This is a genomic window from Actinomyces sp. Z16, from assembly GCF_003111765.1.
Lineage (GTDB): Bacteria > Actinomycetota > Actinomycetes > Actinomycetales > Actinomycetaceae > Actinomyces > Actinomyces glycerinitolerans.
The window spans coordinates 1-57,671 of sequence record NZ_CP027862.1; the positions used below are offsets into that span (position 1 = coordinate 1).

Annotated in this window: 47 protein-coding genes, 3 tRNA genes, 3 pseudogenes and 1 CRISPR repeat array (1 of these 54 running past the window's edge); of the genes and pseudogenes, 31 read left to right on the forward strand and 22 right to left on the reverse strand. The window is 68.6% G+C overall.

Going from position 1 to position 57,671, the window contains the following annotated elements; translation table 11 throughout:
• Positions 1-555: 555 nt before the first annotated feature.
• From dnaA to C3B71_RS00075, 17 genes and pseudogenes are all read left to right on the forward strand, one after another.
• Complete coding sequence (dnaA, locus tag C3B71_RS00005) at positions 556-2,043, forward strand: chromosomal replication initiator protein DnaA (RefSeq protein ID WP_108965244.1); 1,488 nt, start codon at positions 556-558, stop codon at positions 2,041-2,043.
• Between the two features lie 586 nt (positions 2,044-2,629).
• Positions 2,630-3,763 carry a DNA polymerase III subunit beta gene (gene dnaN / locus C3B71_RS00010; protein ID WP_073333445.1) on the forward strand — a complete coding sequence of 378 codons (1,134 nt, stop codon included), beginning with the start codon at positions 2,630-2,632 and terminating at the stop codon, positions 3,761-3,763.
• A gap of 123 nt (positions 3,764-3,886) precedes the next feature.
• Positions 3,887-5,104, forward strand: coding sequence for a DNA replication/repair protein RecF (gene recF, locus C3B71_RS00015; protein ID WP_073333448.1), 1,218 nt, complete (start codon positions 3,887-3,889; stop codon positions 5,102-5,104).
• On the forward strand, positions 5,101-5,739 hold the full coding sequence (locus C3B71_RS00020; protein ID WP_234415966.1) for a DUF721 domain-containing protein: 639 nt from the start codon (positions 5,101-5,103) through the stop codon (positions 5,737-5,739). Before recF ends, C3B71_RS00020 begins: the two co-directional genes overlap by 4 nt.
• A 296-nt stretch (positions 5,740-6,035) precedes the next feature.
• Positions 6,036-8,063: a DNA topoisomerase (ATP-hydrolyzing) subunit B gene (gene gyrB / locus C3B71_RS00025; protein ID WP_108969345.1), complete on the forward strand. Its 2,028-nt coding sequence runs from the start codon at positions 6,036-6,038 to the stop codon at positions 8,061-8,063.
• Positions 8,064-8,111: 48 nt separating this feature from the next.
• A complete protein-coding gene (gene gyrA, locus C3B71_RS00030) occupies positions 8,112-10,751 on the forward strand; it encodes a DNA gyrase subunit A (protein WP_108965246.1) in 2,640 nt (879 codons plus the stop codon).
• On the forward strand, positions 10,748-11,251 hold the full coding sequence (locus C3B71_RS00035; protein WP_108965248.1) for a DUF3566 domain-containing protein: 504 nt from the start codon (positions 10,748-10,750) through the stop codon (positions 11,249-11,251). The genes gyrA and C3B71_RS00035 overlap by 4 nt, the downstream gene beginning before the upstream one ends.
• Positions 11,252-11,301: 50 nt before the next feature.
• Positions 11,302-11,375: transfer RNA gene (locus tag C3B71_RS00040), tRNA-Ile, on the forward strand.
• A 29-nt stretch (positions 11,376-11,404) separates the two neighbouring features.
• Complete coding sequence (locus tag C3B71_RS16240; RefSeq protein ID WP_211483025.1) at positions 11,405-11,539, forward strand: DLW-39 family protein; 135 nt, start codon at positions 11,405-11,407, stop codon at positions 11,537-11,539.
• A gap of 3 nt (positions 11,540-11,542) precedes the next feature.
• Positions 11,543-11,615, forward strand: a tRNA-Ala gene (locus C3B71_RS00045).
• A gap of 223 nt (positions 11,616-11,838) precedes the next feature.
• On the forward strand, positions 11,839-12,204 hold the full coding sequence (locus C3B71_RS00050; protein ID WP_108965250.1) for a DUF4342 domain-containing protein: 366 nt from the start codon (positions 11,839-11,841) through the stop codon (positions 12,202-12,204).
• A gap of 34 nt (positions 12,205-12,238) precedes the next feature.
• Positions 12,239-12,568 carry a nucleotidyltransferase family protein gene (locus C3B71_RS00055; RefSeq protein ID WP_108965253.1) on the forward strand — a complete coding sequence of 110 codons (330 nt, stop codon included), beginning with the start codon at positions 12,239-12,241 and terminating at the stop codon, positions 12,566-12,568.
• Complete coding sequence (locus C3B71_RS00060; protein ID WP_073333461.1) at positions 12,565-12,909, forward strand: HepT-like ribonuclease domain-containing protein; 345 nt, start codon at positions 12,565-12,567, stop codon at positions 12,907-12,909. Before C3B71_RS00055 ends, C3B71_RS00060 begins: the two co-directional genes overlap by 4 nt.
• Positions 12,910-12,954: 45 nt before the next feature.
• A complete protein-coding gene (locus tag C3B71_RS15665; RefSeq protein ID WP_159097590.1) occupies positions 12,955-13,107 on the forward strand; it encodes a hypothetical protein in 153 nt (50 codons plus the stop codon).
• A gap of 19 nt (positions 13,108-13,126) precedes the next feature.
• The gene (locus tag C3B71_RS00065) at positions 13,127-13,885 is read left to right on the forward strand and encodes a helix-turn-helix transcriptional regulator (protein ID WP_108965255.1); all 759 of its coding nucleotides are present in this window, start codon (positions 13,127-13,129) and stop codon (positions 13,883-13,885) included.
• A 134-nt stretch (positions 13,886-14,019) separates the two neighbouring features.
• Positions 14,020-15,042, forward strand: coding sequence for a zinc-dependent alcohol dehydrogenase family protein (locus C3B71_RS00070; protein ID WP_108965257.1), 1,023 nt, complete (start codon positions 14,020-14,022; stop codon positions 15,040-15,042).
• A 620-nt stretch (positions 15,043-15,662) separates the two neighbouring features.
• A pseudogene (locus C3B71_RS00075) lies at positions 15,663-16,974 on the forward strand (integrase core domain-containing protein).
• 139 nt (positions 16,975-17,113) lie between these two features.
• On the opposite strand, the gene C3B71_RS00080 reads toward C3B71_RS00075, so the two are convergent.
• The gene (locus C3B71_RS00080) at positions 17,114-17,869 is read right to left on the reverse strand and encodes an integrase core domain-containing protein (protein ID WP_108965259.1); all 756 of its coding nucleotides are present in this window, start codon (positions 17,867-17,869) and stop codon (positions 17,114-17,116) included.
• Between C3B71_RS00080 and C3B71_RS00085 the strand changes: the two are divergent.
• Positions 17,868-19,128 (forward strand): annotated as a pseudogene (locus C3B71_RS00085) (IS3 family transposase); the annotation flags it as partial. The gene C3B71_RS00080 and the pseudogene C3B71_RS00085 sit on opposite strands and share 2 nt — an antisense overlap.
• A 546-nt stretch (positions 19,129-19,674) precedes the next feature.
• On the opposite strand, the pseudogene C3B71_RS16835 reads toward C3B71_RS00085, so the two are convergent.
• From C3B71_RS16835 to C3B71_RS00100, 3 genes and pseudogenes are all read right to left on the reverse strand, one after another.
• Positions 19,675-19,854 (reverse strand): annotated as a pseudogene (locus C3B71_RS16835) (helix-turn-helix domain-containing protein); the annotation flags it as partial.
• Positions 19,855-20,353: 499 nt separating this feature from the next.
• Positions 20,354-21,190, reverse strand: coding sequence for a rhomboid family intramembrane serine protease (locus tag C3B71_RS00095; RefSeq protein WP_073333469.1), 837 nt, complete (start codon positions 21,188-21,190; stop codon positions 20,354-20,356).
• A gap of 34 nt (positions 21,191-21,224) precedes the next feature.
• On the reverse strand, positions 21,225-21,746 hold the full coding sequence (locus tag C3B71_RS00100; RefSeq protein WP_108969348.1) for a peptidylprolyl isomerase: 522 nt from the start codon (positions 21,744-21,746) through the stop codon (positions 21,225-21,227).
• A gap of 159 nt (positions 21,747-21,905) precedes the next feature.
• Between C3B71_RS00100 and C3B71_RS00105 the strand changes: the two genes are divergently transcribed.
• The 5 genes from C3B71_RS00105 (at position 21,906) to C3B71_RS16025 (ending at position 25,106) form a co-directional block, all read left to right on the forward strand.
• A complete protein-coding gene (locus C3B71_RS00105; RefSeq protein ID WP_170866532.1) occupies positions 21,906-22,514 on the forward strand; it encodes a hypothetical protein in 609 nt (202 codons plus the stop codon).
• A 221-nt stretch (positions 22,515-22,735) separates the two neighbouring features.
• Positions 22,736-23,596 carry an aldo/keto reductase gene (locus C3B71_RS00110; RefSeq protein WP_108965261.1) on the forward strand — a complete coding sequence of 287 codons (861 nt, stop codon included), beginning with the start codon at positions 22,736-22,738 and terminating at the stop codon, positions 23,594-23,596.
• A 128-nt stretch (positions 23,597-23,724) separates the two neighbouring features.
• On the forward strand, positions 23,725-24,183 hold the full coding sequence (locus C3B71_RS00115) for a cell division protein CrgA (RefSeq protein WP_083565959.1): 459 nt from the start codon (positions 23,725-23,727) through the stop codon (positions 24,181-24,183).
• 9 nt (positions 24,184-24,192) lie between these two features.
• Positions 24,193-24,951, forward strand: coding sequence for a class E sortase (locus tag C3B71_RS00120; RefSeq protein ID WP_108965263.1), 759 nt, complete (start codon positions 24,193-24,195; stop codon positions 24,949-24,951).
• Positions 24,951-25,106 (forward strand): hypothetical protein, encoded by a 156-nt coding sequence (locus C3B71_RS16025; protein WP_181574889.1) that lies wholly within the window; start codon positions 24,951-24,953, stop codon positions 25,104-25,106. Before C3B71_RS00120 ends, C3B71_RS16025 begins: the two co-directional genes overlap by 1 nt.
• A gap of 57 nt (positions 25,107-25,163) precedes the next feature.
• On the opposite strand, the gene pknB is transcribed toward C3B71_RS16025, so the two are convergent.
• The 7 genes from pknB to C3B71_RS00155 are packed head-to-tail and all read right to left on the reverse strand — an operon-like array spanning position 25,164 to position 33,896.
• Positions 25,164-26,966 (reverse strand): Stk1 family PASTA domain-containing Ser/Thr kinase, encoded by a 1,803-nt coding sequence (gene pknB, locus C3B71_RS00125; protein WP_442778379.1) that lies wholly within the window; start codon positions 26,964-26,966, stop codon positions 25,164-25,166.
• A 20-nt stretch (positions 26,967-26,986) separates the two neighbouring features.
• The gene (locus C3B71_RS00130; RefSeq protein ID WP_108965266.1) at positions 26,987-28,273 is read right to left on the reverse strand and encodes a serine/threonine-protein kinase; all 1,287 of its coding nucleotides are present in this window, start codon (positions 28,271-28,273) and stop codon (positions 26,987-26,989) included.
• Positions 28,270-29,763, reverse strand: coding sequence for a peptidoglycan D,D-transpeptidase FtsI family protein (locus C3B71_RS00135; protein WP_108965268.1), 1,494 nt, complete (start codon positions 29,761-29,763; stop codon positions 28,270-28,272). Before C3B71_RS00135 ends, C3B71_RS00130 begins: the two co-directional genes overlap by 4 nt.
• Complete coding sequence (locus C3B71_RS00140) at positions 29,760-31,289, reverse strand: FtsW/RodA/SpoVE family cell cycle protein (protein ID WP_108965270.1); 1,530 nt, start codon at positions 31,287-31,289, stop codon at positions 29,760-29,762. Before C3B71_RS00140 ends, C3B71_RS00135 begins: the two co-directional genes overlap by 4 nt.
• Positions 31,286-32,734: a PP2C family protein-serine/threonine phosphatase gene (locus C3B71_RS00145; RefSeq protein ID WP_108965272.1), complete on the reverse strand. Its 1,449-nt coding sequence runs from the start codon at positions 32,732-32,734 to the stop codon at positions 31,286-31,288. The genes C3B71_RS00140 and C3B71_RS00145 overlap by 4 nt, the downstream gene beginning before the upstream one ends.
• The gene (locus C3B71_RS00150) at positions 32,731-33,192 is read right to left on the reverse strand and encodes an FHA domain-containing protein FhaB/FipA (RefSeq protein ID WP_073333484.1); all 462 of its coding nucleotides are present in this window, start codon (positions 33,190-33,192) and stop codon (positions 32,731-32,733) included. Before C3B71_RS00150 ends, C3B71_RS00145 begins: the two co-directional genes overlap by 4 nt.
• Positions 33,189-33,896 (reverse strand): FhaA domain-containing protein, encoded by a 708-nt coding sequence (locus C3B71_RS00155; RefSeq protein WP_073333487.1) that lies wholly within the window; start codon positions 33,894-33,896, stop codon positions 33,189-33,191. Before C3B71_RS00155 ends, C3B71_RS00150 begins: the two co-directional genes overlap by 4 nt.
• Before the next feature lie 488 nt (positions 33,897-34,384).
• Between C3B71_RS00155 and C3B71_RS00160 the strand changes: the two genes are divergently transcribed.
• A tRNA-Leu gene (locus tag C3B71_RS00160) sits at positions 34,385-34,470 on the forward strand.
• A 328-nt stretch (positions 34,471-34,798) separates the two neighbouring features.
• Here C3B71_RS00160 and C3B71_RS00165 read toward each other — a convergent pair.
• Both C3B71_RS00165 and C3B71_RS00170 read right to left on the reverse strand, forming a co-directional pair.
• A complete protein-coding gene (locus C3B71_RS00165; protein ID WP_108965274.1) occupies positions 34,799-35,212 on the reverse strand; it encodes a VanZ family protein in 414 nt (137 codons plus the stop codon).
• An 11-nt stretch (positions 35,213-35,223) separates the two neighbouring features.
• A complete protein-coding gene (locus tag C3B71_RS00170; protein ID WP_108965276.1) occupies positions 35,224-35,838 on the reverse strand; it encodes a phosphoribosyltransferase in 615 nt (204 codons plus the stop codon).
• A 176-nt stretch (positions 35,839-36,014) separates the two neighbouring features.
• Between C3B71_RS00170 and C3B71_RS00175 the strand changes: the two genes are divergently transcribed.
• Positions 36,015-37,001 (forward strand): NADH-dependent flavin oxidoreductase, encoded by a 987-nt coding sequence (locus C3B71_RS00175; RefSeq protein WP_199912531.1) that lies wholly within the window; start codon positions 36,015-36,017, stop codon positions 36,999-37,001.
• 171 nt (positions 37,002-37,172) lie between these two features.
• Entirely contained in the window at positions 37,173-38,042 is an 870-nt protein-coding gene (locus tag C3B71_RS00180; RefSeq protein WP_108965278.1) for an alpha/beta fold hydrolase, read from the forward strand.
• A 988-nt stretch (positions 38,043-39,030) separates the two neighbouring features.
• Positions 39,031-39,653: direct repeats of the CRISPR family, unit length 32 nt; unit sequence GTCTTAATGCACCTTGAGGTGCGAGGTGCTTC.
• 540 nt (positions 39,654-40,193) lie between these two features.
• Here the strand turns inward: C3B71_RS00180 and C3B71_RS00185 are convergent.
• The 4 genes from C3B71_RS00185 to C3B71_RS00200 all read right to left on the reverse strand — a co-directional run bounded on the left by C3B71_RS00185 (position 40,194) and on the right by C3B71_RS00200 (position 45,442).
• A complete protein-coding gene (locus tag C3B71_RS00185) occupies positions 40,194-41,057 on the reverse strand; it encodes a carbohydrate ABC transporter permease (RefSeq protein WP_199912533.1) in 864 nt (287 codons plus the stop codon).
• A gap of 26 nt (positions 41,058-41,083) precedes the next feature.
• Positions 41,084-42,235, reverse strand: coding sequence for a carbohydrate ABC transporter permease (locus C3B71_RS00190; protein WP_234415977.1), 1,152 nt, complete (start codon positions 42,233-42,235; stop codon positions 41,084-41,086).
• Complete coding sequence (locus C3B71_RS00195; protein WP_108965282.1) at positions 42,232-43,473, reverse strand: sugar ABC transporter substrate-binding protein; 1,242 nt, start codon at positions 43,471-43,473, stop codon at positions 42,232-42,234. Before C3B71_RS00195 ends, C3B71_RS00190 begins: the two co-directional genes overlap by 4 nt.
• A 73-nt stretch (positions 43,474-43,546) precedes the next feature.
• Positions 43,547-45,442 (reverse strand): glycogen debranching N-terminal domain-containing protein, encoded by a 1,896-nt coding sequence (locus C3B71_RS00200; protein WP_199912535.1) that lies wholly within the window; start codon positions 45,440-45,442, stop codon positions 43,547-43,549.
• A 176-nt stretch (positions 45,443-45,618) separates the two neighbouring features.
• Between C3B71_RS00200 and C3B71_RS00205 the strand changes: the two genes are divergently transcribed.
• Complete coding sequence (locus tag C3B71_RS00205; protein ID WP_073333510.1) at positions 45,619-46,656, forward strand: LacI family DNA-binding transcriptional regulator; 1,038 nt, start codon at positions 45,619-45,621, stop codon at positions 46,654-46,656.
• Between the two features lie 10 nt (positions 46,657-46,666).
• Here the strand turns inward: C3B71_RS00205 and C3B71_RS00210 are convergent, their stop codons facing one another.
• Complete coding sequence (locus C3B71_RS00210) at positions 46,667-46,942, reverse strand: YbdD/YjiX family protein (protein ID WP_309300309.1); 276 nt, start codon at positions 46,940-46,942, stop codon at positions 46,667-46,669.
• 1 nt (position 46,943) lies between these two features.
• Complete coding sequence (locus C3B71_RS00215) at positions 46,944-49,328, reverse strand: carbon starvation CstA family protein (protein WP_108965284.1); 2,385 nt, start codon at positions 49,326-49,328, stop codon at positions 46,944-46,946.
• 173 nt (positions 49,329-49,501) lie between these two features.
• On the opposite strand from C3B71_RS00215, the gene C3B71_RS00220 reads away from it, so the two are divergent.
• Complete coding sequence (locus C3B71_RS00220) at positions 49,502-51,088, forward strand: aspartate:alanine exchanger family transporter (RefSeq protein ID WP_108965286.1); 1,587 nt, start codon at positions 49,502-49,504, stop codon at positions 51,086-51,088.
• Positions 51,089-51,204: 116 nt separating this feature from the next.
• On the opposite strand, the gene mtnN is transcribed toward C3B71_RS00220, so the two are convergent.
• From mtnN to C3B71_RS00235, 3 genes are all read right to left on the reverse strand, one after another.
• Positions 51,205-51,969, reverse strand: a complete 765-nt coding sequence (gene mtnN / locus C3B71_RS00225; protein ID WP_181574849.1) for a 5'-methylthioadenosine/S-adenosylhomocysteine nucleosidase — start codon at positions 51,967-51,969, stop codon at positions 51,205-51,207.
• Between the two features lie 9 nt (positions 51,970-51,978).
• Positions 51,979-52,842, reverse strand: a complete 864-nt coding sequence (locus C3B71_RS00230; RefSeq protein WP_108965288.1) for a hypothetical protein — start codon at positions 52,840-52,842, stop codon at positions 51,979-51,981.
• Between the two features lie 348 nt (positions 52,843-53,190).
• The gene (locus C3B71_RS00235) at positions 53,191-53,658 is read right to left on the reverse strand and encodes an S-ribosylhomocysteine lyase (RefSeq protein WP_108965290.1); all 468 of its coding nucleotides are present in this window, start codon (positions 53,656-53,658) and stop codon (positions 53,191-53,193) included.
• Positions 53,659-53,696: 38 nt separating this feature from the next.
• Between C3B71_RS00235 and C3B71_RS00240 the strand changes: the two genes are divergently transcribed.
• The 3 genes from C3B71_RS00240 to C3B71_RS00250 form a co-directional block, all read left to right on the forward strand.
• A complete protein-coding gene (locus tag C3B71_RS00240) occupies positions 53,697-54,608 on the forward strand; it encodes an alpha/beta fold hydrolase (protein ID WP_108965293.1) in 912 nt (303 codons plus the stop codon).
• A gap of 290 nt (positions 54,609-54,898) precedes the next feature.
• On the forward strand, positions 54,899-56,338 hold the full coding sequence (locus tag C3B71_RS00245) for an SLC13 family permease (protein ID WP_073333525.1): 1,440 nt from the start codon (positions 54,899-54,901) through the stop codon (positions 56,336-56,338).
• Positions 56,335-57,671 carry the 5' portion of a sensor histidine kinase gene (locus C3B71_RS00250; RefSeq protein WP_108965294.1) on the forward strand. The gene runs 862 nt beyond the window's last position, so the window shows 1,337 of its 2,199 coding nt (coding positions 1-1,337); the start codon lies at positions 56,335-56,337; its stop codon lies off the right edge, out of view. Before C3B71_RS00245 ends, C3B71_RS00250 begins: the two co-directional genes overlap by 4 nt.

The window sequence follows — 57,671 nt, forward strand, 5'->3', positions numbered from 1 at the left end:
GGCTTTCCCCGCGGTCAAACGATTACGGCCGCAATGTGATGAGAACCCGAACACGCCCGGCCCACGCTCACCCTGGGCGCACACAGGGCGAGCAGCCGAACCCCTACCTGCCGACCACCCGGCCCCGCCCACCCGCGAGTACCGAACCGCCCGCCGGCGCGGATATACGTCTGATGTCTAGCCGTCGGCAGCTTTTCCCAAGCCTGTGAACTACCGGGACCCGCGCCTGTGCACATTCGACGCCGGTGCCGGCCGAGATCCGATGCAGCACAACCCCACCCGTCCCCAACGTCGCGGGGCATGCCTTAGAACCCGACGGCACCCGCGCGGGGGTGCCATACTCATCCCCAACTGTGGACAAACCTGTGTGCAACTGCCTGTCCGGCGGGCGGCGCGTCCGGGCGTGTGCGACGCAGGGCCGACCGACATGCGTCCGGGATCGACTACGGTTCCACTAGCGCATCCGCCCAGTCGGCTTCCAGCCGACCGGGCGATCATCGAAACACCCATCCTCAACCATCGACCAGTTTCCAAACAGTCAGTCAGGAGTCAGCCGTGGCCGACGAAGCGACAGCACAATGGCGCTCGGCCCTCGAAATCCTTGCCTCCTCGGCCGAGCTCGGCCAGGGCAAGTTATCCATCATTCGCACGACCCGTGCAGTCGACGTCGACGGCACGCTCGTACTCATCGTCGGTTCCGGGTTCGCCCGGGGCATCGTCGACGGCTCCCGGGAGTTGATCACCCAGGCGTTGCGCCGGGCCGCCGGCTACGACGTCCCGTTCGAAGTGATCGTAGACACCTCGCTGGAGTCCTCCGCGCCCGTGCTCGCCAATCGGCCCGAGGCGCCCACCGCTCGCCTGGCCGGCCCCGCCGTCGATCCCCTGCCCGAGGCGCCCACCCCGGCCGTGACCTCCTCAACCCCACCCGCAGCCGCACCGGCAACCGTCCCCGGCTACATGAGCGGTCCGCCCTCCCCGACGGCGGAGCCGCCTAACGCCGACTCGGACTTGAACCCGAAGTACACCTTCGACACCTACGTCACCGGCTCGTCCAACCGGCTGCCCCACGCCTCCGCCATTGCGGTCGCCGAGGCACCCGCCAAGGCTTACAACCCCCTGTTCATCTACGGCGGTTCCGGTTTGGGCAAGACCCACCTACTGCACGCCATCGGCCACTACGCCCGCCGGCTCTACCCCTCCATCCGGGTCAAGTACGTCTCCAGCGAGGAGTTCGTCTCCGACTTCATCGCCTCGGTGGCCGACGGCCGCATGGACGCCTTCAAGCGCCGCTACCGGGAGGTGGACATCCTCCTGGTTGACGACATCCAGTTCCTCCAGGGCAAGGAGCAGACACTGGAGGAGTTCTTCCACACCTTCAACGCCCTACACACCGCCAACAAGCAGGTGGTGCTCACCTCCGACCAGCCACCCAAGGCCCTGGGCGGCTTCGAGGAGCGACTGCGCTCGCGCTTCGAGTGGGGGCTGCTGGCCGACGTGCAGCCGCCGGACTTCGAGACCCGCACCGCGATCCTGTCCCGCAAGGCCAGTGCCGAGGGGCTGGACCTGCCGGCGGACGTGCTGGAGTACATCGCCAGCCGGGTCACCACCAACATCCGTGAGCTCGAGGGCGCCCTCATCCGGGTGACCGCCTTCGCGTCGTTGACCAAGCAGCCGGTGGACCGCACGCTGGCGGAATTGGTGCTCAAGGACATCATCACCGACCCGGCCAGCGAGGAGATCACCTCCGCGCTGATCATGGCGCAGACCGCCGACTACTTCGGCATCAGCATCGACGACCTGTGCTCGGCCAACCGGGCGCGCACCATCGTCCACGCCCGCCACATCGGCATGTACCTGTGCCGGGAGCTGACCGACATGTCCCTGCCGCAGATCGGCCGCGAGTTCGGCGGTCGCGACCACACCACGGTGATGAGCGCGGACAAGAAGATCCGCACCCAGATGGCCGAGCGCCGCGAGACCTACAACCACGTCGCCGAGTTGACCGCCCGCATCAAGCAGGCCGCCCAGTCCTCCGCCGGCTGACGCGCCGACGTCTCCTTAAGGCAGGCCTTTCAGCCGCGGGGCGGTCTGACGCACGAGTTCGTGCCCTGTTGCGAGCTTTTGCACCCTGGTACGCGGCTACGGCGTGCGCAGCAGGGTGCAAAAGCTCGCACAAGAGCTCGCATTAGAAGGGATGACGGGGTGTGGACGGCGCTGCGGAACGGCGGTGGACAACGCGGGTCCGGCGTGTGGACTGCCTGGACCGCGTCTGGGGACGCCGACGCGGGCGAACTACACAATCCACCACCGCGGTCGCGCGTCCACGGAACCACGAATTTGTAATTCCACATCCGCGCCCCGCGCAACGCCGCCGCAAACACCGGTTATCCCCATCATCCACACCACCTACAACCCCTACCAGACTTGTCATTCACCGCGCATCAACTCCGGCCCGCACCTGCACCGCAAGTCCCTGCCGAGCCGCCCATGCCCACACGCCGCGTGAACCGGCGCCGACCGCGGGCTCCGGGCCCACGGTGCGTCAACAGGGCTGATGCGTCTACACTCAGCGAAAAACCGCACACACCACGTTTATGCCGGGAGCGCCCGGCCGCCGAGGAGGCACGAAATGAAGCTCAGGGTCGACCGCGACGTCCTCGCCGACGCCGTCACCTGGACCGCCCGCTCCGTGCCGGCGCGTCCCCCGGTGCCCGTGCTGGCCGGCGTCCGCCTCGAGGCCACCACCACCTCCCTGATCCTGGCCTCCTTCGACTACGAGGTCTCCGCGCACTGCGAGATTCCCGCCGACGTCGAGGAAGAGGGCGTTGTCCTGGTCTCCGGGCGACTGCTGGCGGACATCGCCAAGTCTCTGCCCGCCAAGCCCGTTGACCTGGAGGTGGAAGGCACCAAGGTCACCGTCACTTGCGGCGCCTCCCACTTCGCACTTGCGGCCATGGCCGCCGACGACTATCCGGCGCTGCCGCAGATGCCCGGCGTGGCCGGCACGGTCGACGCCCACGACCTGGCCCAGGCCGTCTCCCAGGTGTCCGTCGCCGCCTCCCGCGACGAGACCCTGCCGCTGCTGACCAGCGTGCAGATGGAGGTCGATGGCCCCTCCCTGACCCTCATGGCCACCGATCGCTACCGCCTGGCCGTGCGCGAAATGACCTGGCAGCCGCAGGACCCGCAGATGGCCACGCAGGCGCTGCTCAAGGCCCGCACACTGTCCGACGTCGCCAAGTCCCTGACCTCGACCGGCGACGTGACCATCGCGCTGACCGAAGCCGACTCGGTCGGCTCCAGCCTGATCGGCTTCGAGGCCGGCGGCCGTCGCACCACCAGCCTGCTGACCGACGGCGACTACCCGCCGGTACTGCGCCTGTTCCCCGAGACCACCACGATTCACGCCACCGTCGGCCGCGAAGAACTCATGAGCGCCGTGCGCCGCGTCAGCCTGGTGGCGGACCGGGCCGCCCCGATCCACATGTCCTTCACCGCCGGGAACCTGGCCCTCGACGCCGGGCAGGGTGACGACGCGCAGGCCTCCGAGCAGCTGGTCGCCCACCTGGACGGCGAGGACATCGCCACCGCCTTCAACCCCGCCTACCTGCTCGACGGTCTGGGGGCCATCACCCAGCCGTACGTGCGCTTCGACTTCACCCACCCGTCCAAGCCCGCGGTACTGACCGGCATGAGCGCCATCGACGGCGAGGAGGACACCTCCTTCCGCTACCTGATCATGCCGATCCGCTTCGGTGCCTGAGGACGGCCCCGGCCCAAATGCTTCCGGCTCTCAGCCGCACCATCCGCCTGTGCGGGGTGACGGTGCGAGGAATCGGTGCTTACACGCCCCTAAGCGTGACTCGTCCACGGGAGGTGAGGCGGAATGTACGTCTCTGACCTGGCCCTGGACGACTTCCGCTCCTTCCACCAGCTCGTCCTCACCCTCGAGCCCGGGCCGACGGCGTTCATTGGACCCAACGGACAGGGCAAGACCAACCTGGTGGAGGCGATCGCCTACCTGTCCACCCTGTCCAGTCACCGCGCCGGCACCGACGCGGCCCTGGTACGCCGCGCCGCATCCGGTACTCCCCAACCCGCCGGCGCCGTCATCCGCGCCAAGGTGGTCCACGGTGAACGGCCCAGCGTCCTGGAGCTGGAACTGATCGCCGGGCGCGCCAACCGGGCCCGGCTTAACCGCGCCAACGCCCGCCCCCGCGACCTGCTGGGGATCCTGCGCACCGTCGTCTTCGCCCCGGAGGACCTGGCCCTGGTGCGTGAGCAGCCGAGCGTGCGCCGCCGCTTCCTGGACGACCTCGCCGTCACCCTGCGACCCACGCTCGCGGGCGTGCGTGCCGAGCACGACAAGATCCTCGCCCAGCGCGCCAGCCTGCTGAAGTCGGCCCGGGCCGCCCGCGCCTCAACCGCCTCCATGCTCTCCACCCTGGAGGTCTGGGACGCCCAACTGGCCGCGGCGGCCGCCCGCCTGATCGCCGCTCGCATCGACGTCGTGCAGCGGCTGCGCCCCTGGGTGGCCGACTGCTACGGCCGGGTCAGCGAGGGCCGCACCGACGCCCGCATCGCCTACCGCGCCAGCCTGCTGGCCCACGAGGGCGCCGACGAGCCGGACCCGGCCGATGCGGCCGCCGTCCTGGCCGCCGAAGAACCGTTGCGCGACGTGCCGGCAACCGCCGCCCGGCTGGAGACGGCCATGGGCGAGCTGCATGCCCGCGAGATCGACCGGGGTGCCAACCTGGTGGGCGCCCACCGCGACGAATTGGAATTGTTCCTTGACGCTCTGCCGGCCAAGGGCTTCGCCTCCCACGGCGAGCAGTGGTCGCTGGCCCTGGCGCTGCGCCTGGCCTCCTACGAGATGCTGCGCCACGACGTGGACGCCTACGCCGGCGACGGCGAGCCCGTGCTCATCCTCGACGACGTCTTCGCCTCCCTGGACGACGCCCGCCGTCACGCCCTGGCCGGGATCGCCGCCGACGCCCAGCAGGTGCTGCTCACGGCCGCCGTCGACGACGACGTGCCCGCGGCCCTGGCGGGAAGGCGCTTCCACGTCACCCGCACCGAATCCGGCTCGCAGGTGCAACCATGATCGATCCCCGCACCCCGGTATCCCCGGACGACGCCGATCCGGCCGACGCACTCGCCGCCCGCGCCCTGGCCCGTGAGCGCGGTCGCGCCTGGGAGGCCGGCCAGACCCGCAGCCGGCTGTCCCGGCAGGCGGCGGACGTCGACGGCGTGGCCGCCTGGGACCAGCGCCGTCGGAGCCCGGGGCGGGACGCCGGGGCGGGCGGCGCCGACAGTGCCGATATGGACCGTGGCCCCGGACTGCCGCCCGGCCGCGACCGGCCCGGTCCCACCCGCTTCGACCCGCGCACCGGCAAACAAGACCTGCGCCGCTACGCCGAGCGACACGGTTGGGCCTCCAAACTGGCCATGGCGTCGGTGGCGGTGCGCTGGCGGGAGATCGTCGGCGAACAGATCGCCGAGCACGCCGTCATCGAGCGTTTCGAGCCCGGCCGCCTGACCCTGCGCGCCTCCTCCAGCGCCTGGGCGCAGCAGCTGCGACTACTGCTGCCCGGCATCGAACGACAGGTGGAGCAGGCCCTGGGCCGGAACGGCGGCGCCGTCGAAATCCGCATCCTGGGCCCGGCCGGCCCCACCTGGCGGCACGGTCGCTTCGGTGCCGCCCGCGGCGGACGCGGCCCACGCGATACCTACGGGTGACCTAACGGGTGACGTTGCCCACGTCGCGATTGGCGTCATGAGGCCCGAAACCGGAGTCGAACACGGTAGAATCGGCGCGGAAATGCCCATGGTGCGCCCAAGGCCATGCACCAGGTACCCACCTACACGCGCCGGGTCCCAAGCCCGAATTCCGGCGCCTGGGTGCCCGCATGGGAATCAGCCCGGCGCACATGACGAGGAGCAAATGATACGTGTCTGACCTGGATCAGCCTGTGACCGCAAGCAGCAATACCGGCAGCGTCGAGCCTACCGCCGCGCCCGCCCCGGAGGCGGATATCGCAGCGACGAGCCGCACCGAGCACGGCTACGACGCCGGCGACATCACCGTCCTGGAGGGCCTGGAGGCGGTACGCAAGCGCCCCGGCATGTACATCGGCTCCACCGGTGAGCGCGGCCTGCACCACCTGGTCTACGAGGTGGTGGACAACGCCGTGGATGAGGCGCTGGCCGGCTACTGCGACCACATCGAGGTCACCATCCAGGCGGACGGTGGTCTGCGCGTGGTCGACAACGGCCGCGGCATCCCCGTCGACGAGCACCCCACCGAGCACAAGCCCACCGTCGAGGTGGTCATGACCATCCTGCACGCCGGCGGCAAGTTCGGCGGCGGCGGCTACGCCGTCTCCGGTGGCCTGCACGGGGTGGGCATCTCCGTGGTCAACGCCCTGTCCACCCGCGTGGACACCGAGGTGCGCCGCCAGGGCTACGTGTGGCGCATGAGCTTCGGCGACGGCGGCCGTCCACTGACCCCGTTGGAGCGCGGCGAGGCCACCGACGTCACCGGCACCACCCAGACCTTCTACCCGGACCCGGCCATCTTCGAGACCACCGTCTTCGACTACGAGACCCTGCGCCGTCGCTTCCAGCAGATGGCCTTCCTGAACAAGGGCCTGCGCATCACCCTGACCGACGAGCGCGAGGGCGTGACCGACTCCGGGGATGAGATCACCGGCGACGAACTGGGCACCGCCGACGACCCGGTCAAGGGGCACCGGTCCGTCACCTACTGCTACGAGCACGGTCTGCGCGACTACGTGGCCTTCCTGAACCGCTCCAAGAAGGTCGAGCTGATCCACCCCGAGATCATCGACTTCGAGGCCGAGCAGGACCTCGGCGACGGGCGTGCCATCAGCCTGGAGATCGCCATGCAGTGGACCGGCGCCTACTCCGAGTCCGTCCACACCTACGCCAACACCATCAACACCACCGAGGGCGGCACCCACGAGGAGGGCTTCCGCACCGCACTGACCACCCTGGTCAACAAGTACGGCCGCGAGAAGGGCCTGATCAAGGACAAGGACGACAACCTCACCGGTGAAGACATCCGTGAGGGCCTGACGGCCGTCATCTCCGTCAAGCTCACCGACCCGCAGTTCGAGGGCCAGACGAAGACCAAGCTCGGCAACACCGAGGCCCGCACCTTCGTGCAGCAGACCGTCTACGCCCGGCTCGGCGACTGGTTGGACTCCCACCCTGCCGACGCCAAGGCGGTGCTGACCAAGGCCTCCCAGGCGGCCGCCGCCCGCATGGCCGCCCGCAAGGCCCGCGAGGCCACCCGCCGCAAGGGCGTGCTGGAGTCCGCCTCCATGCCGGGCAAGCTGCGCGACTGCTCCTCCCGCAACGCCGAGGAGTGCGAGATCTTCATCGTCGAGGGCGACTCGGCCGGCGGCTCCGCCGTCGGCGGGCGCGACCCCGAGCACCAGGCCATCATGCCGATCCGCGGCAAGATCCTAAACGTGGAGAAGGCTCGCCTGGACAGGGCCCTGTCCTCGGACACCATTCGCTCCCTGATCACCGCCTTCGGCACCGGCATCGGCGAGGACTTCGACATCTCCAAGCTGCGCTACGGCAAGATCGTCATCATGGCGGACGCCGACGTCGACGGTCAGCACATCGCCACCCTGCTGCTGACCCTGCTGTTCCGCTACATGCGCCCCCTGATCGAGCAGGGCCACACCTACATCGCCATGCCGCCCCTGTACCGGCTCAAGTGGGTCGGCACCGAGCACGAGTTCGCCTACTCCGACGCCGAACGCGACCAGCTGCTCAAGGCCGGCGCCGAGGCGGGCCGCCGCCTGCCCAAGGAGGGCGGGATCCAGCGCTACAAGGGCCTGGGCGAGATGAACGACCACGAGCTGTGGGAGACCACCATGGACCCGGCCAACCGGATCCTCAAGCAGGTCACCCTGGACGAGGCCGCCGACGCCGACGAAACCTTCTCCATCCTCATGGGGGACGACGTCGAGCAGCGCCGCTCCTTCATCCAGCGCAACGCCGCCGACGTCCGCTTCCTGGACATCTGATCCGGCCGCCCCCACGTACCGCAACTAACGCAGAAGCAAAGGAAATTCGTGAGCGACGAGACCACCGAGCTCCCCGCCCTGGAGCCGACCGGAGACCGCATCCACCCGGTCGACCTGCAGATGGAAATGCAGCGCTCCTACCTCGACTACGCCATGAGCGTGATCGTCGGGCGCGCCCTGCCCGACGTGCGCGACGGACTCAAGCCGGTTCACCGCCGCGTCCTGTACGCCATGTACGACGGCGGCTACCGCCCCACCGCCTCCTTCTCCAAGTCCTCCCGCGTGGTGGGCGAGGTCATGGGTAACTACCACCCGCACGGTGACGCCGCCATCTACGACGCGCTCGCCCGCCTGGTGCAATGGTGGTCACTGCGCTACCCGCTGGTGGCCGGGCAGGGCAACTTCGGCACCCCCGGCAACCTGGGGCCGGCCGCACCCCGTTACACCGAGTGCAAGATGGCGCCCCTGGCCATGGAGATGGTCCGCGACATCGATGAGGAGAGCGTCGACTTCCAGGACAACTACGACGGCCGCAACCAGGAACCCGTCATCCTGCCCTCGCGCTTCCCCAACCTGCTGGTCAACGGCTCCGAGGGCATCGCGGTGGGTATGGCCACCCGCATCCCCCCGCACAACCTGCGCGAGGTCGCGGCCGGCGTGCAGTGGTTCCTGGACCACCCCGAAGCCTCCCGCGAGGAGCTGCTGGAGGCGCTGATTCAGCGCATCCCCGGCCCCGACTTCCCGACCGGCGCCACCATCCTGGGCCGACGCGGCATCGAGGACGCCTACCGCACCGGCCGCGGCTCGATCACTCAGCGGGCGGTGGTGAATGTCGAGGAGATCCAGGGCCGCCAGTGCCTGGTGGTCACCGAGCTGCCCTACCAGGTCAACCCCGACAACCTGGCCGACAAGATCGCCCAGTTGGTGCGCGACGGGCAGATCGGCGGCATCGCCGACATCCGCGACGAGACCTCCGGCCGTACCGGCCAGCGCCTGGTGATCGTGCTCAAGCGCGACGCGGTCGCCAAGGTGGTGTTGAACAACCTCTACAAGCGCACCCAGCTGCAGGATAACTTCCCCGCCAACATGCTGGCCCTGGTCGACGGCGTGCCCCGCACCCTGTCCCTGGACGGCTTCGTGCGCCACTGGGTGAACCACCAGATCGACGTGATCGTGCGCCGCTCTCAGTACCGGCTGCGCAAGGCCGAGGAGCGGCTGCACATCCTGCGGGGCCTGCTCAAGGCGATCGACGCCCTCGACGCCGTCATCGACCTGATCCGTCACTCGCCCACCACCGATGAGGCGCGCACCGGCCTGATGGAGCTGCTCGGCGTCGACGAGGCTCAGGCCGAGGCCATCCTCTCCCTGCAGCTGCGCCGCCTGGCCGCCCTGGAGCGTCTCAAGATCCAGCAGGAGTCCGACGAGTTGACCGCCCGCGTGGCCGACCTGAAGGACATCATCGCCGACCCGGCCCGCCAGCGCCGCATCGTCTCCGAGGAGCTGGCCGAGATCGTCGACAAGTACGGCGACGATCGCCGCACCAAGATCCTGCCCTTCGACGGGGAGATGAGTGCCGAGGACCTGATCCCCGAGGAGGAGGTCGTCGTCACCATCACCCGCTCCGGCTACGCCAAGCGGACCCGCACCGACGCCTACCGCTCCCAGCACCGCGGCGGCAAGGGCGTGCGCGGCGCCGCCTTGCGGGAGGACGACGTGGTGGACCACTTCTTCGTCACCTCCACCCACAACTGGCTGCTGTTCTTCACCAACCTGGGCCGCGTCTACCGCGCCAAGGCCTACGAGCTGCCCGAGGGCGGCCGCGACGCCAAGGGGCAGCACGTGGCCAACCTGCTGGCCTTCCAGCCGGGCGAGGAGATCGCCCAAGTGATGGAACTGGGCGACTACCAGCAGGCCGACTACCTGGTGCTGGCCACCCACCGCGGCCTGGTGAAGAAGACCCGCCTGACCGAGTACGACTCCAACCGGTCGGCCGGGCTGATCGCCATCAACCTGCGTGAGGATGCCGACGGCAACCCGGACGAACTGGTCTCCGCCGCGCTGCTGTCCGCCGGGCAGGACCTGCTGCTGGTCTCCCGGCACGGCCAGGCCCTGCGCTTCACCGCCGACGACGCCACCCTGCGCCCCACCGGCCGCGCCACCAGCGGCGTGACCGGCATGCGCTTCCGCGATGGTGACTCGTTGCTGGCCATGGACGTGGTGGACCCCGCCTGGGAGGACGCCGACCTGTTCGTCGTCACCGAGGGCGGCTACGCCAAGCGCACCCTGGCCACCGACTACCCGGTCAAGGGCCGCGGCGGCCTGGGCGTGAAGGTCGCCGACCTGGTGGAGGAGCGGGGCGACCTCGTGGGCGCCTTGACCACCGCCCCCACCGATGAGGTCATGTGCATCATGGCCTCCGGGAAGGTGGTGCGCAGCGCCGTCGCCGAGGTCTCCCGTACCGGCCGCAACACTCGCGGCGTCACCTTCGCCAAGCCCGACCCGGGCGACCGCATCATCGCCGTCGCCCGCAATGCCGAGGATGAGCTCGATGGCGACGACGAGGAATCGGCCTCGGCGCCGTCGGCCGACTCGGCGGAGCAGGCGGCGGCCGAATCCGGAGTGGACGCTGCGAGCGAGGGTGCCGACGCGGTATCGTCTGAGGACGACGAGAGTGAGGTCCAGGCATGAGTCAGCCGGAGTCCTTCCCGCCCGCCACGGGCGGACCGACACAGCCCCCCGCGGCCGCGCCCGAGCCGGCCGCCCCCGCCGCGAGCCAGCAGAGCCCCAATCAGCCCAAGCCGGCCGCCAAGACCATTGCGGGGCCGCGCCGTGTGCGGCTCGCCCTGACCCGCATCGACCCGTGGTCGGTGATGAAGGCGTCCTTCCTGCTGAGTGTTGCGGCCGGCATCATGCTGGTGGTGGCCGCCGCCTTCGTGTGGTTCATGTTGGACGCCATGCACGTGTTCTCCACCGTCCAAGACCTGCTGAGCACCATCATGGACTCCAACTACAACGCCTACTCGGCGCTGCTGGAGTACATGAAGTTCTCCCGGGCCATCTCCATGGCCACCGTTATCGCCGTCGTCAACATCATCTTGACGACCGCGCTGGCCACCATCGGTGCGTTCCTGTACAACATCACGGCCGCGCTCGTCGGTGGGGTTCATCTCACACTCGCAGATGAGTGATCGCATTTGGTTGCCGGCGACTCGGTAGGTTAGTCTCTTCCGCGTCGCAAGGGCCTATAGCTCAGTTGGTTAGAGCGCATCCCTGATAAGGATGAGGTCGCTGGTTCAAGTCCAGCTAGGCCCACCGCCCGCGGTGGAACGTGAGGAGGCTTCATGCAGAGCCGAACGCTCGTACTGGCCGCGGTTTTTTCATGCCTCGGGGTGGCCGGCTACGCCGCCTGGCTGAAGCTGGCGGCCAACCGCGCGGAGCGGGCCGCATGGGCGGAGGTCACCGACCCCATCGCATGACCGGGGGCCATGGCGCAATTGGTAGCGCACCTGCTTTGCAAGCAGGGGGTTACGGGTTCGAGTCCCGTTGGCTCCACTCATTCCTCCCGGCCGAGTCCGCCGGGACCGGCGATGCCTCGAGACACCGCTAACGGTGTGTCCGGCGGCGAACCCCAATGTGCTGCGGGGTGCTCGTTGGAAGAGGTCGGCCCGGGGACTGGGAACTCGCGGCGAGGCCGTAGCGGCGCGGGTGTGGCTCGGGGATGAATCAGGGCGCTTCCCCATGGTGCCCGGCGCTTCGGTCGCGTCAGACTTGAGCCATGAGCACAGATTTTCATGGGTTCTCCTCCGGTCCGGATTCGGCGGGCGGTGCACCGCGCACCGTCGTCGACTGGATTACCGTGGCCGGTGACCAGTTGATCGCCACCATCAAGCAGCTCGTGGCCGACGGGAACGTCCGCCGCGTCATCCTGCGCGACTCCTCCGGCAGAGAGTTCCTCAGCGTGCCCCTGACGGCCAGCGCGGTGGTCGGCGGTATCACGGTGCTGGCGGCGCCGGTTCTCGCCGCTATCGGCGTCATCGCCGCAATGGTCGCCGAGGTCACCCTGGAGGTGGAGCGCACCGACGTCGAAGGCGGCTCCGAGGACGTAACAGCCCCGTCGCCGAACCCTGACCCGGAGGTGTAGACACCCGCAGGGTGAGTGTCGGTATGGTTAGAGCATGCCTGCGACCACTGCCACGCCGGAGACGGTCGCCTTGCGTCGGCTTATTTTGGCGCATCGGGACGATTTTCTCGCCCTTCTCGCGCGGTACGGGGCGACCAATCCCAGGCTTTTTGGTTCCGTTGCGCGCGGCACGGCGGATGCTGACAGCGACATCGACATTCTGGTCGAGATGGACCCTGCAGATGGCAACCTGCTCATGCGCGCGTCAGGACTCATGGAGGAGACGCGGGCCCTCTTCGGACGAGACGATGTCGACGTGTTCCCAGTGCAGTTGCTCAAACGGCCGGTCTCCGCAGCGGCGCTTGTCGAGGCGGTGCCGCTATGAGTCGCAGTTCAGCCCGGCGCGTGACCGATGCGTTGCAAGCGATCGATAGATGCCGACGGTATGCGGACGCTCTCGGAAGTGAGGATGTCGATGTAGCGGATATGGCGGAGGATGCGATTGAGCGTAACCTCCAGATAATCGGCGAGGCAGTGAATCACCTGCCTGCCGAGGTTACCGATCAGCATCCCGAGATCGCATGGCAACAGATACGAGGTTTCCGCAACATACTGGTACACCAGTACTTTGGTGTCGACGTTGCTGTAGTCCGCGAGGTTGTTGAGAACTACCTGCCGCCACTCGCGGATGTTCTACGTCGGCACGTCGTGACGGATGAGGGTTGATCGTCGCCGTGGTTTTCTGAGTGTGTCGTTGACCGCCAGCGCGCGGTGGTCGGCGGTATCACGGTGCTGGCCGCAATCGGTGTCGTTGCCGCCATGGTCGCCGAGGTCACCCTGGAGGTGGAGCGCACCGACGTCGACGGTGTGGATGAATCCGAGAACGGCACGCCGCCGCCGTCGCGCCCTAACCCCGGGGAATGAGTAGCCGCCCGGGCGCCGCGTGAAGGGACTGCGCCGCGAAGAAGTAGCCCAGTTGGCGGGGGTGAGTGCCGGTTATTACACCCGCTTGGAACGGGGCCGCATACGGGGCGCGTCCGACGCCGTGCTCGAGTCCATAGCCCGGGTGCTGCGGATGAACGACATCGAGCGGTCCCACCTGTTCAATCTGGCCCGCGGCTTCGTCCCGGCATCCCAACGGTTGGAGGAGAGCCCGGCGGAAGGCGTGCGCCCCTCGGTACAGCGTGTGCTTAACAACCTGTCAGTGCCGGCCATCGTCTACAACCCCGCACATGACATCGTTGCGGCGAATGAGGGTGGAAGAGCTCTGTACTACCCGCATTTCGACACAGCTGATCGCCCCAACATCGCCCGGTTTATCTTCCTGGATAGCCGCGCGCGCAGCTACTACGGCGACTGGGGCCAGGCGCGTCGGATGACAGCCGCCATGCTCCGGCTGTATGTCGGCCGCGACCCACTGAACCAGGCGATAACCGCCGTCATCGAGGAGCTGTCCGACCGCAGTGCGCTGTTTCGACAGGACTGGGCTCGGCAGGAGGTATACGAACACCGTTCCGGCCACAAGACCTTTCTTCACCCCCACCTGGGACCGATCGCGGTCACCTTCGATGGTTTCGAGATGCCCGGGGAGAAGGGCCTGTCTATCGTTACTTACAGCGCTGAACCCGGCTCTGTGGATGCAGAGCGTCTGGGAAAACTGCCCACGTGGGCTCGCGGCGAGCAGGCCGCCACCTGGCGCTGAACCGCTGGGGGAACCTGTCAGGGTCTCCCAGCGCTCGGATGCGGGTTTTAACTTGAGGGCTGCCGGGACGGCCCGGCGGGCTCCGGGTTCGGGACCCGGGTCCTTGAAGCACCAGTAGACATACGGAGGACATCATGCGTGGAGTAGTTCTTGAAGGCCCTCGTGATATCCAGGTCATTGATCGCGAGGACCCGCGGATCATTGACCCGACCGACGTCATCATCCGCATCACCGCCACCTGCATCTGTGGCTCGGACTTGTGGCCGTACCGCGGCGAAGACGACAGTCGCCACCAAGTCATGGGTCATGAGTATGTAGGCGTTGTCACCGAGATCGGTGCGGAGGTGACAACCTTGAAGGTCGGAGACCCGGTGGTGGGATCTTTCGTGATTTCCGATAACACCTGTGAGATCTGCCAGGCCGGCTACCAGTCCAAGTGCGTGCACGCGGAGTTCGTCGCCTACACCGTCGGCACCCAGGCCGAGTACGCCCGGATCCCCTTCGCTGATGGCACGCTGGTGAAGACCCCCGGCGAGCCTGACCCGGAGATCGTGCCTTCCTTGCTGGCGGCCTCCGACGTGCTGGGCACCGGATGGTTCGCCGCCGTGGCCGCAGAAGTCGGCCCGGGCAAGACCGTGGCCGTCGTCGGCGATGGCGCGGTCGGTCTGATGGGGGTGCTGGCCGCCAAGGAGCTGGGGGCCGAGCGGATCATCGTCTCCAGTCGTCACGCCGATCGGCAGGCTTTGGCCCGTGAGTTCGGCGCCACCGACGTGCTTGCGGAGCGTGGAGACGATTTCGTCGCCAAGGTAAAGGAACTCACCAATGGTTTCGGAGCCCACAGCGTGATCGAGGCCGTGGGCACCGCCGAGTCCTTCGCACAGGCGCGCAAGTCGGTGCGTCCGGGCGGACACGTCGGCTTCGTCGGCATTGCCCATGATGTACAGATTCCGGGCGATGAGCTGTTCTTCGATGAGATTCACCTGCACGGGGGTCCGGCGCCGGTGCGTCGTTTCCTGCCCGAGCTGATCGGGCTCATCTGGGAGCGCAAGATCGACCCGGGCAAGGTGTTCGACCTCACTCTGCCACTGGAGCAGGCGGCCGAGGGATACCGGGCGATGGACGAGCGCCGCGCCACCAAGGTTTTGCTGACTCTCTGAGCGGCAAGCAGGGCGGGGGTGGGCCGCGGCGCTGATCGACCGCGGCCCACCCCGAATGCTTCCGCGCCGGCAGAGCATCCACAGACGCTGTCTGCGCGTGTGCACAGGCGGGAGGCAGACGTATCCCCGTGCTGTGGGTTAACCGTTTTTCGGCGTGAATATGCGCATCTTGCCGATTCGTCCCCAGCTGTGCGCAACCCTGTGGAGAACCACATCGGTGTGTTTCCCCAGGAGTGTCCACAGGTGTGGAGGAATGACAGGGATGTGCTTCCCCAGAATCCACAGCGGTGAGTTCGGGTGTGGAAAATGCGATCGGCGGTGCAGGCGCTCATTCGGGCACGAGCCCGTCCCCTACACATGCGTTCATCTCTTACGTACGCGTTTTGCGGCTGTCCCCGTACTCAGCATCCGGAAGACTCCAAAAACGGGCTGTTCGTGTGCGGATGGGTGACGGTTCGTGCGTTGCGGTCGACGATTCGGCACGTCCGACGACGGTTCGTGGGGTAGGGGTACGAACCGTCGTTGTTATGTCTCAGGACATCGGTGACAGTTCTGTGTCAGGACATCGGTGACAGTTCGTGGGTTGTTGGGGGTGACAGTTCTGGTGTGCTTTTGGGCGCATGAGCTCAGTCAGGAAGTCCAACAGTAGTGGTGTTGATCCGCGTGTGCGTCTGGCGATCGCCCGGTGGCCTGATGACGCCCCGCGCGGGGCGGTGACCACGTTCTGCGAACAGGAGGGCATCTCCCGCAAGACCTTCTATGTGCTGCGGGCCCGAGCCCGAGCTGACGGGGAGGCCGCGGTACTCGAGCCCCGCTCCCGCCGTCCTCGCACAAGCCCGGGACGCATAAGCGACCAGGTACGCTCCCAGGCCCTTGACGTGCGTGCCGCGCTGGAACGCTCTGGCCTGGATTGCGGCCCGATCAGCGTGCACGACAAGATGCGGGCCATGGGCCTCAAGGCGCCCTCGCCGACATCACTGGCCCGCATCTTTCGCTCCGCCGGCGTGGCCCGAGCCGAGCCCACGAAGAGGCCCCGGGCGGCATGGCGCCGGTTTGTCTATCCGGCCCCGAACGCCTGCTGGCAGACGGGGCGCCACCGAGTACGTCCTCGCCGGAGGACGCGAGGTCGTCATCTTCCAGCTCATCGACGACCACTCCCGCCTGGCGGTGGCATCCCTGGTCGCCGCCGCCGAGACCAGCCAGGCGGCTATCGCGGTATTCGACCGGGCCGTCGCCCGCTACGGGGTGCCCCAGCGGCTACTGACCGACAACGGGACGGCCCTGAACCCCACCCGACGCGGCCGCAAAGGCAAACTGGTCGACCACGTGCGCACCCTGGGGGTAGAACCCATCACCTCCAAGCCCTATAAGCCCACCACCCAGGGCAAGAACGAGCGCTTCCACCAAACCCTGTTCCGCTACCTCGACAACCAGCCCCTGGCCCACACCATCGAAGAGCTACAAGCCCAAGTCGACGCCTTCGACCACATCTACAACACCGAGCGAGGACACCAGGCCCTGCCCGGGAGGATGACACCCCAGCAGGCGTGGGACGCCACCCCCGTCGCCGCCCCGCCACGCCCCAAGCACCACGAGCCCGTATCCGTCGGCGGCATCCCCACACAACCCCGCCCCAGGCGCCGGCCCACAACACCGCCCTCAGGGCAGCGCCAAGGCACCATCGGGGCTAACGGAGTGGTCAGCCTGGCCGGTATCAGCTTCTTGGTATCCAGAACCCACGCACACCAGCCAGTGACCATCACCTGGGACCCCCACCAAGTCGCCTTCACCGACACCCAAGGCGAGATCCTGGCCCAGTACCCCTGGCCCGCACCCGGCGTCCGTTACGTCTCCACCCACACACACCCAACCCCACCAACCACCACAACTGTCACCGATGTCCTGACACACCAAGTGTCACCGATGTCCTGACACAAAACTGTCACCGATGTCCTGAGACATCACAGGTACGAACCGTCGCCGTTCATGCCGAACCGTTGCTGCTACCTGACTGTGCTGTCTCCACACTTCTGGGACGGTTGAGTCTCATGACTTCTGGGACGGTTGAGTCTCATGGGTTTTGGGACGGTTGGGAGCGGGGTGAGCGGGGTGGCCTGCTGATGATTCTGTTGGGTGGTTTGGAAGCGTTGATGGTGGCCCGGCTGTGGGTCTGTGCCTGGGTGGGCTGGGGCCAGGGAATCGCGGCGAAGTGTGTTCCGGCCTGGTCGTAAAGGTCCAGGCGGGTGGGGTACTGGCGGAACTCGATTCTCTGGCCGGCCATGAAGGAACCGACGTAGATGATCCGGCCCTTGTAGGTCACGCTCCCGTTGCTCAGGGCCTGTCTGCTGGTGATGGCCGGGTCGGTGCTGGCTGCCTGCGGCAGGCTCAGCGGCACCGGCCCGGATAGCGCGTCAAGGTTGATCGGGGAGGGGTTGGGCAGGGCCCGGGGGACCTGGTGCCACACGCGTATGGGGGTTATGGCTATCCCCAGCCCCTGGTGCTGGCGCTCGGTGTTGTAGTAGGCGGTGAAACACTCCAGGCCGGTGTTGAGGTCCTCCAGGGTGGTGTAGGGGTGCGCTTCCAGCCACAGCTGGAGGGGCTTGTGGGAGCTTTCGACCTTGCCCTGGGTCTGTGGGTGACCGATGGCGCCGCTGATCGGACGGATCCCCAGGCTGGCCAGCCACCTCTCTGTCCGCCCGAATCCGGTGGTGCGGTGAGTGTTGAAAGCCCTGCCGTTGTCGGTCAGGATGGCTGCGGGCCGCCCCCAGGAGTCTGAACTGCACCGGGTTTGATGGAGGCAGTGAATGCACGGAAGGATCACTGTCATGAGTGCACCGAGGAAGTACCCTGAGGAGTTGCGGGAGCGGGCTACCCGGATGGCTGTGGAGGCCCGCCGGGACCCCGAGAGGTCTAAGGGGGCGATCCGCAGGATCGCCGAGGAGTTGGGCGTCCACCCCGAGGCGCTGCGTACCTGGGTCAAGAAGGCCGAGATTGACGCAGGCGCCCGGCCGGGAACCACGAGCGAGGACGCCCAGCGGATCAGGCAGCTGGAGGCCGAGAACCGCGAACTGCGCAGGGCAAACGCGATCCTGAGGAGCGCGTCGGCTTTCTTCGCGGCGGAGCCAGGCCGCCCGTCCCGCTGATCTGCGAGATGCATCGACTCCCACAGGGAGGAGCTGCGGGGCCTGTGCCGGTTCTGTCAGGCGCTGGCCAGCGCCGATGTCAAGATCGCCCCGAGCACCTACTACGCAGCCAGGAGTCGTCCCCCATCGGCAAGGACGGTGCGCGACCAGGCTCTGAAGGCCGAGATCGGGCGGGTGCATGAGAACAACTACTGCGTACTGGGCGCAAGGAAGATGCATGCGATGCGGGGCCGTCCCGAGGAATCCGCCCGGCACGGCCTGGGGCATGTGGCCCGCTGCACCGTGGAGCGTCTGATGCGGGACATGGGCCTGCACGGCATCCGCCGCGCCAAGTCGCCCAGGACGACCCGGTCCGTACCGAAGGACGCATGCCCGGCGGACCTGGTCAAAAGACACTTCAGCGCCTTCAGGCCGAACGAGCTGTGGGTGGCGGACATTCCCCCACTACGTGGGAGGTACCCCCACCTACGTGCGCACCCTGTCGGGCTGGGTGTATGTGGCCTTTGTCACTGACGTGTACTCCCGTCGGATCGTCGGCTGGCAGACGTCAACGAGCTTGTACACCGATCTGGCGCTGGACGCTCTGAAGATGGGTATCTGGCAGCGCCAGCGCGAAGGAGCCGACCTTACCGGCCTGATCCACCACTCCGACCGCGGGGTGCAGTACCGGGCGATCCGCTACGGGCAGACCCTGTCCGACTGCGACGCTGTGGCCTCGGTGGGCTCCAAGGGAGACTCCTATGACAACGCGCTGGCCGAGGCCCTGAACTCGCTCTACAAGGCCGAGCTCATCCGCAACCACAAGTACCTCGACTCCCACGGGCCCTGGGAGGGCATCGACGATGTCGAGCTCGCTACCGCCGAGTGGGTGCACTGGTTCAACACCGTCCGGCCTCACTCCGCCATCGACATGCACAGCCCCGTCCAGCACGAGCAGGCATACACCCCACCACCACCAGATACCACCGACACCGCCGACGCCCAGGACGTCGGCGAGCAGACCACCAGCCAACCCCAGCCGGCGACCGCCGGCGCCAGATAAAACAGCCTCCACAAAACCCGGGGCTTGACAGTCGAACGCCTCGGACAGGATTTGGCGGGTGGCCTCATGCGTCTCCCCGCCCCAGGCCGCCTTGAGCGCCACCAGCACCCTGGAGCAGTCATCGATGACCTGGTAGATGGTCACCACACGCCCCTGGATGCGCCACTCGATACCGTCTAGCTGCCACAGCTCGTTAGCACTGGTACGCGTGAACCGCTTGAAAGACACCCGCGGGCGCTTGCGTGGCGCCGGAACCACCAGCCCCATGGCCCGCATGCGCCTGGCAATAGTCGCCCGCGACGGGGCCGGGTTGGCCCCCGCCCCGGACAGCACCCACCACACCGACCACGCACCCGCATCCTTCCCGTCGGCAACCAGCTCCCGGCGTACCTGGGCGATACGCTCATCAACCCGCTCATCCCAACGGCGCGCCGGGTGCAGCGGCGCCCTGGAACGGGCGACCAGCGCCGCCCCCGGTCCCTCCTGCTTGGCCCGCTTACGGATCCGGTAGAACGAGGACTTCGAGACCCCCACCTGCCGGCAGAACTCCTCCACGCTCACACCCGCAACCCGCGAGTCAAACTCAATGATGCGCTGACGCTTGAACGGCGAAACTGCATAACCCATCCCCCAACCCAACCCCACCCGCACCGCCCCAGAATCTCACGACTTCTGACACTCCCAGATGTCATGAGATCCAACAGTCCCAGAAGTCATGAGACAACACATTGCTGCTACCTGACGAACCGTCACCGGAACGCACGAACCGTCCGCACGCGCAACGGCGCCGACGACGTCCTCATCAACCCGAACACGACCACTTGGTGGGCCGGTTCTCGTCAAACAGAGCCCCGAACACGACCACCACAGCACCAGTCGTGCCCAACCCGCCGCACCCACAAACACGAACAGCTACGCGGGATGGCGGTGGACCGGGCCCGTGCGCCGATGCCGGAACAGCTACGCGTACGTGAGGCGGGAACTCGTACGTGTGATGACGCCGCGGAGGTGCCGAGGTGGTGCCGAGCAACGACCAGGTGCCCGAGAGCCTCCACCAGCCGGAGCGGCATCCGGGTCTGGGTTGCCAGGTGTCCCCAGGGGCGCGGGTCGGTGACTGGTCTTGCGACTACACCAGGAGAATGCGGGCGGCGGCCAGGGCCACCAGGAGCACCGCCACGCCCACGGTCCCCCATACGCCCACGGCGGTGCGGCGCTCCCGCGGCGCCCAGGCGTAGATCGCGGCCAGGAGCAGGCCGGTGAGAAAACCGCCCAGGTGTCCCTGCCAGGAGATGTTGGTTCCCAGTACCGAGATCAACACATTGATCACGAGCAGGCCGACGATGGTCGAGGTGTCGCGCCCGAAGCGCCGCTGGATGACGAATACGGCCGCGAACAGCCCGAAGATGGCGCCGGACGCACCCACTGTCCCGGAGATCCACGATGTCGAGCTCGGCGATGCCAGCCAGTAGATCGCCGTCGAGCCGCCGAGCGCACTCAGAGCAGTCAGACAGATGAATCTCCAGCGCCCCAGCAGCGGCTCGAGGGTATTGCCGAGCACCCACAGTGCCCACATGTTCAGGCCAAGGTGTGCCAGCGAACCGTGCAGCAGGGCCGTGGATAGGAAGCGCCACGGTTGAGTCGCCGCGAGTGCGGGCACGAAGTCGAACCAGCCGGTGATTGCCGGGTAGACCAGCTGCCCCACGTACACGATCACACAGGCACCCACCAGGAGTTTGGCCACCAACGCGTCGGCCACCGGGCGGCCGCCCAGGGCGGTGCGTACGCCGCGACGGCCGGAACTGGACCGGCGGGCGCAGTCCACGCAGTGGATGCCGACGGCGCTGGGTACTTGACACTCCGGGCACGCCGGGCGGCCGCAGCGCTGACAGCGCACATAGGCCACCCGATCCGGGTGCCGCGGGCAGACGGGTGGGGCGCCGACCTGCGGGTTCGAATCGGTCATGAATCGCTCCCGTCTCGACGACGCTGGACCCGCCTCACCGCTGAATAGTGACGGAATTGATGACGATGTCATCCAGGGGACGATCCCGCGGGTCGGTGGCTACCGCCGAAATGGCATCCACGACCCTGCGGGAGGCGTCGTCGGCCACGGCTCCGAAAATCGTGTGCTTGCCCTGCAGCCACTCGGTGGGGGCAGTGGTAATGAAGAACTGGGAGCCGTTGGTGCCCTTGCCCAGGCGCCGGCCGGCGTTGGCCATGGCCAGGACGTAGGGGGCGGCGAAGGTCAGCGAGGGGTCGATCTCGTCATCGAAGACGTAGCCGGGGCCGCCCGTGCCGGTGCCCAGCGGGTCGCCGCCCTGGATCATGAAACCGGGGATCACCCGGTGGAAGACGACGCCCTCGTACAGGGGGGCGTTGGACTGCGCGCCGGTGCGCGGATCGGTCCAGGTCTTCTCACCGGTGGCCAGGCCAACAAAGTTGGAGACGGTCTGCGGCGCCTGCTCGGGGTACAGCTCGAGTCGGATGTCGCCGAGGTTGGTGTGGAGTGTCGCTTCGATGGTCGCTTCCATGCCCGCATCGTCGCACGGGAGAGCGGGAGGATCCCGGGACCCGGTGTTCACCCCAGGCAGAACGGCACCCAGCTTCATGGGTGCGACCTGCGTTACAGTGCCACCATTGAGGTGAACCACCTCATCGTTCCGAGCAGGGAGACCGAAATGGCTTACATCCTCGACAAGAAGATCGACCTCGATCGGGCCCGCCAGGAGGCGACCACGCTCGCGGACAGCCTGGCGGCTCAGGCCGGCCGTGCCGCAGGCTGGGCGGCGCCTCGCGTCAACCGCGCCCGGGAGGAGTTCGCCAAGGCCGCCAAGGAGGCACAGTTGCGCGCGCAGCCGGTCGTCGAGGAGGCGCGCACCCGGGTGGTGGAGGAATATGTTCCCGCCGCCCAGCGCGCCGCCGAGGGCGCTCGCGTGCGGGTGATCGAGGAGTACGTTCCCGCCGCCCAGCGTGCCGCCCTAGCCGCCCAGGAGGCCGCCAACACCGAGGGCACGCTGACCGAGCGTGCCCAGCGCATCGCCGTCGCCGCCAAGGAAGCGGCGCTGACACCGGAGGTACCAGTGAAGAAGAAGCACCCCGTTCTCAAGACGTTCTGCTGGCTCGCCGTCGCCGGCTGCGCCGCCGGCGCCGCCTACGTGGTCTGGCGCCGCAGTCAGCCCGTGGAAGACCCCTGGGCCGAGGAGTACTGGGCCGATTCCACCGACGAGTCGACCCCCGCGGCCGAGGAGAAGCCGTCCGAGGCGCCTGAGCCGCCCGCGGCCGAGTAGCGCGTCGGCCCCGGGTCGGCGGAATTGAGTCCCCGATCCGCGCGCCATCGCCGTGCATCGGCGCCGTCCGCAGCCTCACGACGGCGCCCACCCCCAAGTCCTGGCGGGTGGGCGCCGTCGTGCGTCCGGATCGACCCGCCCTCCTACGCCGTGGCCTCGGTCCTGCAGGTCCGCCACCGGGGGTGTAGCCGTGCTCACGCCGGCGTCGCTAGGCTGGCGGCATGAGCACCACCCTTCCCGCAAAGGCTCTGACGCTCCGCCAGGGCACGTCTGGAACCGAACCCGTCGCCATCCCGCAGCTCGGATTCGGCACCTACAAGGTCACCGGTCCCGACGCCGAGCGCGCCGTCACCGCCGCCCTCGCGGTCGGCTACCGGCATATCGACACCGCCCAGATGTACGGCAACGAGGCCGGCGTCGGCCGGGCCCTGGCGGCCTCCGGCATTCCGCGCGAACAGCTGTGGATCACCTCAAAGCTCAACAACCCCAACCACCGGCGTGACGACGCCCTGCGCAGCTTTGACGCCACCATGGCGGACCTGGGCCTGGACGTGTTGGACCTGTTCCTGGTGCACTGGCCGCTGGCCGCCTCACCCGGCATCGACCTGGTGGACACCTGGCGCACCATGATTGAGATCCTCAACTCCGGGCGTGTGCGCACCATCGGCGTATCCAACTACCAGCCCGATCACCTGCACACCATCATCGACGCCACCGGAGTCACTCCCGCCGTCAACCAGATCGAACTGCACCCCTATTTGAACCAGACCGAGTTGCGCGCCGTCGACGACGAACTCGGCATCATCACCGAATCCTGGTCACCGCTGGGCCGCGGTCGGGTACTGGATGACCCCGAGCTGGCGCGCCTGGCCGCCGAAATGGACGTCACCCCCGCCCAGGTCATCATCCGCTGGCACCTGCAGCACGGACTGGTGGTCATCCCAAAGACCACGCATCCCGAGCGCATGCGCGCCAACGCCGACGTATTCGGCTTTGAGCTCACCGACGCACAGATGGCCGCCGTCGACGCCCTGGACCGTGGCCTGCGTACCGGCTCCCACCCGGACCGGGTGCAGATCTGACCCGTTGAGTCGGCCGCGGTTCTACCCGCCGCGCAGATCAGCCGGCGTGTGATCGGCAATCGCTTAGGCTAGGGTCCAGCAAGCTTGAAGTCGCGGGCCGCCGTCGTGGCCCGGTGACCAGTGAGGAGATGCGCGTGGCGCGGACGCAGAACCAGACGGACCAGGGCTCCGGGAAAGCCGCCGACAAGGGCGACGTCAAGGCCAAAACCAAGGCCGGGTCGAAGCTCAAGCCGCGGGGTAGGGCCGGCGACGCCAAGCACCCCCGCCCGGAGCGTTCCGGCAACCCGGCCAAGCGCGCCGCCGCGGAGCGGGCCCGCATGGAGGAGTCCCGGGCCGCCGCCAACCGGGTCTCCCGCGTGCCCCGGAAGGTCAAGGAGACGGGCTCGCCCCGCTGGTACGCGCCGATGATGGTCACGTTCCTGGTGGTCGGTCTGCTGTGGGTGGTGATCACCTACCTGTTCAAGGGTGCCTATCCGCTGCCGTACTTCGTGGAGAACCACGCCAGCGACTGGCTGGTGAACGGCAACCTGTACCTCGGCTTCGCCATCATGCTGGTCGGCTTCCTCGGCCTGCTGCGCTGGAAGTAACGGAGCATCATGACGGCGAGGCACAGGCGGCACGCCCGGCGGCGACGGAGCGTAGTCAACTCGCTCCTACTCGGGCTCGGGGAACTGCTGATCACCGCCGGTTTGGTGGTCGCGCTGTTCCTGGTGTGGCAGCTGTGGTGGACCGGCCTGGATGCCACCGCGAAGGCCGACGCCGTCGCCGCCGACTTCACCCAGACCCAGGTCGAGTCGCCGAACGTGGAGGGCACCCGCCACTACGACGACCCACCCGAGGTGGCACCCGTCGGCTACGGGGAGGTGATCGGCATGCTGGTTGTCCCCAAGTGGTACGGCATCACGAACAACAACATGCCGATCCTGGAGGGCATCGGCGCCGACGTGCTCGACCAGGCCGCCGCCGGTCACTATCCCGACACCCAGCAGCTGGGCGCCGTCGGCAACTTCGCCATCGCCGGCCACCGCCGCACCAACGGCAATTCGTTCCGTCGCATCGACCTGCTGGAGGAGGGCGACGAGATCATCGTCGCCACCAGGGACACCTGGTACGTGTACACGGTCACCAGTCATGAGATCGTCGAGCCGACCGACGTGGACGTCATCGCGCCGGTGCCCGGCCGGCCCGGCGAGGCTCCCACCGAGCGCATGCTGACCATGACCACCTGCCACTCCCTGACCGTCGGCGAGTGGGGCAACGACCACCGCTGGGTCACCCACGCCAAGTTCGAGTATTGGATGGAACGCTCCGAGGGCCGCCCGGCCTCCGTGCTGAACGACGAGGGGGTCAACTGATGTACGGATGGATTTGGCGTCACCTGCCCGGGCCGGTCTGGCTGCGCGCCCTCGAGGCGCTCATCCTCGCGGCGGCCGTGGTGCTGTTCCTGTTCGAGGTCGTCTTCCCCTGGGCCAACGAGGTCTGGAACCTGTCCGGCGAGGCGACCGTCTAACCGAACGTCTGCGGCTGCGACGGCGACCGTGCTCGCCGAGCGGCTCGGGCCTGGGCTCTAGCCGTTGTCGCCGGCAGTGTCGTTGGTGGTCGGTTCGGCGGCCGGTGTCACGGTGTCCGAAGTCGGCTCGGGAGTGGCCGTGGCCGGAGCCTTGTACGTGTAGTGAGTAATGGTGAGCGTCACCGAGCTGTTCGCGTCCACGCTGTTGCCCTCGCTCGGGTCCACTGCGGTGACAATGTACTGATCGTCCTTGCTCTCGTCGTCGGTGGTTCCCTCCACCGTGGAGCTGTTGTAGGTCAGTCCCGCCGCCGTGATCGCGGACTGCGCCTCGTCCTGGGTCATGCCGATAACGTTCGGCACCGTGGTCTTACCGGAGGACACCACCAGGGATACCGACGAGCCGCGCTCAACCGAGGTGCCTGCCACCGGGTCGGTGCGAATGACCGCGCCGGAGGCGACCTCGGTGGAGTCCTCGGTGGTCACGTCGCCCACGCTCAGGCCCGCGTTGGTGATCGCCGTGCGCGCGTCGGCCTGGGATTGGCCGGACACGTCGGGCACGCTCACCATGGCCGAGCCGGAGGAGAAGTGCACGGTGACCGTCGACCCCAGCAGCACCGAGGTGCCCTCGCCCGGGTCGCTGGAGACCGCCAGGCCCGCGTCGATCGTGTCGGAGTTGACGTCGTCGCCCTTCTCGTAAACCAGGCCCAGGTTCTCGATGGCCGACTGGGCATCGGACTCGCTCATGCCGGACACACTCGGCACAGCCACGGCCGTGGCGGACGGCGTCGGCGTCGGTTCGGGACCGCGGCCCAGAACCCCGGAGGCGTACAGGCCCAGCAGCGTGCCCAGGGCGATCAGGGCCACCAGCACGAGCGCCCACACCCACCAGCGACGGCGCGGCTGCTCCTCCTCCTCCGCGGGCGTCTGCTCCTGCGGGGAGGGGGCGGCCGCGGCGGCCTCGGCCTCCTGCGGGAGCACGGTGGTGGCCGCCCAGGAGTCGGTGGCGGGTGCGGCCACATCCAGGCCGCGCGCGGCCGCCAGCAGGTCCGCCCGCATGTGGGCGGCATCCTGGTAGCGGTCATCCCGGTTCTTGGCCAGGGCTTTGAGCACCACCCGGTCCAGGGAGTCGGGGATGTCGGCCGCGATCGACGACGGCGGCTTGGGGATCTCCCGCACGTGCTGGTAGGCGATCGCCACCGCGGAGTCGCCGGTGAACGGCGGCTGGCCGGTCAGCAGCTCGTACAGCAGGCAGCCGGTGGAGTACAGGTCGCTGCGGGCGTCAACCACCTCGCCGCGGGCCTGCTCGGGGGACAGGTACTGGGCGGTGCCGACCACGGCGTGCGTCTGGGTGACGGTGGCGGCGGAGTCCTCCACTGCGCGGGCGATGCCGAAGTCCATGACCTTCACGGCGCCGGCCTGGGTCAGCATGATGTTGCCGGGCTTGATGTCGCGGTGCACGATGCCGGCCCGGTGGGAGTACTCCAGGGCATCCAGCACGCCGGTGGTGATCTCCACGGCCTCGGAGATGGGTACGGCCTCGCCCTCGCCCAGCAGTTCGCGCACCGTGTGCCCCTCCACGTACTCCATGACGATGAAGGGGACCGCGCGGCGGGTGCCGTCGGGCTGGGTCAGTTCCTCCTCGCCGGAGTCGTACACGGCCACGATCGCCGGGTGGTTCAGCGCGGCCGCCGACGTCGCCTCCCGGCGGAAGCGCGCCTGGAAGGTCGGGTCACCGGCAATGTCCGAGCGCAGCAGCTTGATGGCGACGATTCGGCTCAGGCGGGTGTCGTAGCCGAGGTGGACCTCGGCCATGCCGCCGCGGCCGATGAGCTCGCGGAGCTCATAACGTCCGGCAAGCATCTGCTGAGGGGACTGAATCGTCACAGTGCCTCCTTTGAAGAGGTGGTGGACACGACCGCATGATCACGGGAGGCGCCCGAGTGCGCTGAAGCAAGGGTACCCGCCGCCACCAGCAGCATGAGCAGGATCAGGATGGTGACCACGATGCGGATGGTGCCGGCGGGCAGGCCGAAGCGCTCGCGGCCCGAGGCATGCCGGGTCGACGCCGTCGCCGGGCTTGAGGCGCTGGCGGCGGCGGTGCGGGTGCGGTCCGCGGCCGGGATGGTGCGGGTGGTGGGGGTGGATGACTGGGGGGAGGCGGCGAGGGCGGTCGCAGCCGCCGGTGCCGCGGTGCGGGCGGGTGCCGGGTCGGCCGGCGGCGCGGATGTGGTCCCGGCGGCGTCCACTGCCCGGGAGTCGACGTCCGTCGCAACCGCTGAAACCGCGGCGGCGATGCGGCCGGTCGCGGTCCAGGTGGGCGCCTCGCGCGGGTCCCAGGACTCCGCGGGAAGGTTGATCACGATCCGGTCCAGGCGGCGGGCCAGTTCGCGGGCCGAACGGGGGCGGTCTGCCGGCTTCTTGGCCAGCAGCTCCATCACCACCTCGCGCACCTCTGCCGGCAGGTGGTCGGGCAGCGGCGGCACCGGCTGGTTGACGTGGGCGAAGGCGATGTCCACCTGCGTGGAGCCGGTGAAGGGGCGGTGCCCGGCCAGGGCCTCGTAGGCGATGACCCCCAGCGCGTACAGGTCCCCGGAGGGGGTGGCCATGTTGCCCATGGCCTGCTCTGGGGCGAGGTACTGGGCGGTGCCCATGACCATGCCGGTGGCGGTCATGGGGCGCTGATTGACGCCCATGGAGATGCCGAAGTCGGTGAGCTTGGCCAGTCCCTCCCGGTTGATCAGGATGTTGGAGGGCTTGACGTCGCGGTGCACCACGCCGGAGTCGTGCACCACCTGCAGGGCACGGGCGACCTGCGCCAGGATCGGCAGGATTTCCTCCGGCGGCATGGTGCCCCGTTCGGCCAGGATGTCCGACAGGGCGCGTCCCTGCACCAGCTCCATGACGATCCAGCCGGAGCCGTGCCGCTCCCCGGAGTCCAGCACCACCGCCAGGTTCGGGTGGCGCAGGCCGCGAGAGTTGGCGGCCTCGGCGCGCAGGCGGGATAGGAAGATCTCATCCCCGGCCAGTTCCGGGCGCAGGATCTTCGCGGCCACCGCCCGACCGGAACGCAGGTCGGTGGCGCGCCACACCTCGCCCATGCCGCCCAGGGCGATGCGCTCAACCAGCTGGTAGCGGCCCTGCAGCTCTAGGCCGGGTTCGGGTTTCACTGGTCCACCGCCGCGTCGATCACGGAGGCGGCGATCGGGCCGGCGACCGAACCGCCGGTGCCGGTGGTGGCGGTCTGCTCACCGCCGTCGAGCACGACGGCGACGGCGACGGTGGGATCGGCGATGTCCGTGCCGGCGAAGCCGGCGAACCAGGTGACCGGGCCGCCCTCGGCCGATCCCGTCTCGGCGGTGCCGGTCTTTCCGGCCACCGTCACGCCGGCAACCTGCGCGGTGGTGCCGGTGCCGTCGGTGACCGCCTGCTGCATCAGCTCCGACAGGGTCTGCGCCGTGGAGGAGTCGATCGGTGTGCGGGCCACCTTCGGCGTGGCGGTAGACACGACCGACAGGTCGGAGTCGAGCGTTTGAGCGATCAGGTAGGGGGTCATCTGGTCGCCGCCGTTGGCGATGGTGGCGGCCACCGTCGCCATCATCAGCGGCGTGACCCGCACGGAGGCCTGCCCGATGCCGGCCATGGCGGTCTGTGCCTGCGAGTCGTTGGCCGGGTAGGTGGACGGGGTGACCGTCAGCGGTATGTCCAGGTCCTCGCCGAAGCCCCAGTTGGCGGCCTCCGTGGCGAGCTCGTCGTCGCCCACATCCATGGCCAACTGGGCGAAGGGAGTGTTGCAGGACTGGGCGAATGCCTCGGCCAGGGTGACGGTGCCGTTGCCACAGGACTCGCCGGCGTAGTTGGACAGGGCGTGGTTGGTGCCCGGCAGGGTGAGGGTGTCCGGCGCGTCCATCTCCGTATCCGCGCTCGCCTCCCCGGTGCGTAGCGCGGCGGCGGTGGTCAGGATCTTGAAGGTGGATCCCGGCGGGTACAGGTCCCCACCGATGGCCCGGTTGACCAACGGTTTGGCGGGGTCATCGTTCAGGGACTCCCAGGCCGACTGGACGGTGTCGGAGTCGTGGGCGGCCAGCAGGTTGGGATCGTAGGAGGGGGAGGAGACCAGGGCCAGGATCGCGCCGGTGGACGGGTCCAGGGCCACCACGGCGCCCCGCCTGCCGCCCAGCGCATCCCAGGCGGCCTGCTGCACTTGCGGGTCGATGGTCAGCTTGATGGCGCCACCCTGTTGGGTCTCCCCGGTCACCAGGGACTTGATGCGGCTGGAGAACAGGGAGGGGTCCTCCCCGTTGAGCACCGAGTTCGCGGTCAGCTCCAGCCCGGTCATGGAGGAGAAGGAGGTGGAGAAGTAGCCGGTCAGCGGGGCGTACAACTGCCCGCCCGGGTACGTGCGCTGGTAGGTGTAGGCGTCGTCGGAGGGTTCGGAGTCGGCGATCACGGTGTCGCCGGCCAGGATTTGGCCCCGGTCGGTGCCGAACTGGGCGTAGACCATGCGGGCGTTGCGCGAGTCCGTGGTCAGTGTGCCCTGCTGGGAGGAGGACTCCCACAGGGCCGGCCGGTTCAGTCCCTGCACGCTGGTCAGGGAGGCTGCCAGGGCCAGCACCATGACCAGCACCAGCACGGTGACCTGGCGGATCTGCCGGTTCATGCGTCACCCTCCTCATCCGCGGGACGGTGGGGAGCGAAGGCGGGCGGTTCGGCGTCGGCCCGCTCGGGGGCCGCCTCGGGTCGGGCCGGGGTGGGCGCGTCGTCGGCGTCCTGCACCTGCTTGCGCAGGGAGGTGGGCAGGTCGGCGGTGTCGATGATGCGGGGGGCGGCCGCGGCGGGGCGACGGGCGGCGTCGGACAGGCGCACCAGCAGCGCCAGAATGATCCAGTTGGCGATCAGCGAGGAGCCGCCGTAGGCGAGGAACGGGGTGGTCAGGCCGGTCAGCGGGATCAGCCGGGTGACTCCGCCGACCACCACGAACACCTGCAGGGCGATGGTGAAGGACAGGGCGGTGGCCAGCAGCTTGCCGAAGCCGTCCCGCAGGGCCAGGGCGGTGCGCAGACCCCGCTGCACCAGGATCAGGTAGAGCATGAGGATGGCGAGCGTGCCCGTCAGTCCCAGTTCTTCACCCAGGGAGGCGACGATGAAGTCGGAGTTGGCGAAGGTGGTCAGGTTCGGATAGCCCTCACCCCAGCCGGTGCCCATCAACCCGCCGTAGGCCATGCCGAACAGGCCGGTCACCAGCTGCCAGGAACCGCCCGGCATCTCGTAGACGGACGGGTCCATGGCGTGCAGCCAGGCGGTGATGCGCTGCTGCACGTGGGCCAGGTGGGTGGCGGCGAACCAGGCGGCGGGCAGGAACAGGGCGGCGCCGATCACCAGCCAGCTGGGCCGGTCGGTGGCCACGTACAGGGTGACCACGAACAGGCCGAACAGCAGCACCGAGGAGCCCAGGTCCCGCTGCAGCACCAGCACCAGGATGCTTACGCCCCACACCACCAGCAGGGGCGCCAGGTGCCGGGCGCGCGGCAGGTTCATTCCCAGCACCCGCCGACCCGCCAGGGCCAGGTTGTCCCGGTTGGAGACCAGGTAGGAGGCGAAGAAGATCGCCAGCAGCACCTTGGTCAGCTCCGCCGGCTGGAAGGACATCGGTCCCAGGTGAATCCAGATGCGGGCGCCGTTGACCTCCGTGCCCAGCCCGGGCACGAACGGCAGCACCAGGAAGCCCAGGCCGCCCCACATGGCCCAACTGTCCCAACGGCGCAGCAACCGGTGGTCGCGCATCAACAGCACCAGGCAGAACAGGATCACCCCCAGGGCGGTCCATATCGCCTGCTTGGTGCCGTAGTCGTGAACCTGCCCGGTGCGCTCGTAGGACAGGTCCAGTCGGTGGATCATGGCCAGGCCGATGCCGTTGAGGGCGACCGCCGTCGGCAGCAGCACCGGGTCCGCCCATGGGGCGGTGCGGCGCACCCACAGGTGAACCACCAGGCACACCGCGGTCAGGGCCGCCGCCAGCCGCAGCGACTGGGCGGGGGATGCGCCGGTGCGGTTGAGGGTCGTCAGCACGAAGGCGGTCAGGCCGATGACCAGGGCGATCAGCAGCAGGCCGGCCTCGGCCCAGCGGCCCGTGTGGCGCGACGACGCCGAGGCCGGAACCGATGCGGGACGGGCGGGGGAGGTCATGTGCTCGACTCCCGCTGCCCCGGCGCGGCGGGGCCCAGGGCGCGGGTGGAGGAGGAGCCGGCGCCCCGGCTGGATGCGGACGTGGGGGCCTGGGTGGCTGTCGGCGTCGGCGTAGCGGTCGCGGTCGGTACTGGGGTGGGGGTGGCCGCCGGCTCCTGAACCAGGTTATCCATCACCGTGGTGCGCACGTACTGACGGGCGGCGTCCAGGGAGGGCTGCTGCACGGTCCGCTCAAGGGTGGCCAGAATCTGTGAATTCAGCGCATCAACGGTGGGCTCGTCATAGGTCTGGACCACGTGGCTGAGGGAGATCGGACCGATCTCCTGCGGGATGCCCTGATAGATGACGACGCGGTCGTTCAGCGTGGTCACGTAGTACTGGGACTGGGTCCACTGGTAGCCGAGGACACCCGCACCGAGCACGGCCAGCACCAGGATCAGGGTGGCGATGATCGAGCGCAGCCGACGTTTGCGGCGCCGGGCGAGCTGGCTTCGCGCCTGGGCGGCGATCGCCTCCTCCTCGGTGGTGTCGCTGGGGGCCGGTTCGGAGTCCAGGCCCGCCACCAGGGCGGCGGCCTTCGCGGCCGGCGTCGTCGCCGGGGTAGTGTCCGGGGGATCCGCGGAGACTGGGGGCTGCTCCCCCGTGGCGGCCTGCCGCAGGCGGGCGCGGCGGTTGGCTGCGGAGCCGACGATCTGCGTGTCGGTCTGCGGCTGGGGGTCGTTCTCGACGACGTCGAACACCACCACGGTGACGTTGTCGGGACCGCCGGCGCGCAGCGCCAGGTCGATGAGCTGGTCGCCCGCCTGGCCGGGGTCATCGACCGTGGCCAGCACCTCGCCGATGGTGTCGGCGGAGACCGGACCGCTCAGCCCGTCGGAACACAGCAGCCAGCGGTCGCCGGGCACCGCCTCACGGATGGACTCGTCCAGCTGGACGTCGCCCTCGGCGTCGCCGAGCACACGCAGCAACACGGAGCGCTGCGGGTGTCGGCGTGCCTGCTCGCGCGTCAGACGGCCGGTTTCCACCAGGTACTCCACGAAGGTGTGGTCGGTGGTGACCTGGGTGAGTTCGCCGCCGCGCAGCAGGTAGGCGCGCGAGTCACCCACATGCACCATGGCGAGTTTGTTGCCCGAGCGCATGATCGCGATGCAGGTGGTGCCCAGGCCCGCGAGGTCGGGATTGTCGGCGGACAGCGAGACCAGGTCGGCGTGCGCCTCCTGGACGGCGCTTCGCAGCAGGTCCAGCAACTCGCCGGCCTGGTGGGAGTCGGCGTCCAGCGGCACCAGGTGCTCCACCGCGACGGCGGAGGCGATGTCTCCGCCGGCGGGGCCGCCCATGCCGTCGCACAGGAGCATCAGGTGCGGGCCGGCGTAGCCGGAGTCCTGGTTGGAGGCGCGGACCAGCCCGACGTCACTCCTGGCCGCATAGCGCAGGGAGATGGTCATGGGCGCAGCTCCAAGGTGGTCTGGCCGATTCGCACCGGCACTCCGACGGGCAGTTCAACGGCACCGTACACGGGCCGCCCCGCAAGCGTGGTGCCGTTGGTGGAGGACAGGTCCTCCAGCCACCAGGCGCCGTCCTTGGGGAATACGCGGGCGTGTCGGGAGGACGCGTAGGAGTCATTGAGCACCAGCGTGCAGTTCTGGTCGCGTCCAATGGTGATGGAGGTGGGGGTCAGGGGCACCATGGAGCCCGCCAGGGGCCCCTCGGTGATCACCAGGCGGGTGGGGCCGCGGTTGCGGCCGGCCGCGGCGCCGGCGTCCCGGCGCAGACCTCGCCGTCGGGTCGGGGTGGCAGACACGTCGGCCACGTCGCGGCGCAGCACGCGTACGACGAAGTACACGAACACCCACAGCAGGACTAGGTAACCCAGCCGGGCGATGGTGAACGCGAGCTCACTCACCCGTTGGCTCCTGTGCCTTGGGTGCCGTCCCAGAACATGATCCGGGTGCGGCCGATGGTGAGCGTGTTGCCGTCCAGGAGGGTGGCGGCGTCGACCCGGTGGCCCTCCACGAAGGTGCCGTTGGTGGAGCCGAGGTCGGTGGCGATCGCATGCCCCTGGGTGAGGCGGATCTCCAGGTGGCGGCGGGAGACGCCGGAGTCATCGACGATGATGTCCGCCTCGCTGCCGCGGCCGATCACGGTGACCGGGCCGGTGAGCAGGTAGCGCTGCCCGTCGATGTCCAGGATGGGATGGGTGGGGGAGGCGGTGGCGGCGGCCGCGGGTGCGGCGGCGCCACGGCGGGTGGAGGAGTCGATCTCGATGTTGGGGGGCGTCAGGCCGACGTCGGGGATGAAGGAGACGTCAACCGGTCCGACGAAGGAGTAGCCCTGCTCGCCTGCGTGGGTGGTGGCGGTCTCCTCCATCTGCCGCACCATCTCATCCATGCCCCAGGTGTTCAGGCGCTCGATGTCGCTGGGGGCCAGGTGGATGCGGAAAACGTTGGGCACCACGGAGCGGTCGCGCGCGAAGGAGGCGGCGCGCTTGTCCATCGTCTCGCGCAGCTTCGAGGCGATCTCGATGGGCTCGACGTCATCGGAGAACCGGGACATGGCCCGATTGGCGACGCTGCCGACGCCCTTCTCGAACTTGTCCAGGAGACCCATGGACTACCTCCCCGTGTGTTTCACAGCGGCCGCGGCGCCGCCGCTTCCGTCCGCGAGGCGGGCGGGCGCCCGGCACGCGGCCTGATTCGGCCACGATACTGGGACTGCCCGTGGCGTGTGTACGCCTGGACGGAATCCAGGGGTGACCTGCCCCAATCGTAACGGGTGAGGCGCTTACACCGGGAAGGTGGGCGCGATGGCCGTGTTGCGATCGGGACGTTACCCGGAGCGGCGGCTGGGCGGGGCCGGGCTGGTGTCTCGGAGCAGGTGTGGGGCTTGGCCGGGGAGGACTCGGTGCCGCCCCCTGTCACCGGGAACCTGGCTCGAGGAGTCTGGGCGGGTGGGGAGCGCTGTTCGCCCGTGCTCGCCCGGTCGGACCGTGTGCCGTGCAAGCGGTCCGCCATGTGGGTGAGCGGTTTCACGGTCGGCGGCGGCGGTCTGGATTGGACGCAGACGCCTGCGAGCCGCTAGCATGAACACACGTCGATGCGCGAGTGGCGGAATTGGTAGACGCGCACGGTTCAGGTCCGTGTGATCTTGCGATCATGGGGGTTCGAGTCCCCCCCGCGCACCAGGGAAGGCCCGGAGCTGGTTCACCAGCCCGGGCCTTTGTCGTGTTCGGCGAGACCGATGCCGGTTTCGTGTTCGCCGGACCCGGCCTATCCCGGTCGAAGGTGCCGACATGAACACGCCTTCGCGTCAGATACACGAGTTTTAGAGGTTTGCACGTGTTCGGCGCCCGCAAAGCTCTAAAACTCGTGTATTCGCGAGGAACTCGTGTACGAGACGAGGCCCGGCGGCCCGACGCCCGAGAGCAGACCGCTCGCACCGGCGTCGGAACCGATCAGGCCCACCCAGCGGCCCGGCAACCGAGGGCAGACCTGCCCCCGCGGCGGCCGACCCTAGGCACGGCGGGTATCTGTTCCGCTAGCCCGGCGGCGGTGCGACAGCAACCCGGCCAGCGCAACGCCCAACCAGGCGCCGACGCCGTTCTGGACGACGTTGAACAGTGATGGCCGACGGTCGAGCGCCGGCAGGGCCCACTGCATCAGTTCCGCGCCCAGGCTGAGGGCACAGCCCGCGAGCACCCACGTCCACCAGGGCACGCGTGGCCAGCCCAGGCAAGCCAGGAAGGTCAGCGGCGCTAGCATCGCGAGGTTCAAGGCGATGTCTTTTCCGGCCGGCGTGAGGAACCAGGGACCCAACCCGGCCTTGACGGCGGCGACGTCCCCTCCCGATGGCCACAGCACCGCGAATAGGACCACGAGCAGGTAACCGGCGGCCAGTACGCGGGTCGTGCGGTACCCGGTCCACATGTCGCGACCCTTCAGCGCCCGACGCGTGCGTCCAGCTGGTCGGTCTGCTCCTGGTCCAGCGACGAGGGCGTGATGACCGGCAGGACCGACCAGGGGAAGTTGATCCACTTATCGGTCACCCGCCAGCAGTAGTCCGGCGCGAAGATGCTGCGCGGCTTGCGGTAGATCACCGCGCTGCGGGCGTCCACGGCCACGGTCTCACCGCCCAGGTCGAGACCCCGGTGCTGCAGCAGCTCCATGACCATCTTCAGGGTCTTGCCGGAGTCGGCCACGTCGTCGACCACCAGCACCTTCTTGCCGGGCAGGTCCGAGGCGTCCATGAGCGGTGGCAGTACCACCGGCTCCTCCAGCGTCTGGCCCACCCCGGTGTAGAACTCCACGTTGATGGCGCCCATGGCCTTGATGCCGATCGCGTAGCCGATGGCGCCGGCGGGGATCAGTCCGCCGCGGGCGATGGCGATGATCAGGTCCGGCACCCAGCCGGAGGCCACGATCTGCGCGGACAGTTCGCGTTCAGCGCGGCCGAACAGCTCCCAGGTGAGCTCTTCGCGGTCGGGGGCGGCGTCCGAGGTGGCGCCGTCATCGAAGGGAAGGGTGGTCGAGGCGGGCTTAGTAGCGTCGGTCACTCTGCGAATCGTAGCGGCCCGCAGCGGCGCGGATCGCGAGTGTCGCGAGGCGACCGGTGACGACGACGTGACCGGGTAGACGGTCGCCAACGGGATATGACGCGGCGTCCCACGGGTTGTGGGAGGCAAGCCCGGTCGGCACCGGCCGGGACCCATCCCATAGAGAGGCATCCACGATGAGTGAGATGAACCCGAAGTACGCGCCGCTATTCGAACCCCTGGAACTCAACAACGGCGTGACGCTCAAGAATCGGCTCGTCGTGGCGCCGCTGACGATCTACGACTCGGGCGCCGACGGCGAGCTGACCGACGCCGCCCGCCGCTTCTGGAACGACCGCTTCAAGGGTTTCTCCCTGTTCATCGTGCCGTTCACGAATGTGGCGCCGGGCGGCATCGGCTTCGAGTCCCCCAACGCCTTCGACTCCCGGCACCTGGCCACGCTCAAGGAGTACGCGGACATCGCTCACGCCCAGGGGGCGCTCGCCGTCGTCCAGCTCGCCCATTCCGGGCTGCACGCCCGCAGGGAGATGACCCAGGGGCACGACGTCGTCTCCCCCACAACGGCTCCCTTCGCCGGCTCGCGGGCCATGACCGACGACGAGGTGCGCGGCCTGGTAGACGCCTACGCCCGCGCCACCGAGCTGAGCCTTGAGGCCGGCCTGGACGGCGTGGAGATTCACGGCGCGAACGGCTGGCTGGTGCAGCAGTTCTTCTCCGGCAACACCAACCTGCGCACCGACGACTGGGGCGGCTCGCGCGAGAAGCGGATGGCACTGCCGCTGGCGGTCGTGGACGCCGTCGACGCCGTGCGCCGTCGGCACGACCGGCTCGACTTCATCGTGGGTTACCGCTTCTCCCCGGAGGAGCCCGGCGAGCGCGGCCTGACCATGGCGGACACCTTCGCCCTGGTCGACGCCCTGGTGGACAAGCCGTTGCAGTACCTGCACGTGTCCCTGTGGGACTTCTACAAGAAAGCGCGTCGGGGCGCGGACACCTCCCTGACCCGCATGCAGTTGCTGCACGAGCGCATCGGTGGGCGGATGCCGTTGATCGGCGTCGGCAACCTGTACACGGCCGACGACATGATTCGCGCCTGGGACACCGGCTGGGCCGAGCTGTTGGCCATCGGCAAGAGCGTCCTGCTCAACTCAACCCGCACCTGATCGAGCTGATCCGTACCGGCCGCGAGGATGAGATCGAGACGACCTTCGACTGGGACAAGGCCGACACCTACCGCTACACGCAGGCCATGCTGGAGGGTACCCGGATGGGGACCGACTTCTATCCGCGCTCCAAGCAGTTCAGCCCCCGCTACCGCAGCGAGGACTACTGAGATGCCGGGGCTGCGCCGCCCGCGCGCCCTGACGGTGACCACCCGGCGGGGCAGCGTGCTGGACGGGGCCCTGCTCCCGGCCCAGGCCGCGGACACGGTGGTGATTGCCATCACCGGTATCCACGGGAACTTCTACTCCAACCCCTTCTACGTCACCTTCGGGCGGACCCTCAACCGGGCCGGCATCGACTTCGTGTACGCGCAGACGAACGACGCCTTCAACGAGATCCCCGGCACCAACGCGGTGACGGGGCAGGAGGAGGTCATCGGCTCGTGGAACGAGGACTTCGCCTTCACCGACGAGGATCTGGGGGCTTGGCTGGACTACGCGGAGGCCGCCGGCTATCGGCGAATCATCCTGGCCGGGCACTCCCTGGGCGCCAACAAGGTCATCTACTACCTGGCGCGCCACCACGATGAGCGGGTGGAGCACTTCCTCCTGCTCAGCCCCGCCAACCTGCGCCACCTGACCAACCAGGTCACGGCGCAGGAGCGGGCCGTGGTGCGCGACTACGTCGACCGCGGCCTGGGGGAGCAGCGGCTGCCGTTCCCGCTCATGGGCTGGGTTCCCTGCCGCGCGGAGACCGCCCGCCAGTGGCTGTGCGACAACATCCTGGACAACGTGCACGTGGAGGCCGACGCCGACTTCAGTCAGGTGGCCGCCATGCGGCACACCGGCGCCATGCTCATCGGCACCTATGACCGGTTCAGCTATGGCGACTCGGCGGGGTTCCTGGCGACGATCAACGATCACACCGCCGTCCCGGAGGCGAACGAACTGGTGCTGATCCAGGGCACCGGCCACACCTACCAGGGCAAGGACCAGGAGGTCGCGGACGCCATCGTGCGTCTGGTGCGTGCTTGGGCCTGAGCGGTGCGACCCGGTGCGTAGGTACGGGTGCTTCGCACTGAAGTCGGCTGAAGTGTCCGGATTCGGGACAAACGGCGTTCGGAGCGCCGTGGTCCGCTTGAGAGTCCGCATGATTTCAACGATCTTCAACGCCGTCACGGCAGCTGCCGGCGCGTTTGTCCCGGATTTGGACATCCCAGGCTCTCACCGTTTGTGGGGTGGTGGTTCGGGCCCGCGGGTTGTTGTGGGGTGGTCGTGTTTGGGTGCGGGAGGACGACGTCGGGCTGGCGGGGTCGTTCTCGGGCTGATGAGGTCGTGCTCGGGTCGATGAGGACGTCGTCGGCGCCGTTGTGGGTATGGACGGTTCGTGTGTTTCGGTGACGGTTCGTCAGGTAGCAGCAACGGTTCGGCATGAACGGCGACGGTTCGTACACCTACCCCACGAACCGTCGTCGGATGTGCCGAATCGTCGACCGCAACGTACGAACCGTCAGGCTGGACACGCGAACGTTGACCCGAACGCAGGAGCTATCGTGCCTGGCCCGCCGTGGTTCAGCGGACACCCCGGCCCAACTCCCGTCCATCGCGCCGCGTAGTGCGCCACTGGGGTACGCGCGCCCACCACCACCCGGCCAGCCACCACTCCCGGCCCGCCACGTCCCCGAGCGCGAGGAGCCTGTATGCCCGACGATGAACCGCTTCTTCGCAGGGGGCATGGAGGTTGGCGGTGCGAGCATCCGAGGTGGGGCGGCGTCGCGGACGTAGAGCGAGTGGGATTGAGGCCAGGGCCCGATCATTGGGTACGCCCCTTCGGCCTCTGCTGCGCCCCTTCGGCGTCTGCTACGTCGTTAGACCTCCGCCGGAGGGCCCAGAACCCTTAAGCAAACACCTAACCGGTGTAGTAGACGATGTCAGCGCTAAGCACGCGGGCGAACCGACTCCCGGCTTCATCCACACCCTCGAACGCGAAGCGCCCTACAACCTCGACGCCGAGACCATGCCTGACAAAGTCTTAATGCACCTTGAGGTGCGAGGTGCTTCCTGACCGACGTCGTAAACTCGTCCGATTATTTGGAAGACGGGTCTTAATGCACCTTGAGGTGCGAGGTGCTTCTTGACGAGGACCCCCTTGGATTACCCAAAACCACTTACGCATGTCTTAATGCACCTTGAGGTGCGAGGTGCTTCCTGACGAATACATAGCGTGCACTTCCGCCTCGTACTGGGCGTGTCTTAATGCACCTTGAGGTGCGAGGTGCTTCCTGACTCGAGTGCTTCACCAAGGCACAGGCCGCCACCCGTGCGTCTTAATGCACCTTGAGGTGCGAGGTGCTTCCTGACTCATCATCGCCCTGATCGTTGTCACCGCCATTTACGCGTCTTAATGCACCTTGAGGTGCGAGGTGCTTCCTGACGAGCCGCGTCGTGAATCGCGAGACGATTACCGGCATGGTCTTAATGCACCTTGAGGTGCGAGGTGCTTCCTGACGGGAGCTGTCGCTGCTCGCCAAGGGCTACCTGGAGGGTCTTAATGCACCTTGAGGTGCGAGGTGCTTCCTGACGCCAACCGGGACGCTCGCCGCCGCGCGAACCGCAGGGGGTCTTAATGCACCTTGAGGTGCGAGGTGCTTCCTGACCCCTACCCCTGGAAACCGCGTCATACCGCCACTTCCAGAGGCGAGATCGCCACCGACCCCGCAAGCACCCCACGAGACCGACTGGCACCAGGCCAAAACTACCACCTTTCGTTGAAAACAAGCCAAGCGCCACCGACAGCCCTCCAACCCCCTCCAGCCACCAACTTTCAACGAAGTCATGCGGAAAAGTCGGGGTCAAAACGTACCAATCTTTGTACCGTAGACCGAATCGTGACCATCCGGCGAGCGCCCCAACATCCCCATACGTCCCAACAACCCCACACACCACACCCGCAACCGCCGCTCTCGCCACCTCCAGACGTCCCCGCCGCACCGCCGCTCCCGCCGCAGACCATCGTCGACACCTTCACCCAGCCGGGCGACTCCCACGCCACCTCACCGTTAACAACGCCAGTTAACGCTCTGCTGAAGGCCTCCGAGGCATACAGCAGACGACTGAGCGGCGCAGCAGACCGCAAACCGGCGTAACAAAATGCACCCGAATCCCGTAAGGCGGCCTCCGGCCCCAGGACATTCATTCCTTGACCGCGCCCGAGGTGGTGTCCATGATCCGGCGTTGGAAGATAAAGAACAGCACGGCCACCGGCACCGTCATAATTAGGGCGGCGCCTAATTTCAGCGGGTACTGGTTGCCCTGCCCCAGGCTGCCGGCACTCAGTTGTGCCACGCCCTTGGTCAGGGTGATCAGTCCGGAAGAACGCGACGCCACGATGAAATGGCTCAGCTCGTTCCACGATCCCTGGAAGGACAGAATGGTGATGGTGACAAGGCTGGGCACGCTCATGGGCAGCACGATTGAGAAGAAGATCCTCCAGGTGCCCGCCCCGTCCACGCGGGCCTGCTCCTCCACCGAGGCGGGAATCGACTCGAAGAAGCCCTTCATGATGAACACCCCCGCGGCGTCACAAAGCAGGGGAACGATCAGCCCCGACCAGGAGTCGTACATCGACAGCTGATTGATGACGAGGAACTTCGGAATCAGCAATACCACACCCGGCACGGACATGATCGCCACCAGCAGCGCATAGACGATTCCACGGCCTTTGAACGGGATGCGGGCGAGCGCATATCCGGCCATGGAATCGAACAGCACACGCCCCGCGGTCACCACCAGCGTGACGATGAGCGAATTGCGCATCCACAGGGGGAAGTCGGATGCCCCGAACAGCTTCACGTAGGCGGCCGTCGAGAACGTGCGCGGAACCAGGCCCAGGGGGTCGGAAGTCGCCTCCGACTCTGTCTTGAAGGAGGTCGCGACGTTGATCAGGAATGGGAAGACGTAGGCCAGCGCCAGGACCACGAGGACCAGGTACAGTGCCGCCCTGCCCGCACGCAGCCGAGAACGCCGTCGGGTGGCACGGCCACGGACGCGGTCCATATGACGCCCGGATGACCCGCTGGCATTCATCGGCCCACCCCCTCCATGATGCCCTCGGCGGTGACCGCCTGCGCGGAGCTTCGCTGTCGCCGTCGGGACTGTCGCCGCCGACGCCGCTCGGCCCGCCTCGCCCGCACGTCATCCTTGTCGCGCAGCACCCAGCGCTGTAGCAGCGTCAGCGCGATGATGATCGCGAACAGCACGAAGGCTATGGCGGAGCCGCGGCCCCACTTCTGGTTGGAGAAGGCGGCCTGGTAGGACAGGTACGCGGGCGTCAGCGTGGTCTTGCCGGGGTCGCCCTGCGTGCCCGTGTAGATCTGGTCGAAGACCTGCCAGCAGCCGATGAGGCCGAGCGTGATGACCGTGAAGAAGGTCGGCTTGAGCTGGGGGACCGTCACCCTCCAGAAGCGCGTCCACGTACCGGCGCCGTCGATCATGGCGGCCTCGTCCACCGACGGGCTCAGCGATTGGAGGGCGGACAGAAAGATGAGCATGAAGGTGCCCGACGTCGTGAATACCGCCATGACGATGAAGGCGGTCATTGCGAAGGACGGGCCGGACAGCCACTCCCACGCCGTGACGCCGAGGAACCTGCCGGTCAGCGTCCGCGACCCGTCGATGCCGAGCAGTCCGAGGAGGGCGGCGACGACGCCGGTGGGATCGTGGAACCAGTTGGGACCGGTGATGCCCAGATGGGACAGAATCTTGTTGACGGCGCCGGAGGCTGAGAACAGGAAGAGCCACAGCACCGTGATGGCCACCGAACTCGTCACCGAGGGGAAGTAGAAGGCGGTGCGGAATACGCCGCGGGCCATGATCCGCTGGTTGACGAGCACGGCGAGGAACAGGGACAGAAATGTCTGTGTCGGCACCACCAGCAGCACGTACCACAGGTTGTTGCGCAGGGCGATACCGAAGTCGCGGGTCGCCAGCCCGCCGGAGACGAGTTCGGCGTAATTAGCGGCGCCGACGAAGTTCACGGAGCCGGACAGCGGGCTGCCGACCCCGCTCCAGTCGGAGACGCTGACCCACGCCGCCATGAGTACCGGGAGTAGCAGAAACACCGCCAGGACGATCACGGCCGGCGCAACGAACAGCCAACCGACCAGGCCGCCTCCCCCGTGGCGACGCCGTGTGCCAGTACTGTCCGCCCTGGAGCGGGATCGGCGGGAGCTCACGCGATCACGGCCTCAAGATTGGTCTGGACGGACTCCAGGATCGTCTTCGGGTCCGCGCTGGACAGGGTTGCGATCTGGGAGTTGAAGTCGGCGACGACGTCGGCCGCCCCGGCGGCGGTGGGCACGTTGATGGCGTAGTCGGCGCCAGCGATGAAGGCGGTCATGGTCGGGTTCTCCGCCTCCCACTGCTCGCGGGCGGAGGAGACCGAGGGCATGACGCCGAAGGCCTGGGCGAAGGCGAGTTGCTGCTCCGTGGAGGTCAGGTACTCCACCAACTTGACGGCGTCCTCCTTGTGCACCGACGCCTCGGCGATGCCGTAGCCGTTGGTGAACTGCATGGTGCCCTTCCCGGCGGGGCCCGCGGGAAGCTCGACGGCTACATACTCGATGTCGGGGTAGTCGGCGGACAGGGAGCCGACCAGCCAGTTTCCCTCAATCGCCATGGCTGCAAGACCGGAACCGAAGGCCTCCCCGCCCCAACCGGCACCGAGATCGGAGGAGAACACGAGCGCGCCGGATTCGAGCAGGGTCTTCACCTCGGTCAGGCCCGTGATCGAGCCTTCGGAGTTCGCGGTGGCCTCGGTGCCGTCCGCGTTGGTCAGTCCGCCCCCTGCCTGCGCCATGAAGGCCCCGACGCGGGCGTATTCGGGACTGCATGTCAGCGGCGTGGTGCCGGAGGCGGCGAGCTTCGCCGCGACCGACTCCAGGGATTCCCAGTCGGTCGGGTAGTCGGCCTCGGTAAGCCCGGCGGCCTGCCACATGGCCGTATTGATGAACAGGGCCAGCGTTGAGAAGTCCTTCGGGGCGCCGTACAGAACGCCGTCGCGAGTGAGGCTGGAGACCAAAGACGGATAGAAGTCGTCGACATTGCTCAGCTGGTCGCCGTAGGCGTAGAGCGATCCGTTGTCCGCGTAGGAGGCGAGATAGTCGGGGGCCAGGTAGAAGACGTCCGCGGGGGAGTCGGCGGCGAATCCCTGGGCGAGTTCCTGCTGGAGGTCGGTCGCGAGTTGCAGCTCCACCGCGATGCCGGTATCGGCGGTGAAGGCCTCGACGGCGGTCGTGTAGGCCGCGGTTTCGGCGTCGCCGGACGAGGCGATCAGGAGCGTGAGGCCGCCTCCGGATCCGGAGGCGGCGGCGTTCCCGGAGTCGTCCATCGAGTTGGATCCGCAGGCTGCCAGCGTTGCGGTGATTGCGGCGGCGATGGTGTAGGTGCCGAAGGTACGGCGAGTGATCTTCATGTTCTCTCCTTTGAGGTGTCCCGGGCGGGGGATGGTGGGTTGATGTGGGCTTGGTAGGTATGGGGCGGTGGACTCAGAGTGCGCGGGCGACCACGGCGCCGGCGGCCGCCGCCCACGCCTGTGGCCGGCAGGAGGCCGGGTAGGGGACCGGGGCGCCGTCGTCGGCCGACGTCCCGGAGAACAGCTCGGGCATGCGGAACCCGAAGCAGGGCGCCGCCGTCAGTAGGGCCTCGGCGAGCGTGCGCGCCTGGGAGGTGAAGCCGTCGCGCAGCAGGCCGTCGATGGCGATGGCGGTGTCATGGGTCCACACCGATCCGCCGTGGTAGCTCAACGGCCAGTAGCCGGCCATGGTGGAGGCCAGGGTGCGCACGCCATAGCCGGAGTTGAGTTCCGGGGAGACCAGCAGCTCGGCCACCCGACGCGACTGTGCCCGGTCCAGGATGCCGGTTCCCAACAGGTGGCCGATGTTGCTTGCGAGAGAGTCGACCTGCTGCTTGCGTGCATCCAGGGCGATGACGGGGTAGCCGTCGGCGGTGTCCCCGCGCCAGAAGGCCTCCGCGAAGCGCTCCCGCAGCGCGGCGGCCCAGGTGGTTGCCGTCGCCGCCAGGACCGCGTCGTCGCCGTTGCCGAAGTCACGCAGCAGCTCCGCCCCGGCCAGCGCCGCGGCATGGGCGTAGGCCTGCACCTCCACGAGCGCGATCGGCCCCTGCGCGATGCGGCCGTCGGCGAACTGAATGGAGTCGCCGGAGTCCTTCCAACCCTGGTTGGCCAGGCCCCTTCCGGTGCCGTCCACATACTCGATGAAGCCGTCGTCGTCGGTGTCGGCGCAGGTGGTCAACCAGGACAGTGCCCGGCGCAGGGGGTCCAGTAGTTCGCGCACGACGGGCTCGGCCAAACCCGCGCGGCGGGCGTCGGTCAGCGTGAGGATCCACAGCTCGGTGGCGTCGATCGTCCCGTAGTAGAGCGGCGGCAGGACCGTGTCGGCATCGACCGCGTTCGCCTCCCGGCGCAGCTCGTGCATGATCTTCCCGGGCTGTTCGGCGGTGTCGACGTCGTACCTGCGCCCCTGCAGGTCCGCGAGGGTGCGCAGCGTGCCCTCCGCCAGGGCCAGGGACCAGGGGTCGGCGGCTTCCAGCAGCAAGCGTGAGGTCCACAGCGAGTCCCGGCCGAACAGGGTCAGGAACCAGGGTGCGCCCGCGGCGGCGAAGGGCTGGGTCGGTGTGGCGCGGCGGGCCAGCAGCAGGTGGTCCAGGTCATCCAGGGCGACCTCCAGCCAGGCGGCTGCGCGCGCATCAGGTGTTCCACGGCGCTTGCGGGCCGGCAGGGCGGGGGCGGGCTGGACGACGGCGTCGTCGTCGGATGCGGTCAGGGACCAGGACGCGGTGAAGGGGATATCGGCGGCGACCGAGACGTCCCAGTGCAGACGCAGGCGCGTGCCTACGGTTTCCAGACGTGCCTCGGGGGCGTTGACGACGGCGCGCACCTGGCCGCGGCGGACCGAGGCGGTGTCTCCGCCGGCGACGGTCCAGGGAAGGTCGCTCAGACGCTCACCGCCCTTGATCATGGCGAGGGGGGACAGGTCGGCGGCCAGCTCGAGAGTGAGGGTCGTGGATACGGGTCGGTCCTGGGCGATCCGCACAGTCAGTGTCTCGGTGAGGACGGTGCCGTCGTCGGCGGGGACGAGCGTGCGATCGGTGGTGATGATGCTGCGGGGATCGGCCCCGCCGCGGTCGAGGCCGCGGGCGAGGGCGCGATGGCGTGAGGCCGCGGCACCGCACCGCTCGACGCTCAGGTGTTCCAGCGCGGAGCCCGTTACGGACAGCGCGCGCAGGCGCAGTGCGCGCACATCCGACTGGTAGACCCCCTGTACGGGCGCATCGCCCATGGAACCGTCGGGCGCGGCGATCGCCTGTGCCGGGGCGTTGACGATCACGACCTGCTCATGGAGGAGAGGTTGGAGCTGGGTCATGACGGTCCTCGACTTCATCGGCGCTGACGCGAACGTCGCCAGCATAAGCAAGATTATTTTAACGATCAAGTCCTTGGTAGCACTACATTTGATCGTTATAAGACAGGACCTGTTCTCCGGTATGAAGTAAGCTGTGGCGGGGCGAGACGCCCGCAACATCATGGGGGTGGAGAGGCATGGCGGCCAGGGCCGTGACCATTCAGGAGGTGGCGCGCCGCGCCGGCGTCTCACCGCAGACCGTGTCCAACGTCCTGAACAATCCCGAGCGCGTCCGTCCGGCCACCGCCCGCAAGGTGCATGCCGCGGTCGACGAGCTCGGCTACCGCGCCGATGCCGCCGCCCGCCGTCTGCGCACTCGTCGCTCCGACACCATTGGGCTGCGCCTCGCCCCGCTGCCGGCGGGGATATCCGGCGCCATCCTCGATGTCTTCCTCCACGAGATCACGATGCGCGCCGCCCAACTGGGGCTGCGCATCCTGCTGTACACCGCCGCCGATCGCGACGACGAGATCACCAGACTGCGCGAGCTGGTCGCCTCCGGGGACATCGACGGTGTCATCCTCACTGACACGCAGGCGGGTGATCCGCGCCCCGCCTGGCTGCGCGACAGGGGCGTGCCATGTGTGTCCTTCGGCAGACCGTGGGGTGAAGAGGAGGCGGCCGAGCACCCGTGGGTCGACGTGGACGGCGCTGCCGGTACTCGCGCCGCCGCCGAATACCTCATCGACACCGGTGCGACGAGGATTGGTTTTCTCGGCTGGCCGGACTCGGCGGGTCAGGGCGTGTCTCGATGCGCCGGGTGGCGCGACGCCGTCCTGGAGGGCGGGTTGATGAACGCCAGCGACGCCGACGAGCTCGTGACCACCTGCCCCGACAACGTCGCGGATGCCATGCGTGCCGCGACGCAACTACTTACACGCCATACCGACATCGATGGACTGGTCTGCGCCTCGGATTCGTTGGCCTTCGGGGCGCTCCTCGCCGTCGGGCCGAAAGTGCGCGTGATCGGCTTCGACAACACCCCCGTGGCGCGTGCCGTCGGCCTATCCAGCGTGGATCAACGCATCGACCTCGTCGCGCAGGCCGTTCTCGACCTGCTGGTCAAGGACGGCCGGGTCGTCGCGCAGGCAGCCGGCAGTCGGGTCATCACCCCCGAGCTGCGAGTGCGCAGCGCCGTCATCCAGGACCCGAGCGTGCTCGGGAGCGATGCCTGAGCGCGGCAGGTCAGCAGCAGCCGGCGGAGACGTTGCTCTCGTCGAAGTCGGCCCGGGCCCGCCACCACTGGCGCGCACTCATCGGTGCGTGGTCGGGGTGCTCGCGCCGATGCCGTTCGACGTAGCGGTCGTAGGCCGACTCGCCCGTGAAGTCGCGCCACAACCCGCGCGCTCGGGCCAGGCCCGCGCGAATCCGACGTGCCCGCCGCGCCGCGGAACGCATCCGCGGCGCGGCGGACGCCGTCGTGCCGACGGCCTCGGCCGCCTCGGCGGTCACTTCGGCCATCTCAGCGGTCCTGGGTGTCCGCGTCGTCCGCCTTGGCGGAGCGGCCCGGAATCAGCGCCGGGTCGCCGACGAGCGCGTACTCGTTGACGAGCTTCTTCTCCAGCGGGCTGGCGATCAGGTGCTCGGGGGCGTAGAAGTTCGACTCCTGATACGGATCCTCGGAGGTGGTGGTGTCGCCCGCGCGCACGGCCCGCACCATGGTGATGGCCGCACACAGCATGACGAAGGCGACGAGCACGAGGAACACGACCGACAGCGTCCCCTGGATCATGGTGTTGCGAATAATGGCTCGCTGCACGCTGATCGCCTCCGCGTCGGTGAGCGTGGGCAGCAGCGCCCGTGCATTGCGCCATTGCTGGAAGTAGCCCACCTGCGGATCGGTGGAGAAGATCTTCTGCCACGACGCCGTGAAGGTGACGGCCGTGTCGAAGACCAGCGGGATCGCGGGAATCCACGCGTACTTCAGCCGCCCCTTGCGCACCGTCATCACCAGGCACAGCAGCAGGGCGATGGCCGCGATGAGCTGATTGGCGATGCCGAACAGCGGGTAGAGCGTCTGAATGCCGCCGCGCGGGTCGGTCACGCCCATGAGCAGCAGCGAACCCCAGGCCGCCACGACGACGCCGGTGGTCGCCCACGCCCCCACGTGCCAGGACGGGTCGCGGAACTTCGGCCAGATGTTGCCCAGGGCGTCACCGAGCTGGAAGCGCGCCACGCGAGTGACGGCGTCGACGGCGGAGAGGATGAACAGCGCCTCGAACATGATGGCGAAGTGGTACCAGAAGCCCATCATCGTCCGGCCGCCGCCGATCTGGTGGAGGATGTGCGACATGCCCACGCTCAGCGTGGGGGCGCCGCCGGTGCGGGAGATGATGCTCGGCTCGCCGACGTCGGAGGCCACCTGCTCCAGCGCCTCGGCCCCCGTGTACGTCTTCGGATTTCCGTCCTCGTCCCAGGAGTCCCACACCGGAACGAGCGAGTCCCCGTGGGCGTCGGTCACCCCGAGGTTGGCGACGGCCGCTGCCGCCACCTCCTCGCGGTTGGAGGCGGTGGCGACGACGTCGTCGCCGGCGAGTGCGTTCATGGTGGCGGCGGAGGTGTTCATGGAGAAGTAGATGCCCGGGCTCAGAGAGACCGCGGCCGCCAGGGCCATGATCGCGACGAAGGACTCCATGAGCATGCCGCCGTAACCGATCATGCGGACCTGGCTCTCCTTCTGAATCATCTTCGGGCTGGTGCCGGAGGACACGGTGGCGTGCATGCCGGACAGGGCGCCGCAGGCGATGGTGATGAACAGGAAGGGGAAGAGCTTGCCGGCGAATACGGGGCCGTCGGTGTTCAGGGCGAACTCGGAGACGGCGGCCATCTCGACCACGGGCCGCACAATGATGATGCCGGCGGCCAGGACCGCGATGGTGCCGACCTTCATGAAGGTGGACAGGTAGTCGCGCGGGGTGAGCAGCACCCACACGGGCAGGACGGCGGCGAGGAAGCCGTAGACGATCATGCACCACACCAGGGTGGTGGGCGACAGGTGCAGGTACTGGCCGAAGGAGGACTCCGCGACCCAGCGCCCGGAGATGATGACGCCGATGAGTACGGCGAAGCCGACGAGCGAGACCTGGGTGATGCGGCCGGGCTGGACGAAGCGCAGCCACAGGCCCATGCAGATGGCGATCGGGATGGTGCAGCCGACGGAGAAGACGCCCCAGGGGGACTCGGCGAGCGCGTTGACGCACACCATGGCCAGCACGGCCAGCACGATCATCAGCATGACCAGGACGATGACGGTGGCCACGGTGCCGCCGACCCGACCGATCTCGTCGGTCGCCATCTGCCCCAGGGAGCGGCCGCCGCGGCGCATGGAGAAGAACAGCACCAGCATATCCTGAACCGCGCCGGCGACGACGACGCCGAGGATGATCCACAGCGTGCCCGGCAGGTAGCCCATCTGGGCGGCCAGGACGGGGCCCACCAGCGGGCCCGCGCCGGCGATGGCGGCGAAGTGGTGGCCGTAGAGGACTACGCGGTGGGTCGGATCGAAGTCGCGGCCGTTGTTGATGCGCTCGGCCGGGGTGGCGTTGGTGTCGTCGGGCCGCATGATGGTGCGCTGGATGTACAGGGCGTAGAAGCGGTAGCCGATGGCGTAGGTGCAGATCGCGGTGACCACGAACCAGATGGTGTTGACGTTCTCGCCGCGTGCGACGGCGAGCATCCACCAGCCCAGCACGCCCAGGGCCGTGATGGCGACCCACAGGGCGATCTTCTTCGGGGTCCACTTGGTATGCGGCTTTATGCCTACGGGCACGCCCTGACGGTTGCGGATGATCAGGCGCTCTTCGTCGGGGGAGTAGGAGGGACGGGCGGGAGCTATGTCGGTTTCCATGCAGTCTCTCATCATCGAGGAGGGGATAAACGAACGTCGGGCCGGGGAGGGCCCGTACTCGGGCAGCTTAGTTCTCACATAAGTGACCGGACAATTACCGTCACGTGCTGTCACGATATCCGTTGCCGCCGACGTGTCGGGAATCCTCATGGGTCTCCGGCTAGCCTGACCCCGTGCCAGACCTACTCGCCTCCGTCGTCGACGTGCTCGCCTCCGCGCCGATCCTGACCGTCTTCCTGGTGATCGGGGTGGGCACCGCCGTCGGGCAGATCCCCTTCGGGCCGATCCGCTTCGGGGCCGCCGGAGCACTGTTCGTCGGCCTCGCCGTCGGCGCCCTGGATCCGAGCCTGGGGGAGAACCTGATCCTGCTGCGCAGCCTGGGCCTGGGACTGTTCTGCTACACCGTCGGCATCGGGGCCGGCAACACCTTCTTCCGCAACCTGCGGCGCCAGCTGCCGCTCATGGCCCTGTGCGTGCTGGCGCTCGTGCTCGCCGGCGGCGCCGGGGCGGTGTACGCCCGCCTGACCGGCATCAGCCCGGCCATGGACGCGGGCGCTTACGCGGGGGCCCTGACCAGCCCGGTCCTGGACTCCGCGATCGAGGCCGCCGGCACCCAGGAGCCCGCCGTCGGTTACGCCCTGGCCTACCCGGTCGGCGTCGCCGTCGCCATCCTCATCGTCGCCATGGTCATCGGCCGCGACTGGCCCGGGCGCCGCGACCCCCGCCCCGCCTCGGCCGACGGCCTGGAGGCCACCAGCGTGTTCCTGCTGCGCCGCGTCGCCCTGAGCGAGCTGGAGGCCTTCCAGCGCAACCGCATCCGCATCTCCTACCTGGAACGCGACGGCGCCACCCGCGTCGTCTCCCCCGACGAGGAGCTGCTGCCCGGCGACAAGGTGGTGATCGTCGGCGCCCCGACCGCCCTGGAGGACGCCATTCATGAGCTCGGCACCGGCTACGACCGCTGCCTGGCCAAGGACCGCACCGTGGTCGACTACCGGCGCCTGACCGTCTCCTCCACCCGCGTGGCGGGACGCACCATCGGCGAACTCGACATGCACGGCCGCTTCCAGGGCGTCATCACCCGCGTGCGCCGTGGCGACCTGGACCTGCTCGCCAACGACGACCTGGTGCTCGAACTCGGCGACCGGGTGCTGGCCGTGGTGCCATCCGGGGATCTGGAGCGGGCCGCCGACTACTTCGGCGACTCCGAGAAGTCCATCGCCCAGATCGACGCCTTCTCCGTCGGGGTGGGAATGGCCCTGGGCGTACTCGCGGGGCTGGTCGCCATCCCGCTGCCCGGCGGCATCACCCTGCGGCTGGGTGTGGCCGCGGGGCCGCTCGTGGTCGGCATGGTGCTGGGTCGTCTGGGCCGCACCGGTCCCTTCATCTGGCAGCTGCCGCACGCCGCCAACGCCACCATCCGTCAGCTCGGGCTGCTGTTCTTCCTGGCCGCCATCGGCCTGGCCTCCGGCCAGGACTTCGCCGCCTCCGCCTTCTCGATGACGGGGCTGGCGGTAGGTGGCCTGGCCGCGCTCGTCGTGGGGGTGGGCGCGGTGGTGCTGTTGGCGGGCGCCCGCCGGGTGGGGTTGAGCGCACCGCGCGCGGCCGGCGGCCTGGCGGGGCTCGTGGGCCAGCCCGCCATCCTCGCCTTCGCCCTGTCCAAGCGTGACGACGAGCGGGTGGAGGCCGGCTACGCCACTCTGTTCGCCCTGGCGATCGTGGTGAAGATCGTCATGGTGCAGGTGCTTGTGGCGGTGTAGGGGCGGCCGGGGGCCGGGAAGTACGTGGAACTTCCCGCATAAACGTACGTGGTGGCTTCCGTACAATCGCCGGCTCATGCCGCGGGCGTCTTGGCCCCGGGCACGGCTCGCACCGCTCAGCCCAGCGCCGCCAACACCACGGCGGCCGAGCGGGCAGCGGCCTCATCGGCGCCGATGTGGAAGTCCTGGCCGGCCTCCGGGCCGCACAGGTCCGAGACGCCGCGGATTGAGGCGAAGGGGATGGCCGCGGCGTGTGCCACCTGGGCCAGGGCGGTCGATTCCATATCGGTGCTGACTGCCTGCGGGAAGCGCTCGCGGGTGTCCTTCACGTTCGCGGCGGTGACGAAGGAGCCGCCCGCGAGCATCTGCCCCACGTGGATGTGGGCGGATCCGGCGGCCGGCGTGGCGGCGTGCAGGGCGTCTGCGGCCGCTCCGGCGCGTGCCACCAGACCCGGATCGCCGGTGAAGGTGGCCGGCTGCCCCGGGGTTTGGCCCGGTGCATAGCCGAAGGCGGTGGCATCCACATCCGTGTAGGCCAGCTCGGTAGACACGCACACGTCCCCAACCTCGACCTCCCGACCCAGGCCGCCGGTAGTGCCCGCGGAGACGATGAGCTCCGGGGCCACCTGCGTGAGCACCGTCGCCAGGGCGCTCGCGGATGCCACCAGTCCGATGCCCGAGCGCACCAGGAGCAACTCGCGCGCTCCCCCCAGGTCCAGCGGCCAGGCCTCGGCACCGCCCGGAAGACGCGGGGCGGTCGCGTCAACAAGCCGCGGCAGACGATCCAGGAAGGGCTGGGCCTCCTCCGGCATCGCCACCACGACCACGGCGGCCACTCGACGGCGGATCGACTGCGGCACATGACTCGGAATCGCGCTCATACCCTGAGCTTAGGCCTCCCGATCGGGCCAGTAGCCCAGGCGTTGCGCTACGGGTCGCACCAGTTCGACGGTCTGATGCGTGAGTACTTGGCGTGAGGTCAACCGCAGCGGCGTGTAGCCGTGCGCGACGAGCCATTGGTCGCGATGGCGGTCGTGCTCCCAGTCGGCCCGCTGGCTATGGAACTCGTGCCCGTCGGTCTCGATGTCTATCCGCCCCAGCAGCAAATCCAACTCTCCTATGGGCACCTCTACCCCCACCTCTGGTGTGGCGCCCGCCTCCTCAAGTTCGTAGCGCGCAATGGTCTCCAGCAGCGAGCGTGCCTTGGGGTTGGCCCGGTCCAGCAGCCGGCGCAGTGGGCCATTGCGGTTGCCGTGCAATCTGGCGCGAAGCTGATCCTTGGTGACCAGGCCGCCCCGTAGAGCCGCATCCAGGGCGATCAGCGCGTCCAGCGGCCCCGCGCACCGCATGAAGGTGATCAGCACGGTTTCCGCATCGGCGTAGGGCGAGCCGAGCGGGTCAACGTAAAGGTCGGGGATGTGATGACAGGTGGTGCGCAGCGGAGCCGCCCGCGGCGTGGTGGACACCAGCACATGTACGTTGGGGCCGGGGGTGTCCTGAGTGGGGAGCCCACAGGCGACGACACCATGGGCACAGCCAATTAGTCCACCCATCTGCCGGGCGACAATGACTTCCCGCTTCGTCCCGGGAAGGGCGATGACTCGCCTCGGATGCTCCTGGACCACGCCCTGCTCCACCATGCGCGCGAGTGTGCGCCGAGCGGTGCGGTCGGCGGAGAGGTAGCGCGCCCGGGCAGCGCCGTGCGCCGCCGCCAGCACCCGCAGGATCTGGTCCCGCCTGTTCGCATACCCCATGGAGTGAGCATCGACTGGGCAGGCGCTGCCGACAATGCCGAATACCCAGTCTGTGGATAACGTGTTGCGGAAAGTGATTTATCCACAAGGCGGGCCGGCTCACGCTATAGACACCCCAATTAAGGCCTGTCGCACACACGTCGGTTGCATGGGCCCCGCCGGGTGCTGGCTTGGATGTCAGCGGGTGTTCGTGAGCTCAGAAATGTCCATCGGTGACCACTTTGGCAGAAACGATCCAGTAGTCTCCAACAGAGACTAGCTCAAACCCTTGCAACTACGCCGGTTCCGGTCGCGCCGGCATGCCGGTCAACGTCAAAGTGGTCACCGATGGACACTTTCCGCCGCACGCTAACTGGCGAACACGGTCTCCCACTGATCGCGCTTGTCCAGGAAGCCGCGGACCGCCTCCTGGGCGGCCTCCAGCGAGTGGTGGGCGCCCCAACCGCACTGGACCTCATTGGCGGCCGGCACTTCCGTCGCCTCAAGGATGTCGCGGAACGTCGCCTCGAGCAGTGGCAGGAACTCCTCCGGCTCCAAGCCCAGGGTCAGCGCGTAGAAACCGGTCTGGCATCCCATCGGCCCCCAGTCGATCAGCCGGTCGGTGTGGTTGCGCATGAGTTCGGCGGTCAGGTGTTCGATCGAGTGCACGGCCCGCATCTCCAGGTGCTCCCGGTTGGGCTGGCAGAAGCGCACATCATATTTGACCAGCTCGTCACCGCCAGGGAGCCGCTTGCGGTCCGCGATACGCACGAACGGCGCCGCCACCTTGGTGTGGTCGAGGTTGAAGGACTCCACGTTCATACGGTGCTTGGTCATGACTTCAGGCTAGCCGCATTCCGGGCAAGAATGGCGACATGAGTCTGCCCCTCGCCCGCATCGTGGTCGGCCCCGCCGACGCCCCAACCCTCATCCTCCTCCACGGCATCACCGGCTCCGCCATCTCCCAGGCGGACGCCATCGACCACTGGGTGGCCCGGGGCTACCGGGTGGTCGCTGCCGACGCCCGCGGCCACGGCCTGTCCCCGCGCTGGACGCCGGCGCAGCTGGCCCGGGCCGGGGACGTGCTCGTCGATGACGTGATCGACCTCCTGGAGGAACTGTGTCCGACTCCCTCCGCCGCCTCGGGTGAGGTCGGTAGGGAGCCGAGTCCGTCGCTTCCCACCGGGGCCGGGGCCGGGAGCCTCGCCGGCGGTCGGGCCGGATCAGTGCCCGCCGACCCAGGTCGCCGGCCGGTCCTGATCGGTCATTCCATGGGGGCGGCCACCGCCATGGTGGTGGCCCTCCGGCACCCGGAGTTGGTCTCCGGGGCCGTGCTGTTGGATCCCGCGCGGTATGGCAGTCGCACGCCGCAGGAGCTGCTGGAGCGGGGCGCCGCCCGCAAGCGTGCCCGCGCGGTCGATCTTTCCGACCTGCCCGGTGCCGTGGCCCGCGCCCTGGCCGACCCGGAGATGCCCGTCGCCGAGGCCGTCGCCGGCGTGTGGGCGAGCCAGCGGGTCGACCCGGCGCTGCTGGACACCGGCGTGGTCGCGCCACCGGTGCCATGGGAGGAGGCAATGGCGGCACTGACGGTGCCCACACTCCTGGTCACCGGCGACCGCCCCGGCTCGGCCCGCGTGGGTCCCGCGGGCCTGGACCTTCTCGACCGCATCGCCAACCCACACGTCGAGACCGCGCTCGTACCCGGCGCGGGCCATGACGTGCGCCGCACCCGCCCCGATGGCTTCTGGGCGGCCGTGGACCCCTGGCTGGAGCGGCTGCTGCGCTGAACCCCGGAGCGGCGGCATTCCTCCCCCGACGATGCGTGGACACGCCGTGCGCAGACAAGCAGGCGAGGTGTTCGCCTCGCGCGGTCGGGAGGTTTGCGGTGGCCGGGCTCACGGGGGAGGTTGGTCGCGCGCTCGCCTCGCGCGGTCGGGAGGTTTGCGGTCCGGTTACCAATGCCGTGGGCGGTAGCCGCTTCGGGCATTTGCGCCGCGCATCACATAGGCTTTCCCTACCCGGCAAAGACGTCGGGGACACCCCCGGACACCGGCACCGGGTGCCACGAGGAGGAGCTATGCCCGCGCGCACGCGTCCCGCCGCCAATCGTCCGCGCCCCGGCGCCCCCGATCGCCTCGAGCCGCTCAACCGCAGGCAGATCATCGGCATACTCATCGGCATCACCGTATTCGTGGCGCCGTTCCTCGTCGACGTCCCAGACCTGGACCCCCTGGGCGAGCGGATGCTGTCAATCTTCCTGCTTGCCATCGTCTTCTGGGTCAGCGAGGCGATCCCGCTGGTGGCCACCGCCGTCCTGGTGATCGGACTGGAGGTGCTGCTGATCTCGGACCAGGCCGTCCTGCCCGTCCCCGCGGACGCCACCGCCTACTCCTCCTTCTTCGCGGCCCTGGCCAACCCCGTGATTGTGCTGTTCCTGGGCGGTTTCCTCATCGCCGACGGCGCCGAGAAGTTCCACCTGGACAAGAACCTCGCCGCCGTGTTGATCAAGCCCTTCACCGGTTCCGCGCGCCGCACCGTGCTGGGGCTCATGATCATTACCGCGGTGCTGAGCATGTTCATGTCGAACACGGCCACCACCGCCACCATGTTCGCCGTGGTCATCCCGGTGCTCGGCGCCCTCCCCGAGGGCCGCCCCCGCACCGGCCTGGCGCTGTCCATCCCGGTGGCGGCGAATGTGGGCGGCATGGGCACGCCCGTGGGCACACCCCCAAACGCCATCGCCCTGGGCGCCCTGGCGGAGGCCGGCCACGCGGTCAGCTTCCTGGACTGGATGATGATGTCGATCCCGCTGATGCTGGTCATCCTGCTGGGCGCCTGGCTGCTGATCTGCGCCGTGTTCCTGCCCGGCGGGCTCGCCGTAAAGCTGGACATGCGGGCCGAGTGGTACACCGACCGCCGCGCGGTCATGTTCTACGTGATCGCCGCCGTGACCATCCTGGCCTGGATGACCGAGTCCCTACACGGCCTGAGCGCCAACGTGATCGGCTTCATGGCGATCGTGGCCATGCTGGTGACCCGGGTGATGACCGGCAAGGACCTGGCCGGGCTGTCCTGGGATGTGTTGTGGCTGGTGGCCGGCGGCATCGCGCTGGGTGACGGTGTGGGCGCCACCGGCCTGGACGTGTGGATCCTCAACCTGTTCAACTGGACCTCCATGCCGGCCCTCGCGGTGGTGGTGCTCATGGGCGCGCTGGGCCTGGCCCTGTCCAACGTCATCTCCAACTCCGCGGCCTGCAACCTGCTGGTGCCGCTGGCCATGGGCCTGGCCACGAGCGTCGGCGGCCTGGAGCCGGTCACCATCGCCGTGGTGCTGGCGCTGGCCTGCTCGCTGGGCATGAGCCTGCCGATCTCCACCCCGCCCAACGCGATCGCCTACGCCACCGGGGAGATCGCCACCGGCGACATGGCCAAGATCGGCCTGATCGTCGGCATCGCCGGCACGGCGGTGCTGGTGCTGCTGATGCCGACGCTGTGGTCGGCGATGGGGATGCTATGAGCATCGCGCCCCCGTCCGACGCCACGCCCGCCATCGACGCCGACGATCGGCTGGTCGTGGCCGTGGTCTCCCCGACGTCGCTGGGCACCCAGGCCGCCCATGAGGTCACGCCGGCGGTGCGGGCGCTGGCCGACGTCGTGCGCGTGCGGACCCTGGCGGAGCTGTTCCGATGGGCGAGTACCGGCCGCTCCGACGCCGCCCAGGCCTCGCCCCCCACCGCGAGCGCTGCCGCGCTCGCCGCGCCCGACTCCTCCGCGTTCGCGGCCCCGGCTGTAGCGCCGGCGCCGGTGGCCCTGATCATCGCCACCGACGAGGTCGGCAGTCTCGACGACGTCGCCGCCGCCGTCGCCCACTACCCCGCCCTGGCCGCCGCCCGGCTGGTGCTGCTGACCGAGCGGGCCGAACTGCACGACCTGGGCCGCGCCATCGACGAGGACCTGGTGCGCGAGGTCATCGCCGTGCCCTGGACGCCGGGTGCCATCGGCGAGCGGGCCCGGGCGCAGATCCGCCGCTGGATGCGCGACCGCCTGCCCGACGACGACCCCCGTCGTCTGCGCGACGGCGACGGGTTGGACCACTCCCCGCTGCTGGAGGCACTCACCCACCACTCCGACGCCCTGACCGCCGAGCTCATCGCCGCCTGCGAGCAGGTCCTCGGTCCCCGCCCGCGCCTGCAGCTGCCGGCCGGGGTGCGGCTGACCCACCAGGGGCAGGCCGTCGACGGCGTCTACGTGGTGGTCCGCGGATCGGTGGCGCTGACCCGGCACACCCGGGTCGGCGAGGTCACCCTTCATCACGCCACCACCGGCCGCATCATCGGCCTGGTGTCGCTGGCCAGCCACGGGCGCGCCTTCGTCACCGCTACGACCACCACCGACGTCGAACTCATCCTGCTGTCCATCGAGCAGCTGGACCGGGCGCTGCGGGAGAACCCGGTCACCGAGCAGGTGCTCGCGGCGCTGATTATCCGCTCCCTGACGAAGCGGCTGGAGCGCTCGGAGGTCTTGCAGGTGGAGAAGATCGAGCTGGCGGCGGCGCTGGACGCCGAGCGGATCCAGGTGCAGGAGACCCTCACCGCGCTGGAACAGGCCCGCCTGGAGCTGTTGGCGCAGGAGCGCTTCGCCACCCTGGGGGAGTTGGCGGCCGGGGTCGCCCACGAGTTGAACAACCCCGTGGCCGCGCTCGAGCGCGCCGGCGACCACCTGAGCGCGGACCTGGCCGCCGTGCTGGCCACCCACCCCGACGGCGAGCTCATCGCGACCGTGGCCGCCGACGCGCGCACTCGACCGGCCGCCTCCACGCGCACCGAGCGCGCCGCCCGCAAACGACTGGA

What these genes read in the sequence shown, in the direction of transcription:
- dnaN (WP_073333445.1), top strand. Translation starts at nt 2,630, where the DNA reads ATGAAGCTCAGGGTCGACCGCGACGTCCTCGCCGACGCCGTCACCTGG.
- recF (WP_073333448.1), top strand. Translation starts at nt 3,887, where the DNA reads ATGTACGTCTCTGACCTGGCCCTGGACGACTTCCGCTCCTTCCACCAG.
- C3B71_RS00020 (WP_234415966.1), top strand. Translation starts at nt 5,101, where the DNA reads ATGATCGATCCCCGCACCCCGGTATCCCCGGACGACGCCGATCCGGCC.
- C3B71_RS00035 (WP_108965248.1), top strand. Translation starts at nt 10,748, where the DNA reads ATGAGTCAGCCGGAGTCCTTCCCGCCCGCCACGGGCGGACCGACACAG.
- C3B71_RS16240 (WP_211483025.1), top strand. Translation starts at nt 11,405, where the DNA reads ATGCAGAGCCGAACGCTCGTACTGGCCGCGGTTTTTTCATGCCTCGGG.
- C3B71_RS00050 (WP_108965250.1), top strand. Translation starts at nt 11,839, where the DNA reads ATGAGCACAGATTTTCATGGGTTCTCCTCCGGTCCGGATTCGGCGGGC.
- C3B71_RS00055 (WP_108965253.1), top strand. Translation starts at nt 12,239, where the DNA reads ATGCCTGCGACCACTGCCACGCCGGAGACGGTCGCCTTGCGTCGGCTT.
- C3B71_RS00060 (WP_073333461.1), top strand. Translation starts at nt 12,565, where the DNA reads ATGAGTCGCAGTTCAGCCCGGCGCGTGACCGATGCGTTGCAAGCGATC.
- C3B71_RS00070 (WP_108965257.1), top strand. Translation starts at nt 14,020, where the DNA reads ATGCGTGGAGTAGTTCTTGAAGGCCCTCGTGATATCCAGGTCATTGAT.
- C3B71_RS00080 (WP_108965259.1), bottom strand. Translation starts at nt 17,869, where the DNA reads ATGACAGTGATCCTTCCGTGCATTCACTGCCTCCATCAAACCCGGTGC.
- C3B71_RS00095 (WP_073333469.1), bottom strand. Translation starts at nt 21,190, where the DNA reads ATGACCGATTCGAACCCGCAGGTCGGCGCCCCACCCGTCTGCCCGCGG.
- C3B71_RS00105 (WP_170866532.1), top strand. Translation starts at nt 21,906, where the DNA reads ATGGCTTACATCCTCGACAAGAAGATCGACCTCGATCGGGCCCGCCAG.
- C3B71_RS00110 (WP_108965261.1), top strand. Translation starts at nt 22,736, where the DNA reads ATGAGCACCACCCTTCCCGCAAAGGCTCTGACGCTCCGCCAGGGCACG.
- C3B71_RS00115 (WP_083565959.1), top strand. Translation starts at nt 23,725, where the DNA reads ATGCGCGTGGCGCGGACGCAGAACCAGACGGACCAGGGCTCCGGGAAA.
- C3B71_RS00120 (WP_108965263.1), top strand. Translation starts at nt 24,193, where the DNA reads ATGACGGCGAGGCACAGGCGGCACGCCCGGCGGCGACGGAGCGTAGTC.
- C3B71_RS16025 (WP_181574889.1), top strand. Translation starts at nt 24,951, where the DNA reads ATGTACGGATGGATTTGGCGTCACCTGCCCGGGCCGGTCTGGCTGCGC.
- pknB (WP_442778379.1), bottom strand. Translation starts at nt 26,966, where the DNA reads ATGCTTGCCGGACGTTATGAGCTCCGCGAGCTCATCGGCCGCGGCGGC.
- C3B71_RS00135 (WP_108965268.1), bottom strand. Translation starts at nt 29,763, where the DNA reads ATGAACCGGCAGATCCGCCAGGTCACCGTGCTGGTGCTGGTCATGGTG.
- C3B71_RS00140 (WP_108965270.1), bottom strand. Translation starts at nt 31,289, where the DNA reads ATGACCTCCCCCGCCCGTCCCGCATCGGTTCCGGCCTCGGCGTCGTCG.
- C3B71_RS00145 (WP_108965272.1), bottom strand. Translation starts at nt 32,734, where the DNA reads ATGACCATCTCCCTGCGCTATGCGGCCAGGAGTGACGTCGGGCTGGTC.
- C3B71_RS00155 (WP_073333487.1), bottom strand. Translation starts at nt 33,896, where the DNA reads ATGGGTCTCCTGGACAAGTTCGAGAAGGGCGTCGGCAGCGTCGCCAAT.
- C3B71_RS00165 (WP_108965274.1), bottom strand. Translation starts at nt 35,212, where the DNA reads ATGTGGACCGGGTACCGCACGACCCGCGTACTGGCCGCCGGTTACCTG.
- C3B71_RS00175 (WP_199912531.1), top strand. Translation starts at nt 36,015, where the DNA reads ATGAGTGAGATGAACCCGAAGTACGCGCCGCTATTCGAACCCCTGGAA.
- C3B71_RS00180 (WP_108965278.1), top strand. Translation starts at nt 37,173, where the DNA reads ATGCCGGGGCTGCGCCGCCCGCGCGCCCTGACGGTGACCACCCGGCGG.
- C3B71_RS00185 (WP_199912533.1), bottom strand. Translation starts at nt 41,057, where the DNA reads ATGGACCGCGTCCGTGGCCGTGCCACCCGACGGCGTTCTCGGCTGCGT.
- C3B71_RS00195 (WP_108965282.1), bottom strand. Translation starts at nt 43,473, where the DNA reads ATGAAGATCACTCGCCGTACCTTCGGCACCTACACCATCGCCGCCGCA.
- C3B71_RS00200 (WP_199912535.1), bottom strand. Translation starts at nt 45,442, where the DNA reads ATGACCCAGCTCCAACCTCTCCTCCATGAGCAGGTCGTGATCGTCAAC.
- C3B71_RS00205 (WP_073333510.1), top strand. Translation starts at nt 45,619, where the DNA reads ATGGCGGCCAGGGCCGTGACCATTCAGGAGGTGGCGCGCCGCGCCGGC.
- C3B71_RS00210 (WP_309300309.1), bottom strand. Translation starts at nt 46,942, where the DNA reads ATGGCCGAAGTGACCGCCGAGGCGGCCGAGGCCGTCGGCACGACGGCG.
- C3B71_RS00215 (WP_108965284.1), bottom strand. Translation starts at nt 49,328, where the DNA reads ATGGAAACCGACATAGCTCCCGCCCGTCCCTCCTACTCCCCCGACGAA.
- mtnN (WP_181574849.1), bottom strand. Translation starts at nt 51,969, where the DNA reads ATGAGCGCGATTCCGAGTCATGTGCCGCAGTCGATCCGCCGTCGAGTG.
- C3B71_RS00230 (WP_108965288.1), bottom strand. Translation starts at nt 52,842, where the DNA reads ATGGGGTATGCGAACAGGCGGGACCAGATCCTGCGGGTGCTGGCGGCG.
- C3B71_RS00235 (WP_108965290.1), bottom strand. Translation starts at nt 53,658, where the DNA reads ATGACCAAGCACCGTATGAACGTGGAGTCCTTCAACCTCGACCACACC.
- C3B71_RS00240 (WP_108965293.1), top strand. Translation starts at nt 53,697, where the DNA reads ATGAGTCTGCCCCTCGCCCGCATCGTGGTCGGCCCCGCCGACGCCCCA.
- C3B71_RS00245 (WP_073333525.1), top strand. Translation starts at nt 54,899, where the DNA reads ATGCCCGCGCGCACGCGTCCCGCCGCCAATCGTCCGCGCCCCGGCGCC.